General features: G+C 62.1%; 44 protein-coding genes and 1 pseudogene. 24 read left to right on the forward strand and 21 right to left on the reverse strand.

Going from position 1 to position 53,933, the window contains the following annotated elements; all coding sequences use genetic code 11:
- From B2V21_RS14715 to B2V21_RS14745, 7 genes and pseudogenes are all read right to left on the reverse strand, one after another.
- Positions 1–787, reverse strand: a 787-nt coding sequence (locus B2V21_RS14715; protein WP_286917238.1) for a carbohydrate ABC transporter permease, incomplete at its 3' end; no start/stop codon positions are given.
- Positions 788–798: 11 nt separating this feature from the next.
- A pseudogene (locus tag B2V21_RS14720) lies at positions 799–1,688 on the reverse strand (carbohydrate ABC transporter permease).
- 60 nt (positions 1,689–1,748) lie between these two features.
- Entirely contained in the window at positions 1,749–3,068 is a 1,320-nt protein-coding gene (locus B2V21_RS14725; RefSeq protein ID WP_049859463.1) for an ABC transporter substrate-binding protein, read from the reverse strand.
- Positions 3,069–3,279: 211 nt separating this feature from the next.
- Positions 3,280–4,173 (reverse strand): AraC family transcriptional regulator, encoded by an 894-nt coding sequence (locus B2V21_RS14730; RefSeq protein ID WP_049859464.1) that lies wholly within the window; start codon positions 4,171–4,173, stop codon positions 3,280–3,282.
- Positions 4,174–4,266: 93 nt separating this feature from the next.
- A complete protein-coding gene (locus B2V21_RS14735; RefSeq protein ID WP_286917239.1) occupies positions 4,267–5,205 on the reverse strand; it encodes a MurR/RpiR family transcriptional regulator in 939 nt (312 codons plus the stop codon).
- A gap of 81 nt (positions 5,206–5,286) precedes the next feature.
- Positions 5,287–6,570 (reverse strand): glycosyltransferase, encoded by a 1,284-nt coding sequence (locus B2V21_RS14740; protein WP_286917240.1) that lies wholly within the window; start codon positions 6,568–6,570, stop codon positions 5,287–5,289.
- A gap of 75 nt (positions 6,571–6,645) precedes the next feature.
- A complete protein-coding gene (locus B2V21_RS14745; RefSeq protein WP_049859467.1) occupies positions 6,646–7,008 on the reverse strand; it encodes a response regulator in 363 nt (120 codons plus the stop codon).
- Positions 7,009–7,276: 268 nt separating this feature from the next.
- Here B2V21_RS14745 and B2V21_RS14750 point away from each other — a divergent pair, with 268 nt between their 5' ends.
- The 5 genes from B2V21_RS14750 to B2V21_RS14770 all read left to right on the forward strand — a co-directional run bounded on the left by B2V21_RS14750 (position 7,277) and on the right by B2V21_RS14770 (position 13,807).
- Positions 7,277–10,762, forward strand: coding sequence for a response regulator (locus tag B2V21_RS14750; RefSeq protein ID WP_286917241.1), 3,486 nt, complete (start codon positions 7,277–7,279; stop codon positions 10,760–10,762).
- Complete coding sequence (locus B2V21_RS14755) at positions 10,762–11,616, forward strand: CheR family methyltransferase (protein ID WP_236707045.1); 855 nt, start codon at positions 10,762–10,764, stop codon at positions 11,614–11,616. The genes B2V21_RS14750 and B2V21_RS14755 overlap by 1 nt, the downstream gene beginning before the upstream one ends.
- Entirely contained in the window at positions 11,613–12,188 is a 576-nt protein-coding gene (locus B2V21_RS14760) for a chemotaxis protein CheB (RefSeq protein WP_049859469.1), read from the forward strand. The genes B2V21_RS14755 and B2V21_RS14760 overlap by 4 nt, the downstream gene beginning before the upstream one ends.
- Positions 12,182–13,348 (forward strand): hybrid sensor histidine kinase/response regulator, encoded by a 1,167-nt coding sequence (locus B2V21_RS14765; RefSeq protein ID WP_286917242.1) that lies wholly within the window; start codon positions 12,182–12,184, stop codon positions 13,346–13,348. Before B2V21_RS14760 ends, B2V21_RS14765 begins: the two co-directional genes overlap by 7 nt.
- 81 nt (positions 13,349–13,429) lie before the next feature.
- Entirely contained in the window at positions 13,430–13,807 is a 378-nt protein-coding gene (locus B2V21_RS14770; protein ID WP_049859471.1) for a response regulator, read from the forward strand.
- A gap of 53 nt (positions 13,808–13,860) precedes the next feature.
- On the opposite strand, the gene B2V21_RS14775 is transcribed toward B2V21_RS14770, so the two are convergent.
- Positions 13,861–15,012, reverse strand: a complete 1,152-nt coding sequence (locus B2V21_RS14775) for a murein transglycosylase A (RefSeq protein WP_376787055.1) — start codon at positions 15,010–15,012, stop codon at positions 13,861–13,863.
- Between the two features lie 200 nt (positions 15,013–15,212).
- Entirely contained in the window at positions 15,213–15,542 is a 330-nt protein-coding gene (locus B2V21_RS14780; RefSeq protein WP_049859473.1) for a hypothetical protein, read from the reverse strand.
- 491 nt (positions 15,543–16,033) lie between these two features.
- On the opposite strand from B2V21_RS14780, the gene B2V21_RS14785 reads away from it, so the two are divergent.
- From B2V21_RS14785 to B2V21_RS14795, 3 genes are all read left to right on the forward strand, one after another.
- A complete protein-coding gene (locus B2V21_RS14785) occupies positions 16,034–17,305 on the forward strand; it encodes a sensor histidine kinase (protein WP_049859475.1) in 1,272 nt (423 codons plus the stop codon).
- 272 nt (positions 17,306–17,577) lie between these two features.
- Positions 17,578–18,237, forward strand: a complete 660-nt coding sequence (locus B2V21_RS14790; protein ID WP_286917243.1) for a TIGR04211 family SH3 domain-containing protein — start codon at positions 17,578–17,580, stop codon at positions 18,235–18,237.
- An 89-nt stretch (positions 18,238–18,326) separates the two neighbouring features.
- Complete coding sequence (locus B2V21_RS14795) at positions 18,327–19,028, forward strand: DUF533 domain-containing protein (RefSeq protein ID WP_286917244.1); 702 nt, start codon at positions 18,327–18,329, stop codon at positions 19,026–19,028.
- Between the two features lie 375 nt (positions 19,029–19,403).
- On the opposite strand, the gene xthA is transcribed toward B2V21_RS14795, so the two are convergent.
- Positions 19,404–20,222, reverse strand: a complete 819-nt coding sequence (xthA, locus tag B2V21_RS14800; RefSeq protein WP_286917245.1) for an exodeoxyribonuclease III — start codon at positions 20,220–20,222, stop codon at positions 19,404–19,406.
- A gap of 160 nt (positions 20,223–20,382) precedes the next feature.
- On the opposite strand from xthA, the gene B2V21_RS14805 reads away from it, so the two are divergent.
- From B2V21_RS14805 to B2V21_RS14815, 3 genes are all read left to right on the forward strand, one after another.
- Positions 20,383–21,033, forward strand: coding sequence for an N-acetyltransferase (locus tag B2V21_RS14805; protein WP_049859479.1), 651 nt, complete (start codon positions 20,383–20,385; stop codon positions 21,031–21,033).
- A gap of 65 nt (positions 21,034–21,098) precedes the next feature.
- On the forward strand, positions 21,099–22,826 hold the full coding sequence (locus B2V21_RS14810) for an autotransporter assembly complex protein TamA (RefSeq protein WP_090358451.1): 1,728 nt from the start codon (positions 21,099–21,101) through the stop codon (positions 22,824–22,826).
- An 8-nt stretch (positions 22,827–22,834) separates the two neighbouring features.
- Entirely contained in the window at positions 22,835–26,524 is a 3,690-nt protein-coding gene (locus B2V21_RS14815) for a translocation/assembly module TamB domain-containing protein (protein WP_286917246.1), read from the forward strand.
- A 42-nt stretch (positions 26,525–26,566) separates the two neighbouring features.
- Here B2V21_RS14815 and B2V21_RS14820 read toward each other — a convergent pair whose 3' ends face one another.
- Positions 26,567–26,938 (reverse strand): Mor transcription activator family protein, encoded by a 372-nt coding sequence (locus B2V21_RS14820; protein ID WP_286917247.1) that lies wholly within the window; start codon positions 26,936–26,938, stop codon positions 26,567–26,569.
- A 303-nt stretch (positions 26,939–27,241) separates the two neighbouring features.
- Here B2V21_RS14820 and B2V21_RS14825 point away from each other — a divergent pair, with 303 nt between their 5' ends.
- From B2V21_RS14825 to B2V21_RS14835, 3 genes are all read left to right on the forward strand, one after another.
- On the forward strand, positions 27,242–27,433 hold the full coding sequence (locus tag B2V21_RS14825) for a hypothetical protein (protein ID WP_049859483.1): 192 nt from the start codon (positions 27,242–27,244) through the stop codon (positions 27,431–27,433).
- A gap of 66 nt (positions 27,434–27,499) precedes the next feature.
- On the forward strand, positions 27,500–27,766 hold the full coding sequence (locus B2V21_RS14830; RefSeq protein ID WP_049859484.1) for a PepSY domain-containing protein: 267 nt from the start codon (positions 27,500–27,502) through the stop codon (positions 27,764–27,766).
- A gap of 72 nt (positions 27,767–27,838) precedes the next feature.
- Positions 27,839–28,864: an Ldh family oxidoreductase gene (locus B2V21_RS14835; protein WP_286917248.1), complete on the forward strand. Its 1,026-nt coding sequence runs from the start codon at positions 27,839–27,841 to the stop codon at positions 28,862–28,864.
- 51 nt (positions 28,865–28,915) lie between these two features.
- On the opposite strand, the gene B2V21_RS14840 is transcribed toward B2V21_RS14835, so the two are convergent.
- Entirely contained in the window at positions 28,916–29,236 is a 321-nt protein-coding gene (locus B2V21_RS14840) for a DUF883 family protein (protein ID WP_049859486.1), read from the reverse strand.
- A gap of 156 nt (positions 29,237–29,392) precedes the next feature.
- Between B2V21_RS14840 and B2V21_RS14845 the strand changes: the two genes are divergently transcribed.
- Positions 29,393–29,647 carry a hypothetical protein gene (locus B2V21_RS14845; protein WP_049859487.1) on the forward strand — a complete coding sequence of 85 codons (255 nt, stop codon included), beginning with the start codon at positions 29,393–29,395 and terminating at the stop codon, positions 29,645–29,647.
- Positions 29,648–29,701: 54 nt separating this feature from the next.
- Here the strand turns inward: B2V21_RS14845 and B2V21_RS14850 are convergent, their stop codons facing one another.
- Positions 29,702–30,172, reverse strand: coding sequence for an LEA type 2 family protein (locus B2V21_RS14850; protein WP_286917249.1), 471 nt, complete (start codon positions 30,170–30,172; stop codon positions 29,702–29,704).
- Between the two features lie 403 nt (positions 30,173–30,575).
- Between B2V21_RS14850 and eat the strand changes: the two genes are divergently transcribed.
- From eat to eutC, 3 genes are read left to right on the forward strand one after another with little or no spacing between them, the layout of a single operon-like run.
- Positions 30,576–31,934 (forward strand): ethanolamine permease, encoded by a 1,359-nt coding sequence (gene eat, locus B2V21_RS14855; RefSeq protein ID WP_286917295.1) that lies wholly within the window; start codon positions 30,576–30,578, stop codon positions 31,932–31,934.
- Between the two features lie 10 nt (positions 31,935–31,944).
- A complete protein-coding gene (locus B2V21_RS14860; protein ID WP_286917250.1) occupies positions 31,945–33,336 on the forward strand; it encodes an ethanolamine ammonia-lyase subunit EutB in 1,392 nt (463 codons plus the stop codon).
- Between the two features lie 45 nt (positions 33,337–33,381).
- On the forward strand, positions 33,382–34,188 hold the full coding sequence (gene eutC, locus B2V21_RS14865; protein WP_286917251.1) for an ethanolamine ammonia-lyase subunit EutC: 807 nt from the start codon (positions 33,382–33,384) through the stop codon (positions 34,186–34,188).
- 133 nt (positions 34,189–34,321) lie between these two features.
- On the opposite strand, the gene B2V21_RS14870 is transcribed toward eutC, so the two are convergent.
- Positions 34,322–34,984 carry an HAD family hydrolase gene (locus B2V21_RS14870; RefSeq protein ID WP_056842794.1) on the reverse strand — a complete coding sequence of 221 codons (663 nt, stop codon included), beginning with the start codon at positions 34,982–34,984 and terminating at the stop codon, positions 34,322–34,324.
- A 230-nt stretch (positions 34,985–35,214) separates the two neighbouring features.
- Between B2V21_RS14870 and B2V21_RS14875 the strand changes: the two genes are divergently transcribed.
- The 5 genes from B2V21_RS14875 (at position 35,215) to B2V21_RS14895 (ending at position 42,937) form a co-directional block, all read left to right on the forward strand.
- Positions 35,215–36,558, forward strand: a complete 1,344-nt coding sequence (locus tag B2V21_RS14875) for a putative bifunctional diguanylate cyclase/phosphodiesterase (RefSeq protein ID WP_286917252.1) — start codon at positions 35,215–35,217, stop codon at positions 36,556–36,558.
- 149 nt (positions 36,559–36,707) lie between these two features.
- Entirely contained in the window at positions 36,708–37,325 is a 618-nt protein-coding gene (gene imuA / locus B2V21_RS14880) for a translesion DNA synthesis-associated protein ImuA (protein WP_286917253.1), read from the forward strand.
- A 7-nt stretch (positions 37,326–37,332) separates the two neighbouring features.
- Positions 37,333–38,748: a Y-family DNA polymerase gene (locus B2V21_RS14885; protein WP_286917254.1), complete on the forward strand. Its 1,416-nt coding sequence runs from the start codon at positions 37,333–37,335 to the stop codon at positions 38,746–38,748.
- Positions 38,745–41,825, forward strand: coding sequence for an error-prone DNA polymerase (locus B2V21_RS14890; protein WP_286917255.1), 3,081 nt, complete (start codon positions 38,745–38,747; stop codon positions 41,823–41,825). Before B2V21_RS14885 ends, B2V21_RS14890 begins: the two co-directional genes overlap by 4 nt.
- A gap of 92 nt (positions 41,826–41,917) precedes the next feature.
- Entirely contained in the window at positions 41,918–42,937 is a 1,020-nt protein-coding gene (locus tag B2V21_RS14895; protein ID WP_090358426.1) for a branched-chain amino acid aminotransferase, read from the forward strand.
- Positions 42,938–43,053: 116 nt separating this feature from the next.
- Here the strand turns inward: B2V21_RS14895 and B2V21_RS14900 are convergent, their stop codons facing one another.
- Positions 43,054–43,212 carry a hypothetical protein gene (locus B2V21_RS14900; protein ID WP_167649305.1) on the reverse strand — a complete coding sequence of 53 codons (159 nt, stop codon included), beginning with the start codon at positions 43,210–43,212 and terminating at the stop codon, positions 43,054–43,056.
- A gap of 187 nt (positions 43,213–43,399) precedes the next feature.
- Between B2V21_RS14900 and treS the strand changes: the two genes are divergently transcribed.
- Positions 43,400–45,463, forward strand: coding sequence for a maltose alpha-D-glucosyltransferase (gene treS / locus B2V21_RS14905; RefSeq protein WP_122742838.1), 2,064 nt, complete (start codon positions 43,400–43,402; stop codon positions 45,461–45,463).
- Positions 45,464–46,069: 606 nt separating this feature from the next.
- On the opposite strand, the gene B2V21_RS14910 is transcribed toward treS, so the two are convergent.
- The 6 genes from B2V21_RS14910 to B2V21_RS14935 form a co-directional block, all read right to left on the reverse strand.
- Positions 46,070–47,380 (reverse strand): substrate-binding domain-containing protein, encoded by a 1,311-nt coding sequence (locus tag B2V21_RS14910; RefSeq protein WP_376787056.1) that lies wholly within the window; start codon positions 47,378–47,380, stop codon positions 46,070–46,072.
- Positions 47,381–47,500: 120 nt separating this feature from the next.
- Positions 47,501–48,298: an IclR family transcriptional regulator gene (locus tag B2V21_RS14915; protein ID WP_201782759.1), complete on the reverse strand. Its 798-nt coding sequence runs from the start codon at positions 48,296–48,298 to the stop codon at positions 47,501–47,503.
- 105 nt (positions 48,299–48,403) lie between these two features.
- The gene (locus tag B2V21_RS14920; RefSeq protein ID WP_286917256.1) at positions 48,404–49,945 is read right to left on the reverse strand and encodes an AMP-binding protein; all 1,542 of its coding nucleotides are present in this window, start codon (positions 49,943–49,945) and stop codon (positions 48,404–48,406) included.
- A 3-nt stretch (positions 49,946–49,948) separates the two neighbouring features.
- Positions 49,949–51,652, reverse strand: a complete 1,704-nt coding sequence (locus B2V21_RS14925; RefSeq protein ID WP_286917257.1) for an ABC transporter permease subunit — start codon at positions 51,650–51,652, stop codon at positions 49,949–49,951.
- Positions 51,649–52,713 carry an ABC transporter ATP-binding protein gene (locus B2V21_RS14930; protein WP_286917258.1) on the reverse strand — a complete coding sequence of 355 codons (1,065 nt, stop codon included), beginning with the start codon at positions 52,711–52,713 and terminating at the stop codon, positions 51,649–51,651. The genes B2V21_RS14925 and B2V21_RS14930 overlap by 4 nt, the downstream gene beginning before the upstream one ends.
- Positions 52,714–52,725: 12 nt before the next feature.
- Entirely contained in the window at positions 52,726–53,790 is a 1,065-nt protein-coding gene (locus B2V21_RS14935; RefSeq protein ID WP_286917259.1) for an ABC transporter substrate-binding protein, read from the reverse strand.
- Positions 53,791–53,933: the final 143 nt, after the last annotated feature.

A 53,933-nucleotide genomic window follows, 5' to 3' on the forward strand; every position in this document is an offset into this window, starting at 1 on the left:
GGCTGATCCAGCCGAATATGAGAATTGGCGCGCAGGCGAGGGTCGAGACGGCCGACAACTTGGCCCAGAACAACCCTTCAGGGCTGGAATACGAGGCGATCAGTGCGGTCAGGGGAGCGGCGCCGGAACTCGTCAGGTTCAGCGACCAGAACGCTTCGTTCCAGCACAGAATCAGTGACAGCAGCACGGTCGACGCCAGGCCGCCTTTGCTGATCGGCAACAGCACTCGGAGCATTTCCTGACCCAGGGTGGCACCGTCCAGTCGCGCCGCTTCGAGGATTTCCCGCGGAATGTCCTTGAAGTAGGTGTACACCATCCAGACCACGATCGGCAGATTGATCAGGGTGTAGATGACGATCAAGGCGATGCGCGAATCGAGCAGGCCGGCGCCCTTGGCCAGCAGGTAGATGGGCATCAGCACGCCCACGGGTGGCAGCATCTTGGTGGAGAGCATCCATAGTAGGGTCTGCTTGGTCCGTTTGGTCTCGTAGAACGCCATCGAGTAGGCAGCCGGGACGGCGATCAACATGCACAGGGCAGTGGCGCTGAACGAAATCAGTACCGAGTTCCAGGCGAAATGCAGGTAGTCGCTGCGTTCCTGGATGTGCAGATAGTTTTCCAGCGTGGGCGTGAAAATGAACTGCGGCGGTGTTGCGAAAGCGTCGATCTCGGTCTTGAAGCTGGTCAGCACCATCCAGAAGATCGGAAAGAACACCACGATGGCTATAGCCCAGGCCAGGCAGCCCAGGACCAGACTTTGCAGGCGACGCGATTGTTGAAGTGTCATGGCGCAGGCCTTCAGTTCTTGTCGGTGAGGTTTTTGCCGATCATCCGTACCAGGATAATCGCGGCGATGTTGGCGATGACCACGGCGATCAAGCCACCGGCCGAGGCCATGCCCACGTCGAACTGCACCAGCGCCTGGTTGTAGATCAGGTAGGCGAGGTTGGTGGACGCAAAGCCCGGTCCGCCGTTGGTCGTGGTGAAGATTTCAGCGAACACCGAGAGCAGGAAGATCGTTTCGATCATCACCACTACCGCGATGGGCCGCGCCAGGTGCGGTAGGGTCAGGTGCCAGAAGATCGCCAGGGCACCGGCGCCGTCCAGTCGCGCGGCTTCCTTCTGCTCCTGGTCCAGAGACTGCATGGCGGTCATCAACAACAGGATCGCGAACGGCAGCCATTGCCAGCTGACGATGACGATGATCGAGAACAGCGGGTAGTGGGCGAGCCAGTCGACCGGTTCGGCGCCGAAGAACTTCCACACGGCCGCGAGAATGCCCGAGACCGNNNNGGCATGATGAAGAACGGCGAGATCAGCATCACCCGCACGATCCCGCGGCCGAGAAACTCGCTGGCTTCCAGCAACGCGGCGATCAATACGCCGAACACCACGCTGATCAGCAGCACGCTGCCCACCAGCAGCAAGGTGTTGGTGGCGCCCGGCATGAAGCCTGCGTCGGTGAGAAAGAAGCTGAAATTCTCGAGCCCCACGAATTCGTTTTCGCCGGGGTACAGCAAGTTGTAGCGGATCAGCGAGAAGTACACGGTCATGCCCAGCGGCACGATCATCCACAGCAGCAGCAAGGCGACCGAAGGGGTGACCAGAAACCAGCCGGGGTTGGACAAGCGGCGCTTGCCCGTCACCTCAGCCGTGTCGGGCTGGGGCTTGGCAGTCGTAGTATTCATGAGTGCGCACCTGGTGAGCAGCGCTGCCCGCCGCAATTGGCGGGCAGCAGGGCAGACGTGTTACTGCTTGGGGTAGCCGGCGCGCTTCATGGCCCGCTCGGTGGCTGTCTGCGCGACGACCAAGGCCTGGTCGGCCGTGCTCTGGCCGGTCAGCGCGGCGGAAAATGCCTTGCCGACCTCGGTGCCGATGGCCTGGAACTCGGGGATCGTCACCAGTTGGATACCCACATACGGCTTGGTATCGGTCTGCTTGGGATCGGCGACCTTCAGCGATTCGAGGGTGATATGGGCGAACGGCGCTGCCTTCAGGTACTCATCGGTGTAGGTGGATTTGCGCGTACCCGGCGGCACGTTGGCCACGCCGTCGGTCTTGGCCACCAGCGCGGCGTACTCCTTGGAGGTCGCCCAGGCCGAGAATTGCTGTGCGGCCTGCTGGTTCTTCGAGCTGGTCGGAATGGCCAGGGCCCAGGAGTACAGCCAGGCGGAGCCCTTGTCGGTGGTCTCGTGGGGGGCGAAAGTGAAGCCGACGCTGTCGGCGACCTTGCTTTGGGTCTTGTCCATGGTGAAGGAGCCGGCCACGCTGGCGTCGACCCAGATGGCGCACTTGCCGCTGTTGAACAAGGCCAGGTTCTCGTTGAAGCCGTTGCTCGATGCGCCCGGCGGGCCGGATTTCTTCATGTTGTCGACGTAGAAGTTGAGGGCCTTCTTCCACGCCTCGCTGTCGAACTGCGGCTTCCACTCGTTGTTGAACCAGCTGCCGCCGAAGCTGTTGGCCACGGTGGTGATCAAGGCCATGTTCTCGCCCCAGCCGGCCTTGCCGCGCAGGCACAGGCCGTATTGGTCCTTGCTCTTGTCAGTGAGTTTGCCGGCGAAGTCGGCGATCTGTGTCCAGGTGGGTTTCTCCGGCATTTCCAGCCCGGCCGCCTTGAACAGGTCGGTGCGGTAGTAGGTCATCGAGCTTTCGGCGTAGAACGGCAGGGCATAGAGCTGACCCTTTACCGACAGGCCGTCGCGTACCGAAGGAAAGACATCGTCGATGTCGTAGCTGGCGGGCAGATCCTTCATCGGTGACAGCCAACCCTTGGCGCCCCACAGCGAGGCTTCGTACATGCCGATGGTCAGCACGTCGAACTGGCCGCCCTGGGTCGCGATATCGGTGGTCAGGCGCTGGCGCAGCACGTTTTCTTCCAACACCACCCAATTGAGCTTGATGTCGGGATGCTCGGTCTCGAAGGTCTTGGCCAGGCGCTGCATGCGAATCATGTCGCTGTTGTTGACGGTGGCGATGGTCAGGGTGGTGTCAGCGTAGCTGTAGCCGCTGAGGGACAGTGCACCGCACAGGGCGCCGGCAACGAGCAGATGTTTGCGGTCGATCGTCATCTCGCATTCCTCTTCGGCACGCCGGGAGGCGGCCTTGGTTATTATTCTTGTGTCTTCGTAGAGGTGAAGCACTGGCTGTGATTACAGACCCCTGCAGCCGATCTGACAAATCCCTGGGTGCACCTGCACTGATACTATTTTGCACTGGCCGCGCGATACGCGCAGCGTGCCAGAGGGATTCCTGCAGGCGCTGTGAGCTTTCGTACAGGTTTCAGGAACTCAGCCGTTGCATGGCCAGACGACGATAGTGGGACGGCGTCATGCCTTTGAGCTGTTGAAAGCGACGGTTGAAATTGGAGATATTGTTGAAGCCCGATTCGAAGCAGACGTCTGTCACCGGGCGATCGCCATCGGCCAGCAGCTCGCAGGACTTGCTGATGCGCAGCCGGTTGACGAATTCGACGAAACAGCGGCCGGTGGCTTGCTTGAACACCCTGGAGAAGTAGGTGGGCTTCATGCCCAGATAGGCTGCGACCTCTTCCAGGGACAGCTCACGGGCGTAGTGAGCGAAGATGTAGTCGACGGCGCGGTTGGTGCGTTCTACGGCATGTTCGTCGGCGTCCTGGGCTGCGGCGGTCCCCGAGAGCAGGTGGTAATCCTCGCAGGCGGCCAGCGACTCCATGAGAATCAGGAAATGGCCGAGGCGACTGATGCCCTGGCTGTCGGCAATACGCTGCATCGACACGCTGGCTTGGGCGATGGTCTTCGCGCAGCGAAATTCGATGCCATAGCGCGCACGGTCGAGCAGCGGGGCGAGGCTGCGCAGTTCGCTGAAGACCTGATGGCCTTGGTCGAACAGCTCGTCGGTGAAATTGACCAGCATGTCGCGCTTGTTCACCGACTGACCACTCTGCATCTGGCTGATCCAGTTGTGCGGCAGATTGGGCCCGGTCAGAAACAGGCTGCCTGGATTGAAATTGCCGATGTAATCACCCACGAACACCTTGCCCGACGTCGCGACCAGCAGGTGCAGTTCGTATTCCTTGTGAAAATGCCAGCGCACCAGCGGACACGGGAAGCCGTGCTGGCGATAGATGATGGAGCGACCTTCGTGGTCGTCCATCAACTCATAGGAAGGGTCTGTTATTCGTATAGGTCGGGTCATGCCGTGGCTGCTATTGTGATTGTGCCGATCGGGAATGCGCACTCAAGCATAGCGGCGTTCGGGGCTACACGTCCAAGGCTGAAATGACCGAACTCACTGCGGATCGTCGCGCTTGCGTGGCGCACCGGGACGCAACAGGCTGGGCCACGAAGGTCGCACGCTGGGGCGGCTCGGTTTCCAGCCAGCAGGCGAAGGTCGATTTTCACGGCTCAGCGGCTTCAAGAGCTGGACCTGTGCCAACAAGGCCTCGACGGCGGCCATCAGCCCTACTTTGGAATGAGGCAGCAGCGGATGAGCGGTAGGGATGAACAGACTCCTGCTGGACAGCGCTACCAAGGGCGACGCTGGGCAATCGGTGATGCTCATCACGCAGGCACCGCGGGATTGAGCAAACTTGGCCATTTCGATGGTTTCTCCGGTGTAGGCGGGCAGGGCGATGGCCAGAAGTGCATCGTTGTTGGTGATGTTGCTCAGCCTGTAGGCTGAACCTTCCATGCCTCCATCCAGCGTCACGCAGTGCGCGCCGACGCAGAAAGGGTTAAGTCCTGCTGCCGCCATCTGGGCGATGTGAAAACTGTTGCCCAAACCGACCACGAATACATTCTGTGAGCGCACCAACTGCCGAGCCATGTCTTCGAAGGTCTGGTTGTCGTTCATCCGGGCGACGTTGTCCAGGTGGTGCTTGCTCAGACTGATCTGATGATTCAGATAGAAACTTTTGTCGGATGAGTGCTGGAGTCTCTCATGGATGATGTCGGCCGCAGACACGACGGCCAGCAGGTTTTCCATCAGGGCGAAGCGCAATCCCGTGAAACCGTTCAATCCTATCGCATTGGCCATGCGGTTGACGGCGGCTGTGGAAGTGCCGGTCACGACAGCCAGTTCTTCTATATTGAGCGTCGCGCTTCGGTAGGGGTTGGCCAACAGAAACCCGGAGACTTTCTGCAACGCCGGCCCGAGCCCTTCATGTCGGGTGCGCAGCTTGAGCATCAGATCGGAGTCGTACACCTTGGAGTTAGTGGTCGGCGCCATTGTCGTTCGTCCTGAAGGAACATTGGATGCTGCGTAGCGCTCTTGAGTTTAGTTGTCCGACTACGTACGTCCAGAGGGTGCTTAGATCGATTGGTTCTTGGATTGGATCCATTGCGAGAAATACTTCGTGCTTTTGTGCAGATGATGACGAAGCATTGCGCCGATGAAATTGTCTTGGCGATGCTGCGCAAGGTTTCCTTTAACTTGCTCCAGTCTCAGCATCAATGTTCGGGAGTGGTGCTCCATTGCATACTCTGCGAGCAAGAGCTCCTTGGACCTTTTCTGAGCTTTGTTCCACTGTGATTCGTCGTCGTACAACAGCACGGCGGCTTCCGCGAGCGCTTCTGCACTGCCAGCGACGCCGCCTGGCCAGTGGTCACCCGTGCGCATGCCCTCGACCCCGCAAGGTGTGGTCACACTGGGCGTCCCGCAGATCATGGCATCGAGCAACTTGCCCTTGATACCGGCGCCAAAGCGCAAAGGCGCCAGTGCGACCCGCGCCTGACCCACCACTTCCAGCGCGTCGGGCGCCCAGCCTTTGATCAGAAACCCGTGTGCGGGGTTGTGCAGGGCTGTGGCCTTGGGAGGGGTGTAGGCTCCGTAGAGGTGCAACTCGGCTTTGGGCAGTCGCTTGCGAATGCGCGGCCACACTTGATGCTTCAGCCACAGCACGGCGTCCCAATTGGGTGCGTGACGAAAGTTGCCAATGCAGACGAAGTTCGCGCGTTGTTGGAAATCAAGGGGAGGTGTGGCCAGCGGCTCCACCATCAAAGGGCAGTCATGAAGCAGACTGGGTGGGACACCGAAGCGCTCGATCAGCAACTGCGATTCGAATGGCGAAATCATCAGGCTCAGGTCGCAGCGGAAGATCGCGGCGACTTCGCGCTGGGTAATGTCGGCCTCGCTCATGTGCTGGTAGAGACGGTCGGGCGATACGTCGAACAATGCGGTGAAATCGTTTTCATCGTCATTGCCGCGCAAACGTTCCTTCAGCAGCGCCTGGCGGGCGTCGCGCAGACTTTGCAGGTCACAGGTTTCGAGCACCCGCAGTGCCTGCGGACAGTGCAGCTCCACGCGCCAACCGAATTGCTCCTCCATCATGAAGCGGTCGAACAGCACCACGTTTGGCTGCAAGTCGCCGATGAAATGGTCAAAGCTTTCGTTGTTGAGCTCGATGGCCTGTTCGCCGATGCCCAGCGCTGCCAGATCGGCCTTGTGCTCGCCGACCCTGGCGGGGCTGGCGAAGGTGACTTGCCATCCCTGGGCCACGAAGCAGTGCAGCAGCTGCATCATGTGTCCACCGGCTGCCGATGAGGTGGGCTCGGGCCATACATAGCCGATGACCAGGACGCGCTGAGGAGACATGAAAAGACTCCGGGAAAAAAACCGGGCGCGTATTAGGCCATGATTACACGCGGGGTTGTAGCCACAGGCAGGGCTTTACGCCACCAGCATGCTCTTGACCTTGTCGCGCAGCTGGTCGATGGAAAACGGTTTGCCGATACTGCTCATGCCCGCAGGCACGTCGAGGGCTTCGGCGTAGCCGCTGGCAAACAGCACTGGCAGTACCGGCCGCAAAACGCGCGCCTTTTGGGCCAATTCCTTGCCATCCATGCCAGGCAGACCCATGTCGGTCATCATCAGGTCGATGGTCTTGGCAGCATCTTCGAGAAATTTCAGGGCGCCCGGTCCGTCCTCGGCTTCCAGTACCTCGAACTCGAATTCCTCCAGCACGTCCACGATCAGCATGCGGACGATCGCGTCGTCTTCGACGACAAGAATGGTTTTGGCGGTATCGGACATCGTTCGGATCCTGGTCGGCAAAGGGCGCAGACGGCGCCGAGCCGTCATTTCGCTGATATCGATGCGCCTCGAGGCGGAAAGCACCTGGGAGGCAGGGCGCCATCATAAAGCATGGGTCGGAGCCAGACCATGCCTGCGGAGCCATTAAACGAGACGGTTCCCACGTTTAGATATGAAAATTCTTACAAGACGTACGGAAAAAACCTAACTCTTTGATCGAATTGCGGCAAAATCCCCCGCCTCGATTACAGGATCCGGGTCCAAGGACATGAACAAACCCTCTTCGATCGACGAACAAAGCTTCCGTCGGCTGCTCAGTCGCAACGTCGGCTTGCCGCTGGGCGTCGGCGTGCTCAGCGCCGCCGTGTTCATCGGCATCATCGTCTACCTGCTGTCCGTGATCGACTGGGTCGAGCACACCGACCGCGTGATCAACAACGCCAATGAAGCGACCAAGCTGTCCATCGACATGGAAACCGGCATGCGCGGTTACCTTTTGTCGGGCGCCGAAGGCTACCTGGATCCCTATGAGCTGGCCAAACCGCGTCTGGCCGCCGAACTGCCGGCGTTGCAGGCGCTGGTCAGCGACAACCCGCGCCAGGTCGATCGGCTGACGCGGATCATGGCGCTGCAAAAGGACTGGCTCGACTACGGCGAGCAGTTGATCGCGCTCAAACGCTCCACCGGAGACTATTCCAGCGTTGTCCAGACCGGTCGCGGCAAGCGCCTGACCGACGCGATCCGCAAGGAATATGAAGGCTTCATCGCCATGGAGCAGCAGTTGCGGGTGGAACGCAGCGAGAACGTCTCGCGCACCATCTGGACCTCGGTCAGCCTCTATGTGCTGTTCGTTTTCGTGGTCAGCGCCTTGCTGGCGTACTTCGGCCGACGCGACATGACCGAACTGTCGACCTCCTACGGTGGCAACCTGGCCGCCCTGCAGAAGGGTGCCAAGCGCCTGCAGGACCAGGCCTGGCTGCGCACTGGTCAGACGCAACTGGCCGAGCAGTTGCTGGGCCAGCAAACATTGCAGATGCTGGGTCGCAACATGCTGCAGTTCTTTGCCCAGTATCTGGGTACGGTTGTGGCCGCGGTGTACATCCGCGAAGAGCACGGCAACCTGCGCCGCATCGCGTCGTACGGGTTTTCCCGCGAGCGTGAAGTCATGGATCAGGTGCTGCTCAACGGCGAGGGCATCGCGGGCCAGGCCGTGCAGCGCAACCGGGTCATTCGTCTGGACGACGTGCCGGCCGATTACCTGCGCCTGAGCTCCGGCCTGGGCGAGGGCGCGGCGCGCAGCGTGCTGGTGATACCGACCAGCGACAACGACCACATCAATGCCGTGGTCGAGTTGGGCTTCCTGCGGCCCTTGACCGACCGTGACCTGGAAATCGTCGAATTGCTGGCCGACAACATCGGCACCGCCATCGAAGCGGCACGCTATCGTCAGCGTCTGCAGGAGGTGCTCGCCGAAACCCAGCAGCTCAATGAAGAACTGCAAGTGCAGCAGGAAGAGCTCAAGACCGCCAACGAAGAGCTCGAAGAGCAGTCGCGGGTGCTCAAGGAGTCTCAGGCGTACCTGGAAACCCAGCAAGCCGAGCTGGAGCAGACCAACGAACAACTGGCCGAACGGACCGAAGCCCTGGGCGAGCAGCGCGACGCGCTGGATCGCAAGAATCTGGAGTTGAACCAGGCCCAGGTGCAGCTCGAAGAGCGCGCCGACGAGCTGCAGCGTTCGAGCCGCTACAAGTCCGAGTTCCTCGCCAACATGTCCCACGAGCTGCGCACGCCGCTCAACAGCTCGTTGATCCTGGCCAAATTGCTGGCGGAAAACCCCCAGGAAAACCTCACGGCCGATCAGGTCAAGTTCGCCGAGTCGATCTATTCGGCGGGCAACGACCTGCTGAACCTGATCAACGACATTCTGGACATCTCCAAGGTCGAGGCTGGCAAGCTCGACCTGCGCCCGGAAAACAGCAGCGTGCCGCGGCTGGTGGACAGTCTGCGCATGACCTTCGAGCCGCTGGCCGGGCAGAAGCATCTCGAGCTGTCGGTGCAGATTCTTCCCGATGCCCCGGCGATGCTCTATACCGATCGCCAGCGCGTGGAGCAGATTCTCAAGAACCTGTTGGCCAATGCGCTCAAGTTCACCGAACACGGCATGGTCGAGCTGCTGGTTTCCGGCCACGCCAATGACGGCATTGCCTTCCAGATTCGCGACACCGGCATCGGCATCGCCGTCGACCAGCAACAGGCCATTTTCGAAGCGTTCCGCCAGGCCGATGGCACCACCAACCGTCGTTACGGCGGCACCGGCCTGGGTCTGTCGATTTCCCGCGATCTGGCCAACATGCTCGGTGGCTACATCACTGTCACCAGCGAGCTGGGCAAGGGCAGCATCTTCACCCTGGTCCTGCCGCAGCGTTACGAAGAGATCATCGAGGCACCGCGACACGCACCGCAGCCCATGGTCATCGCGCCGCAGCCGGTATCCAACACCCCGGCTGTGATCGAACCACCGCTGACCGTGGCTCGCTTCGCCGACGATCGTGACAAGGGGCCGTTCACCAAGCGCTGCATTCTGGTCGTCGAAGACGAACCCAATTTCGCCCGCATTCTCTACGACCTGGCCCATGAGCTGGACTACCACTGCCTGGTAGCACACGGTGCCGACGAGGGCTTCGATCTGGCAGCGACCTTCGTGCCCGATGCGGTGCTGCTCGACATGCGCTTGCCCGACCATTCCGGTCTGACCGTACTGCAACGCCTCAAGGAGCTGGCCACCACCCGGCACATCCCGGTGCACGTGATCTCGGTCGAGGATCGGGTCGAGGCGGCCATGCACATGGGCGCGATCGGCTATGCGGTCAAGCCGACCACGCGCGACGAACTCAAGGAGGTCTTCGGCCGCCTGGAAGCCAAGCTCACCCAGAAGCTCAAGCGCATTCTGCTGGTGGAAGACGACGACCTGCAGCGCGAAAGTATTTCCCTGCTGATCGGCGACGATGACGTGGAGATCACCGCCGTCGGCTTTGCCCAGGAAGCGCTCGACCTGCTGCGCGACAACGTCTACGACTGCATGATCATCGACCTCAAGTTGCCCGACATGCTCGGCGGCGACCTGCTCAAGCGCATGTCCAACGAAGAGATCCGTTCGTTCCCGCCGGTGATCGTCTACACCGGTCGCAACCTGACCCGCGATGAAGAAACCGAGCTGCTCAAGTACTCGCGCTCGATCATCATCAAGGGCGCGCGCTCGCCCGAACGTCTGCTCGACGAAGTGACCCTGTTTCTGCACAAAGTCGAATCGCAGTTGTCCCATGAGCGGCAGAAGATGCTGAAAACCGCCCGCAGTCGCGACAAGGTCTTCGAGGGCCGCAAGATCCTCGTGGTCGACGACGACGTGCGCAATATCTTTGCCTTGACCAGCGCCCTGGAACACAAGGGCGCCATCGTTGAAGTGGGCCGTAACGGCCGTGAGGCGATCGACAAGCTGAATCAGGTCGAGGACATCGATCTGGTGTTGATGGATGTGATGATGCCCGAGATGGACGGCTACGAAGCGACCCGTGAAATTCGCAAGGATCCACGCTGGCGCAAGCTACCGATCATCGCGGTGACCGCAAAGGCCATGAAGGACGATCAGGAGCGCTGCCTGCAGGCCGGTTCCAACGACTACCTGGCCAAGCCCATCGACCTGGACCGCCTGTTCTCCCTGATCCGCGTCTGGTTGCCGCAACTGGAGCGCATGTAGTGAGTGATTCCCTGGCTGATCAGTCGCCGCAACCGGCTGCCGAACGCCATATCGATATCGAGATCCGGCTGTTGATCGAGGCGATCTACCTCACCTACAGCTACGATTTCCGTGACTATTCCGGCGCTTCGGTGAAGCGCCGCATTCTGCACGCGCTGCGGCAGATGGAGTGCGGCAGCGTCTCGTCGCTGCAGGCGCGGGTGCTGCACGAGCCCACGGCGTTCATGGAGCTGCTGCAGTACCTGACGATCCCGGTCAGCGAGATGTTTCGTGATCCTGAGCACTTTCTGGCCTTGCGCCGCGAAGTGGTGCCGTTGCTCAAGACCTACCCGTCGGTGAAAGTCTGGATCGCCGGCTGCAGCACCGGGGAGGAGGTCTATTCGATGGCCATCTTGTTGCGCGAGGAAGGTCTGCTCGAACGTACCATCATCTACGCGACCGACATCAACCCAGTCTCCCTGGAGAAGGCCAAGCAAGGCATCTATTCCATGGAAAGCGTGCGCGCCTATACGCAGAACTACCAGCGCGCCGGTGGCACTCGCTCGTTCTCCGACTATTATACGGCGGCCTACGGCAACGCGATCTTCGACAGCAGCCTGCGCGCCAACGTGACTTTCGCCGACCATAGCCTGGCCACCGACAGCGTGTTTTCCGAGACGCAACTGGTGTCGTGTCGCAATGTGCTCATCTATTTCAACAAGGGGTTGCAGGACCGTGCTTTCGGACTGTTCCACGAGTCGTTGAGCCGGCGTGGCTTTCTCATGCTGGGCAGCAAGGAAACCCTGGATTTCTCGGCCTACAGTTCGCGCTTCGAAACCCTGACGCGCCCGGAACGGATCTATCGCAAGTCATGAGTCGTTTTCAAGCGGTGGTGGTGGGGGCTTCGGCCGGCGGCGTGGAAGCGTTGCTGGGCATCTACGGCCAGCTACCGACGAACTTCAAGCTACCGGTGCTGACGGTACTGCACCTGCCCGACGAGCGTCACAGCCAGCTGGCGGAAGTGTTCGAGCGGCGCTTGAATCGGCCGGTGCGACAGGCCCGCGACAAAGAGCCGATCGAGGCAGGCATGTTTTACTTCGCCGGGCCCAGCTATCACTTGTCGGTAGAGCGCGACTTCAGTCTGTCATTGAGTCAGGAGGAGCGGGTTCATTATTCACGGCCAGCGATCGACTTTCTCTTCGATTCGGCAGCCGATGCCTATGGCGCCAGCCTGATCGGCGTGCTGCTGACCGGGGCCAACGAGGACGGTGCGCGTGGCCTGGCGAGCATCAAACGCAAAGGTGGCTTGACCATCGTCCAAGACCCCGCCGAGGCGCGGGTTGCGGTCATGCCGCAGGCGGCCATCCGCCTGCAGACGCCTGACCATATTCTTTCACTCCACGGCATTGGCTGTCTGCTTGCCGAGCTGGAACGAAGCACATGCTAAGCAACGTCCAAGCAAAACTGTTGATCGTCGATGACCTGCCGGAAAACCTGCTGGCCCTGGAGGCGTTGATCGCCAGCCCCGGCCGTGAGGTGCACAAGGCGTTGTCGGCCGATGAAGCCCTTTCATTGTTGCTGCAGCACGAATTCGCCATGGCCATTCTCGATGTGCAGATGCCAGGCATGAACGGCTTCGAGCTGGCAGAACTGATGCGCAGTACCGAGAAGACCAAGAACATTCCGATCGTCTTCGTCAGCGCCGCCGGNNCCTTCAAGGGCTACGAGAGCGGCGCGGTCGACTTTCTGCATAAGCCGCTCGACATGCAGGCGGTGAAGAGCAAGGTCAGCGTGTTCGTCGACCTGTACCGTCAGCGCAAGACCCTCAAGGAGCAGCTCGATGCGCTGGAGCGCTCGCGCCAGGAGCAGGAGGTCCTGCTCAAGCGTCTGCAGGTGACCCAAAGCGAGCTGGAACATGCGGTGCGCATGCGTGACGACTTCATGTCGATCGTCTCCCACGAGGTGCGCACGCCGCTCAACGGCCTGATCCTGGAAACCCAACTGCGCAAGTTGCACCTGGCACGCGATAACGCCGACGCCTTCACCCTCGACAAGATGCGCGCCATGGTCGAGCGCGACGAGCGCCAGATCCAGAGCCTGATTCGTCTGATCGAAGACATGCTCGATGTATCGCGGATCCGTACCGGCAAGTTGTCCATCCGACCTGCCCAGTTCGACCTCGCGCAATTGGTACGCAACCTGGTCGACAGTTTCGCGCCCCAAGTGGACGCGGCCGATTGCACCATCAGTTTGCGCGCCGGCGAACCCGTGCTGGGCATCTGGGACGAGTTCCGCATCGAACAGGTGGTCAGCAACCTGATTTCCAATGCACTGCGCTACGGTGGCAAAGGTCCGGTCGAAGTCACGGTTTATGGACACAACGGCTGGGCGCGCGTGGAAGTGCGCGACCATGGCATCGGCATCAGCAAGGAAAACCAGCTACGGATCTTTCAGCAGTTCGAGCGGGTTTCCGGTAGCAACGTGGTGGCCGGGCTGGGCCTGGGGTTGTTCATTTCCGAGCAGATCGTGGCCGCTCATGGAGGGCGTATCGAAGTCGAGAGTGCGCTGGGCGACGGTGCGACGTTCCGGGTCAGCCTCCCGCTGTAGGAATAAGCGCAATCACACGCAACCTCTGTCGCAGGTCATGGTCGTAATGGCAGCGAAACACACACGTACATAGGCTTCCCCATGAGTGAAGATGCACAAGATGTCGTTCTCATCGTCGAGGACGAGCCGTTGATATTGATGGTGCTGGCGGACTATTTGTCTGGTCAGGGCTATCGCGTTTTGCAGGCCGAGAACGGCGAGCAGGCGTTGGAGATTCTTGCGACCAAGCCGCACCTGGATCTTATGGTGACAGACTTTCGTTTGCCCGGCGGCATCTCCGGCGTGAAGATCGCTGAACCCGCAGTGCTGTTGCGCCCGGATCTCAAAGTTATCTTCATCAGCGGCTATCCGGCAGAAATTGAAGAGACCAACAGCCCAATCGCGCGCAAGGCACCGATCCTGGCCAAGCCATTCGACCTGGACACGCTGCACCAACAGATCGAGAAATTGCTGGCGTGAGAGAGCAGGGTGCCTGACGGTCAGGCACCCTGCTTATCGAGGCGCTATCTGCTTCAGGGCGTGGGCAGCGCGGCACCTTTGGGCCAGAGCAGCCACACTTGACCTTCCTGCTTCATGTTGCCGGCCAGTTCCCCGGCTTCGTCTCCCGTACCCCAGAACAGATCCGCACGCACTTCGCCGGCAATGGCGCCACCGGTGTCCTGAGCCGCGACCGGGCGCACCACGGGGCTGCCGTCAGGGCGTGTGGTGGACAGCCACAACAGACTGCCCAGCGGTATCACCTTGCGATCGATTGCCACACTGTAGCCAGCGGTCAACGGCACGTTGAGTGAACCGCGGGGGCCTTCGTTGCTGTCCGGGCGCAGGCTGAAGAACACGTAGCTGGGATTGCTGGCGAGCAGTTCCGGCACTCGCTGCGGATTGGCCACAGCCCACTCGCGGATGCGGCCCATGCTGACTTCTTCTTTCTTGAGCAGGCCTTGCTCGACCAGCCAACGGCCGACCGGACGGTACGGGTGGCCGTTCTGGTCGGCGTAGCCCACCCGCAGTTGGCGGCCGCTGTCCAGCTGCAGGCGGCCCGAGCCTTGGATCTGCAGGAACTGCAGGTCCATGGGGTCGCGCATCCAGGCGACCACGGGGGCATTGATGCCTTGGCGCTGGATCGTGGCGGCGTCGTCATAAGGGCGCAGTATTTGACCATCGAGCCGACCGCGCAGGCGTTTGCCCTTGAGCTCGGGGTAGAGGCTGTCCAATTGCACGCTGATCATGTCGGTCGGCACGCCGTAGACGGGGACCGGATGTTGCGCGTCGGCCTTGAGGCTGCCCGAATAGACGGGTTCGTAGTAGCCGGTAATCAGGCCGTGTTCGCCTTTTTCGGCTGAGCGTAGGCCATAGACCTGCAACTGGGCCTCAAGAAAGGTACGAATCGCGGCAGGCGACGTGTCGACTGTCTGCGCGGCAGCGCAAGTGGCTCCCCAGATAGCGTCCTTGGCCAGGCGCTGACAGGCAGAGCGCCACGCCGTAAAACCGGCCTGCAGGTCGCTGTCGCTGACCTTGGGCAGGTCACTCCAGGAGGCGGGTGCGTAGGTGGCGACGGGATGGGTGGTTTCGACAGGCTTGTTGTCGCTGTCGCAGGCGGACAACAGCGCCAGCGCGGGCACGACGCCGATGAGCAGGCGCCGCCAGGAAAAACGGAAATGGGTCACGCAACGCATCCTGATAGCGGGGAGAGGCGGCTACTTTGGATAAACCCACACCCGACGTCAAATCTGTGCGGTGATCCAGACACACTGCGGTGTCCGCCGACGCGGCTCGCGCCGCTGCTACAGGATGGCACCACTCTCTGTAGCAGCGGCGCGAGCCGCGTCCGGGTTGACGCAGTGGTCCAGGTTCACCGCGATCGAGTTCAGCAATAGCTCGCGATCCGTCGAACCTGGCCTTGGCCCTGGCTCAGGCTCCATTCCCGGTTGAGTGTCTGGAATACATCGTTGACGAACTGTCGGTCAGCCGCAGCTTTCTTGCCAACGTAGCCTTTGCCACGCCGGTAGATAGGCATGCGTGCACGCAGTTCGGGGTGATTGCGCTCGAATGCTTCGCCGTCGGCGTCGTTGGCCAGGGCATCTATATGCACGTCGCCACGCTTGCAGACCCAAAGGATATGATCGTCCAGCGTGTCACGGCCGGCGGCCAGAATACGAGCAAGTTGGTCGACGGTAGGTTGGTGATTCAGGTTCATGATTACGCTCCTTGAGCTCTGTGTGATCTGTCAGGTTGTCGTCTTCAACACGCATCCGCCGGTACGCATCAGGTGTTGTCCGTCTAGGTCAGTACTGGCTCGAGCTCGATGTGTAGTGCCGGTGACCCTGACTACATGAAACTCATGTCGTTCAGGTTCCAGCGGCCCGCCTGGTACGCGGAGGTCATCGGAGTGGCTCGATGGCTCATCGAGCAGGGCTTGTTCGGGCTCTGCTCTGTTCCCGATCAGGGAGACGGCCTCATCATGCAAGGCCCGGATAGGCGCGTCAATGGATATGTAGTGCTTTTATATCGACACTACATATTTTAATTATGACCTCTTGGTCACGGTGCGTTGGCAAGGGAAATTCTTGATAGCGACCCGCAACCCCGAGAAAGTCACGGCAAGGGTTGATTGTTCCGATCGCTCCTATAATCATGCTCGGCCCGGGCACGGTCGGGTCGTCCCGTGCAAGCACCCACTGGAGCAGTATGGAGTTCAAACAGAGTCTGAGTCGCCGCATCGTCATCGTGTTTGCCTTGATGAGCGCGTTCGTCGCCGGGGTCTTCGCGGTAGGCATCGTGGCCACCGTGCATCTGGTGGAGCGCAAGCTGACGACCATGAGCCTGAGCGGCAACATGCACCGCCTGTTGCTGGTGGACAATGCGGACGACTGGCGCCATCGCCCCGAGAAAGACGAGCTGTTCTACATTGATGGCGGCGACGGCGACCTGAGCATGCCTGATGAACTCAAGACCCTGCCTGTCGGGTTCCAGGAGCTCACCCTCGGCCCGCGCACCTACTACGCCATGGTTGCTCAGGTCGACGGGCGTCAATACGTGCTGTTGCGCGACCAGGAGGGCATGGAGCAACGCGCCCATGTGCTGTTCATCGTGGTGGGCGCCGGCTTTCTGTTGAGCATCGCCATGGCGATCCTGCTGGGCGGGCTGCTGGCACGCCGGGTGATGGCGCCGGTGGTGCGTCTGGCGAGGCAGGTGCGTCATCGAGACAAGATGCTCGGCCTGGCGCCGCCGTTGTCGCCGGACTACACCGACGACGAGGTCGGCGAACTGGCGCGCTCGTTCGATGAAACCCTGAGCAAATTGCGCGCCGCACTCAACCGCGAGCAGATGTTCACCAGCGATGTCAGTCACGAGCTGCGTACGCCGTTGATGATCCTGGCGAGCTCCTGCGATCTGCTGCTCGGCAGCGAGCTGGATGAGCGCTCGCAACGGCAGGTGACCCGCATCGCCCGGGCCACGGACGGCATGAGTCAGTTGGTCGAGACCTTCCTGCTACTCGCTCGGGATCGAGAGGCGGCCAGCCACGGCAACCCTACCGCGACGCTCAGGCGTACGGCCGATGAACTGGTGGAGATCTGGGGACGGCAGATCGAAGCCAAGGGTCTGGAATTCATCTATGTCGTGGATAACCATTCGAGCGAAGTCTACAACCAGGCCTTCCTGCACTCGGTGATGGGCAACCTGCTGCGCAATGCCTGGCACTACACCGACACCGGCTTCGTGCGCCTGACCCTGACGCAAACCGGCTTCCATGTCGAAGACAGCGGCATCGGCATTCCCGAGGAAAAACGCAACGCGATGTTTCAGCCCTTTGTTCGAGGTGACGAGCAGCGGGGCGAAGGCCTGGGGCTGGGCTTGTCGCTGGTGCAGCGCATCTGCGTCAACCAGGGATGGAGCGTCAGCCTGAGCAGCCGTGAACCCCACGGCTGTCTTTTCAGTGTGAAGCTGGGCGACGCCTAGCTTCCACTCACCCATAGCGTGCGGCCAGTCACTCTTTTTTTGTGAACCTTGACACGATTTCGTGGTCTTTCAGCTGGCGGCTTGAACCGACGGCATGCCGGGCAATAGGCCCTTTGGGAGCTTTTCATCGCCTCCCTTCGCAAGTAGTAGCCACCCGTAGCGGTAGTAGCGACAGGCCCTCCGGTGCAGGCCCAGCCTCTTGGGACATTGCTGTCCCGCTCTCGAATGGTCCGTTCATCGGGGCCTTTTTTCTTATTCATGTGAAGATCGCCATGCCCTCATTCCAACGTTTCTCTACCGTATTCAGCCGCACCCGCCTGGTGGCCACCGGCGTATTCACTGGCCTGCTCTTCACTGTCGGCCCGGCGCATGGCGAAGAGGCTCCTGGCAACAGCCGCTGGGTCAGTGACAACCTGAGCACTTTCGTTCGCAGTGGTCCTACCGACGGCTATCGCATCGTCGGCAGTTTGAAGTCCGGCCAGAAGGTCGAATTGCTGTCTACCCAGGGTGACTACAGCCAAGTGCGCGGTGAAGGCGGTTCCAGTGTCTGGATCCCCAGCAGTGACCTGCAACCGACGCCAGGTCCCGCCGAGCACGTTCCCCTGTTGACCCAACAGGTCGCTGATCTGAGCGGCAAGCTGCAAACCATCGACGACAGCTGGAAGAATCGCGTACAGGGCATGCAGGAAACCCTGGACGCGCGCAAGGCGCTGATCGACGAGCTGGAAGCGCGCAGCAAGGCACTGAATGCCGAGCTCAGCGATGCCCAGTCCGAGCTGCGCAGCACCCAGGCGAAGCTGGGTGACGAAAACAAGCACGTGATGATGAGCTACATGGTCTACGGCGGCAGCATAGCCGGTGCAGGTCTGCTCGCAGGCCTGATCCTGCCGATGATGACCCGTGGCCGCAAGCGTAACGACCGCTGGTTCTGAAGGTTACGCCTACAGTTTGTGCTGAACCCGCCAAGCCGCTGGGTGATCTATGGTGTTGCACTCCTCATCACTACACAGAGAGCTTTGCCATGAACACCACTGACCTACTTGAACAACTGCTGCGCGGGCGCGGCGGCCAATCCTCAGCCAATCAACCTGGTGCCTCGAGCGGGCAGGGTGGTCTGGGGGATGTACTCGGCAGTCTGCTCGGCGGCAGCCGGGGTGCATCAGGCGGCGGGGTCGGTGGTTTGGGCGGTCTGGGTGGTTTGCTGGGCGGCCTGTTGGGTGGGCGTGGCGGTAATCGATCCGGTTCCGGCAAATACGCCGCGCTGGCATCGTTGGGGATGATGGCTTTCAAGGCCTATCAGGCTTGGCAGCAACAGCAGGCCAACGCCCCACAGCAGGCACTGCGCACCGTCGATCAGTTGTCCGAGCCGGAAGCGGAAGGGCATAGTCATGCGATCCTTCGCGCTCTGATTGCCGCCGCCAAGGCCGATGGCCGGGTGGATGCACAGGAGGAAGCCGCGATCCGCGCCGAGTTGACCGATCATGCCGAGGATGCGCAACTGCAGCAATGGCTGGACGCGGAACTGGCACGGCCGCTGGATGCGCAAGAGTTGGCCAGTGCCGCTGATGGCCCGGCGATGGCGGCGGAGATGTACTTGGCCAGTGTGATGTTGATGGGTCAGCAGGATGCCGGCGAACGCGCGTGGCTTGACCAATTGGCCGCTGCCCTCAACCTGGCGCCGGAATTGCGCGCCCAGCTCGATCAGCAGGCCCAGGTGCAATAAGTCCACCTCAAAAGCCGTACGGCGATGCTGCAGGCCAACCCCATGCACCGCGGACGCGGCTCGCGCCGCTGCTACAGAACATCTCCGCGCCCCGGCCCAGGTTGCACCATCGCAACCCACCAAACGCCCACAATCCCCGTAGCAGCGGCGCAAGCCGCGTCCGGCCGCACCGCCAATCCAACAAGCACCCCGCAATCCCTGTAGCAGCGGCGCAAGCTGCGTCCGCCCACACCGCCAATCCCACAAACGCCCACAATCCACGTAGCAGCGGCGCAAGCCGCGTCCGCCCACACCGCCAATCCCACAAACGCCCCACAATCCCTGTAGCAGCGGCGCAAGCCGCGTCCAGCCGCACCGCCGATCCTTACATAATGGTCACAAAGGCCCCAGCTCCAACCAGATCGGCGCATGATCCGAAGGTTTTTCCATCCCCCGCAAATCGTAATCGATACCCGCTGCCCGAACCCTGGGCAGCAATCCGTGGGACGCCAGGATCACGTCGATTCGCAACCCCCGCTTGGGCTCATCCTCGAAGCCACGGCTGCGGTAGTCGAACCAACTGAACCGGTCGGCGACCTCCGGATGCAAATGGCGGAAACTGTCCACCAGGCCCCACTGCTGCAATCGCTGCATCCACTCGCGCTCTTCGGGCAGGAAACTGCACTTGCCAGTCTTCAGCCAGCGCTTGGCGTTGTCCGCGCCGATACCGATGTCGCAATCCTGGGGAGAGATGTTCACGTCACCCATCACCACCAGCGGTTGATCGTTGCTGAACCCTGTATCCAGCAGGGTTTGCAGGTCGCTGTAGAAACGGCGCTTGGCAGGGAATTTGGTGGGGTGGTCGCGACTTTCACCCTGTGGAAAATAACCGTTCATGATCGTCACGACCTGGCCTTGGGCATCGGCGAAGGTACCGCGGATGAAGCGGCGCTGTGCGTCCTCCTCGTCGCTGGCAAACCCTTTATCGATACTCAGCGGCGCGGCGCGCGACAGCAATGCCACTCCGTAATGGCCTTTCTGCCCGTGAAAGTGCACGTGATACCCCAGCGCCTCGATCTCGGCCTGGGGGAACTGTTCATCCGACACCTTGGTTTCCTGCAGACCGATCACATCCGGCTGGTGCTTGTCGATCAAGGCGGCCAGTTGGTGGGGGCGGGCACGCAAGCCGTTGATGTTGAACGAGACGATTTTCATGGTCGCGGATCCTGGCAAATCGGCGATGCTAACGGACTGCGGCGCAGCTCACCAGCACGGCGTCCGGCATCGGTGCACGATTTGCCTGGCCAGGGTACGGAACCCCTGGGGTCGCGGACCGTCCATTGACTACTCGTTGCACTCCTCAAGGACAGACCCGATGCCCCAGACTTCGACCACCGCTGCAGAAGTACGTCAGCTCGATGGTGGTTATGCCCGTGAAACCCGTGCGCTGCTCTACCAGACCTATCTCGTCGACCCGACCTTTGCCTACCTGTTCGAAGCCGATCGCCCAGGCTTCGAACGGCGTGTGCGTTCCACCGTGCGGCAATTGGTCAATCAGCATTTTCTCCAGGACCTGCCGGCCTTGGGCTTGTTCTTCGACGATCGCCTGGCGGGTGTTGCGCTGGTAGCGCCACCGCAGCGTCGCCTGGGTATCACCGAAAGCTGGGCCTGGCAGTGGCGAATGATGCTCGGTACGGGTGTGGAAGGCACGCGCCGCTATCTCGAATACCATCACGCCGTCCAGGAATGCATCCCCTCGGATGCCGTCCATGTGCTGCCGCTGATGGGGCTGCACCCGGACTTTCAGGGCCCTGAACTCGGGGAGCAACTGCTGACCGCGGTGCACAACTGGTGTGCTCAGGATCCAACCTCAGAAGGCGTGGTGTTGGACACCGGCAACCCGCGCTACCTGGCGTTCTTCGAGCGCCAGGGCTATACCCAGATTGGGGAAGTGAACCTGGGGCCTGTGGTCGAGCATGTGTTCTTCCACCCCAGTCCTGAAACAGTCGGTTACGCACAGGGCTGATCCAGAGCCCTTGGCAACGCCTGGCAGGGTCCAAATCGACGTACGGGTCGTGATAGCATTCGCCTATGAATTATTCAGGACGATTGGCCGGCAGCCTGGCGCTGCTGGTCGCAAGCATGGCGGCCCAGGCCCAAAGCGTACTCGACGTACGCGTCAACCCTGCCAACCCGGCACTCAAGAGCAACGTCGAAGGCTACATCGGCAGCTTGGGTGACCGTGACGGTGAGGCGCTGCTGCGCTTCAGTCGTGGAGCCGAGGAGCAGGCGCAAAAGGCGGCCCAGGCATTGGGCTATTATCAGGCACGCGTGACCAGCGAAGTGCAGCCGGGCGAAACCCCGCGTTTGCTGCTACGTATCGAACCGGGTGAGCCTGTGCATCTGCGCAACGTCACGGTGCGCGTCGAAGGCCCGGCGGCCGACTTGAAGGCCTTTCGCGTCCCGCGCAGCAACGAGCTGGCGCCCGGTGCCGTGCTCAACCACGGTCAGTACGAAAATGCCAAGCAACTGATCCAGAACCAGGCCTCGCGCTATGGGTTCTTCAGCGGCACCTTCAGCAAGCAGCGCCTGGCGGTCGACCCACGGGCCGGCGTCGCGGATGTCGAACTGGTCTACAACAGCGGCCCGCGCTTCAAGCTAGGTAAAGTCAGCTTCCAGGGCGACACGCCGTTCGACGAAGAACTCCTGCAACGCATGGTGCCGTTCAAGGAAGACACGGCCTACGATTCCGAACTGATCGCCGAACTCAACCAGGCGTTGCAATCGAGCGGCTACTTCGAAGGCGTGCGGGTCGATGCCGCGCCCACTGCCGCCAGCGAGCGAGTCATTCCTGTCGATGTCCAGCTGACGACCCGCAAGCCTCGGACCATGGGTTTGGGTCTGGGGTATTCGACCGACGTCGGCCCGCGCGGCAAAGCCAACTGGACCCGCCATTGGGTCAACCCCCAAGGCCACAGTTATGGTGCGGAGCTGGAGCTTTCGGCGCCTCGGCAGAACGTCGGCCTTTGGTACGACATTCCCCTGGATCCCCCTCTGACCGACAAGCTGCGGTGGGCCGGTGGGTACCAATACGAAGAGCTGGCCGACACCGACAGCCTGAGCAAACTGCTCACGTTCGGCCCGGAATGGCACAGCAAACTCCCCAGCGGTTGGCAGCGAGTCATCTCGTTGAAGTGGCAACGCGAAGAATACCGGCTCGGCGACGACACGGGCCTTAGTACCTTGCTGATGCCCGGCATCAGCTACACCTACCTCAAGAGCGACAACAAGGTCGACCCCCATAACGGCTACCGCGTGCAGTTCGATGCCCAGGTGGCCAAGGAAGGGGTGCTGTCGGACACCAACCTGTTGCATGGCAACGTAATGCTCAAGGGCTTGACCACTGTGGCACAGAATCACCGCTTGCTTGGCCGGGTGCAGTTGGGCGGCAATGCCACCAACGGTTACAAATCCGTTCCGCCTTCGTTGCGTTTCTTCGCCGGTGGCGACCAGAGCGTGCGTGGCTACGACTACCAGACCCTGTCGCCGGAGAACTCCGATGGCGATCGCATCGGCGGACGCTACATGGTCGCCGGCAGTGTCGAGTACCAATATTCGATTGCCGAAAAGTGGCGCGTGGCAACCTTCATCGACAAGGGCAACTCGTTCAACGACCTGAAATTCGCCGACCTCAAGACAGGCATCGGCGTCGGCGTACGCTGGGTGTCGCCGGTGGGCCCCATTCGGCTCGACCTGGCTCACGCGATGGATGACGATGGCGGCGTGCGGCTGCACTTTTCCATGGGTCCGGAACTGTGAGGCCGGCGGTGAAACGCGGTGCGCTGATCACCCTGGCTGCGCTCGTAGGCCTGTTGCTGATCGTTCTGGTGACCCTTTCGCTGGTGCTGGGAACCCAGGCCGGCAGTCGTTGGGCGCTGGCCCGTGTGCCCGGACTGACCCTGGAAAACTTCAAGGGCACACTGGGCAGCCACTGGCAGGCAGACTCTTTGATATGGCAGCAAGGCGCGACCCGTGTCGAAGTGCGGGCGCCCGAGCTGGCCTGGTCACCTAGTTGCCTGTGGCGCATGACGCTGTGCATCGACACCCTGCACACCGACGCCATTCTTGTGCAACTGCCTGCCAGTCAGGAACCGGCCAGCGACGGGCCGATCACACTGCCTGACCTGCAGTTGCCCGTCGCCATAGAACTGGGCGATGTGCGTATCGGCAGCCTGGAACTGGATGGCGTGCAGCAGCTCAGTGGTCTCGAGCTGGCGGCACACTGGACCGCCGATGGCCTGAAGATCGATCGCGGGCACCTGCAGCGCGATGACCTGGTGCTGGATCTGGACGGCACGCTGCGCCCCGGCGGCCAATGGCCGCTGAACCTCAATGCCCAGGTACAGTTGCCCAAGGTTGACGACAAGCCTTGGCAAGTCACCCTGAACGCCACAGGTGATCTGCTCGACACGCTGACCCTGAATGGGCAAAGCTCCGGCTACCTGCCGGCCGCCATAACGGGCACCCTGAAGCCGCTGGCCGAACACTTGCCGGCCCAGCTGCGCATTGTCAGCGAGGCGTTCAAACCCAGCGCCGGGCTGCCCGACACCTTGGCATTCAATCAACTGGAACTGCTCGCCAAAGGCGACCTGCAGGCTGGCTATGCCATCGATGGCCACGCCAGTCTGCCAGCCGAACAATCGCCGATGACCTTGGTGCTGAGCGCGCGGGTCGACGCCAAGGGTGCAGTGGTGCAGACCCTGGACATTTCTTCAGCGGCGCGGGAGCAGGTGCGGCTGGCTGGCAGCCTGGATTGGCAACAAGGTCTGGCGGCGAAGGCCACTATCGATTGGCAGGACTTCCCGTGGCACCGCCTGTACCCCGTCATTGCCGAGCCGGATGTGAAAGTTCGGCGTTTCAAAGGCGAGGTCGACTATCGCGACGGCAAGTACCTGGGCAACCTGAACGGTGCCTTCGATGGCCCAGCCGGTGCGTTTACCCTGGTGACGCCATTTAGCGGCGATCTGCAGCAAGTGTTCCTGCCGCAACTGGAACTGGTCGCGGGGCAGGGCAAGGCAGCAGGGCACCTGAACGTCAAGTTCGCCGATGGCGTAGCCTGGGACACGGCTCTGGACCTAAGCGCCATCGATCCTGCCTACTGGGTTGCGCAGATGCCGGGCAGCCTCGCCGGTCCGCTGCGCAGCACCGGTGAATTCAAGAACGAACAGCTCAAGCTGGATGCCGACTTGGACCTCAAGGGCCGCCTGCGCGGCCAGCCTGCGCTGCTCCAGGCCAAGGCACAGGGCGCCGGCGAGCGCTGGACGCTGGGCAACCTCGACGTACGCCTGGGCGATAACCGTATCCAGGGTCAAGGCAGTCTGCAGCAGCAGATTCAGGCGCGACTCAACATCGATCTGGCTCGTCTGGGCCAGTTGTGGCCCGGGCTGCAAGGGCAACTCAAGGGCCAGCTCGACGCAGCCGGTACCTTGCAGGCGCCCCAGGGCAAGCTATCGCTGCAGGGGCGTCAGTTGGCACTGGACAGCAACCGTCTGCAGAACCTGACGCTGGACGCCGCCCTCGACAAGGCCCAGCGTGGCAATCTTGATTTGACCGCCGCCGGTATTCGCGCCGGTGACACCGACCTGGGCACCCTGACCGGTAAGGCCTCGGGCGATATCAAACGGCAGCAGCTGCAATTGGCGCTCAAGGGGCCGCAACTGGCTTTGGCCACCGCTCTGGACGGCACGCTGGACAAGGGCTTCACCGCGCAAAGCAGTTGGCGCGGACGGCTGTCCAGCGGTTCGGTCCAGGCCGGTGGGCAGGATTGGCGTCTGCAGGCACCGGCACGTCTTGAATACCTGACCGGTGGCCAGGTCAATTTCGGCGCCCACTGCTGGCGCTCGGGATCTGCCAGCCTGTGCGGCGAGGACCAGCGCCTGGCGCCGCAGCCGCGACTGCGTTACCACCTCAAGCAGTTTCCGTTGGACAGCCTGGCCCAATGGCTGCCGAAAGATTTCGCCTGGAAGGGCATGCTCAACGCCGATGTTGCAATCGACGTCCCTGCCAGCGGCCCGGCCGGTGAGGTCATGATCGACGCGGGCAACGGCACCCTGCGCGTGCGCAACAAGGACCAATGGGTCGATTTTCCTTACCAGACACTGCGCCTGACCAGTCGCTTGAACCCCAAACGGATCGATACCGAACTCAACTTCCGCGGCGATCGCCTGGGACAATTGCAGGTCATCACCCAGATCGATCCCATTGCGCAGAGCAAGCCGATCAGCGGCAGCTTCCGCCTGTCCGGGCTCGATCTTTCCATCGCCCGGCCATTCGTGCCTATGGTGGAAACCCTCAAGGGCCAACTCGATGGCAGCGGGCAGATCGCCGGTTCCCTGGTGGCGCCTCAAGTGAACGGCAATGTCACCCTCAGCGGCGGTCAAATTGCCGGCCCGGAACTGCCGACCACGCTCGAGGACTTGCAACTGCAGGCATTGATCGCAGGTGAAAGCGTGCGCCTGCAGGGCAGTTGGAAAAGCGGCAAGACGGGCCAGGGAACGTTGGGCGGCACGGTCGCCTGGGCCAACGCTCTGGACGTGGACGTGCAGCTCAAGGGCACGCGCCTGCCGATCAACGTCGAACCCTATGCGACGCTCGAAGCGGCACCGGATCTGAGTATCCAGATGAATGGCGAAAGGCTCGCCGTGGCCGGCAAGGTGTTCATTCCCAAAGGGGCCATCGTCATCCGTCAGTTGCCACCGTCCACCGTCAAACTTTCCGATGACGTGGTGATCGTCGGCAACCAGACCGAGCAGGGCAAGACACCCTTGCCCATGGCGATCGATATCGATGTGGAAGTGGGCCAGGAAAAACTCACCTTCAACGGCTTTGGCCTGAGTGCCAACCTGGCCGGTCACGTGCACATCGGCGACAACCTCGACACTCGGGGTGAACTGGCGCTCAACGACGGGCGCTACAACGCCTATGGCCAGCGCCTCACCATACGTCGCGCGCGGCTGTTGTTTGCCGGGCCCATCAGCCAGCCATACCTCGACATCGAAGCGATCCGTACCACCGGCGATGTGATTGCCGGTATTCGCTTGACCGGCAACGCCGAGCAGCCTACCAGCGAGGTGTTTTCGGAACCGACCATGAGCCAGGAGCAAGCGCTGTCGTATCTGGTGCTGGGTCGCCCGCTAGGCAACAGCGGCGAGGACAACAACATGCTCGCTCAGGCGGCGCTCGGTTTGGGGCTGATGGGCAGTTCGGGAGTGACCAGCAAATTGGCGACCGACCTGGGAATCGAGGATTTTCAGCTCGACACCCAGGGCAGTGGCGATGCAACCAGTGTGGTCGCCAGCGGCAACCTGTCGGAAAAACTCAGCCTGCGCTATGGCGTAGGGGTATTCGAGCCGGCTAATACCATTGCCTTGCGCTATCTGCTCAGCAAACGTCTGTATCTGGAAGTGGCCAGTGGCGTGGCCAGCTCACTGGATCTGTTCTACAAGCGCGATTTCTGAGGCGTGAACCCGGGCCCGTGAATGGGCCTGGGGAATGTTCGACTAGCCAAGCGTGCGGCGGATATTGCCGATCTGGCGCTGGCTCAGTCCATATTTATGCGCCAGCACACTGCGTGAGGTGCCGTTGAGCGTTTCGTGGTGAATCTGCTGGTTGCGCCACTGCCGCAGAAAATGATCGGCCTTGGGGATTTCCAGGGCCATGCCGGCGAAGCGCTGGATCAACGCGGCCACCGCTTCGGCTTCGAGCTGTTCGCTAAGGCTGGTGCGTTGCGGGTGCTTGGGGATGTAGCGTGGGCGCCCGCCATACAGTTGCGTCAGGCGATAGGCTTGCTCGACGCCAATGCAGTCGATCAGTACCTGCAATGAGTGGGGGAGTTGCTCGACGTCGATCTGCTGAAGCTGTTGGGTGTTCATGGTGACTTCCTTGTGGCAGCAAATGGCCCATCCGGCCGGCAGTCATTCTTGTCCAGGCGCCTTTGAGGCTCTAGGAGTCAAGGGGTCTCTGGGTGTGGGCAGGTTCCGACAGGTACGTCGGAAATTTTCACCACAAGTCGGCATCCTCCTCAGCAATGATCCAGTCGTTCAACACCATCCCCTGTTGCGCCTCGGCGTTGTAAAATACGATTTTTCGCGCACTGACCTGCCTTCATGCGCAATCCACGCAACAGTGACAACCCGGATACTCAAGCCGGCCAATACCCCTGTCAGGATCCCCAGATGACTCAAGCTCAACGCATCAAATATTCCTTGCTGATCGCCTTGCTGGTACTACTGGCAATGCTCGGCCTGTCCTACCTGCAGACCCAAGGCGTGATCACTGAAAAACTCTTTCAATACATCGCCATGGGCATTGCTGTGCTCGTGGTTGTGATCAACGGCGTGATGCGGCGCAAGGTCAAGCGTCCGTGAACTAATTTTTCAGTGTGACGCTCCAAGACAGTGCAGCACACACCAATCACTGTTATGGAGTGCCCCATGTTCAAGAAGACTTTGACTGCCGTAGTTGCAACTTCCGCCTTGATGACTGCCGGCCTGGCCTTGGCCGACAAGCCCGGTGCGGGTTGGATCACCATCGAGAAAGCCATCGAAACCGCCAAGTCCAAAGGCTATACCCAGGTCACCAAGATCGAAGCCGACAATGATGGCTACTGGGAAGGCGAAGGTCTGAAGGCTGATGGTGTGACTTACGAGTTCCGCATCGACGGCGTATCGGGCAACGTGCTGCGCGACCAGAAGGACTGATTCGAGCGGGCTTGTCCTAAAGCAGGTGGGTATGGCGTACTAGGACTCTGTTCCGTTTACGCCAGGAAGCCCATGATGCCTGCCAGCGACGCCTCGCAATCGTTGTCCTTCTCCGATCTGACGCAGCTGCTGCGTCAGATCTTTCTGCGTCATGGCACCTCGGTCGAGGTCGCCGACATTCTCGCCCACAACTGTGCCACCGCCCAACGCGACGGCGCTCACAGTCACGGCACATTTCGCATACCCGGTTACCTCTCTTCCTTGGCCAGCGGCTGGGTGGACGGCAAGGCGCGCCCCGTGGTCGAGGATGTGGCGAGCGGTTACGTCGCGGTGGATGCCGCTGGAGGCTTTGCCCAGCCGGCGTTGGCCGCTGCGCGAGGGCTCTTGGTGACCAAGGCGCGCGAAGCGGGCATCGCTGTCCTCGCTATCCGCAACTCCCACCATTTCGCCGCGCTCTGGCCGGATGTCGAACCCTTCGCCGCCGAAGGCCTAGTCGCTCTGAGCGTGGTCAACAGCATGACCTGCGTCGTACCCCATGGGGGTAACAAGCCGTTGTTCGGCACCAATCCCATAGCGTTCGCGGCGCCTTGCGCGGGCAAGGATCCCTTGGTCTTCGACATGGCCACCAGTGCGCTGGCCCACGGTGACGTGCAGATCGCCGCGCGGGCGGGCCATTCGGTGCCCGTGGGTACCGGTGTCGACAAGCATGGGCAGGCTACGACCGATCCGGCGGCGATCCTCGAGGGTGGGGCGCTGCTGCCCTTTGGCGGACACAAGGGCTCGGCCTTGTCGATGATGGTCGAGCTGCTCGCGGCAGCGCTCACTGGCGGGAATTTTTCCTTCGAGTTCGACTGGAAGCGACACCCCGGCGCGCAAACGCCCTGGACCGGGCAATTGATCATCGTCATCGACCCCAGCAAGAGCGCCGGTCATGATTTTGCCGTGCGTAGCCGCGAGTTGGTCGAGCGCATGCACGAGGCAGGGCAGACACGGTTGTCGGGTGACAGACGCTATCGTCAGCGGGTGTTATCGCACACTCAGGGTATTTCGATGTCGGTGCAGGAGGTGGAAAAACTGCGGGCGTTGGCGAGGGAGTGAAGGCAGGGCACAAGAGGGCCGCAGCGATCGGCGGCCCGGAGCGGAGGTGAATCAGTTACGACGGCCCAGCAGCAGGCCGAGCAGCAAGCCACAGGTCGCCGATGCGGCCACGGTCTGCCACGGATGGCCACCGATGTAGGTCTGCGTGGCCTCGACCACCGGTTTGGCGCGTTCGCGCAGCCCGGCGAGGGAATAGGACACATGTTCGAGTTTGGAGTTGACCTGCGCGCGTACGGTGTCGGCCTCGTTGCTTCCCAGAGAGGCGCTGTCCCTGAGCATTTTTTCCGACTCTTCGATCAGCGCCAACAGCTCGCTGAAGACTTGATCCTTGATTTGATCCTCGGCCGATTGAGCACCTGATTTACGGGCCATTTCACTAACTCCTGGTGTTTATTAAGGCAGTGCAAGATGGAGTCCCAGCGCCTTGGAAAGTTGCATGAAGGGCTTGGGCGCGCCGTCTGTTCCTACAGATTTTCATGTATAGGCGTGTAAGATGTCGCCTGTTTTTTCTGCTGACAGGTACCTGCAATGAGCTTCAATCTCGCCAATCGCTCGCTGGCCGAGCGCGCCATGATCGAGGATGAAAAAGCCCGTCTCTACGAGCTGTGGCAAGCCAACCTGGGCAAGGCCAAAGCCGAGGCCGCGCGTCTCATCGGGGAAAAGGCCAAGCGCAAAGGGCGCTGGGCCGAATGGGTACGGGGCGAGCTGGATGGCATGTCACCCCCCGAATACGCCAATATGGTCCGCGCTGAAGTGAACAAGCTGATGGCGGCGGCACGTTGATTCATCCAGTGCGTCACAGCCCCAGGGTTGATCGGTCCGCGACCCCATACGCACTTAGTAGCCTGTTGCGGACGGCAGACTCAAGGTACCGCTGTCGCTGAAGCGCACCGTCCCGAACAGCCCCCCGGCAAGCTTGCCGTGCAGGCGGTAGGGCAAGCCGTTCAAGCTCTGCGCCGGGTTCAGGCCCACCGCCTGGCGCAATGCGGTCAGTGCAGAGACGCTGACCGGCACCACCAGCACGTCCTCCGAATACCGCTCGATACGGCCGTGCTGACTGCTGACGCCGCTGGCCAGCGGACGGCCGTTGACATCCAGATTCACTGCCACGCCGTCGTACTCGATGGGCGTTTCGTTGGGGTTCTGCAGTCGCAGCTTGATGGCGAAGCGCAGTTCCAGTTCCTGCGCCGGCAAGGGCTCGATGCCTACCACGCTGATGGACACCGGGTCACGCTGGGGCAATAGCGAACAGCCCACCACGCTGGCCAGGAACGCTACGGTCAGACAACTGCGAATCAAGCGAAACATGGTTTTGCAACCCACCGGCCGAGCACGTCGCTCCCTGTCTGCGACCATTAACGAGGCTATCGGTTCGCCGCTCACGCGCAATGCGGGGCAGAGTTGAACACGCTCTGCCATGAGCTGGCTTGATGTGTGCAGATGTTTCAAAGAACTGTTTCCGAGAATCGTTCAAGCACAGGGTTCAAGGAAACGGCGTTCCTGTGTAGTCAGCCACATGCCGTGAAAAAGTGCTGCCATCGAGTGCCCGTGATTGGGGCATCGTACGAAAAGGCGTGCTTCAACCTGGCGCGCCATCGGCGAAGTCGATGCCAAGGCAGCTTTCATATTCACGGCGCCAGATCGCCAGTGGGCGCCTATGGTTACTTTCAGGAACGCTCCTTTGCTCATCTCCACCTTCGAGGGCACACCCATGACCGTTTCGCAACTCAAACCCACGCTGGGCACACTGCATCTGTGGGGCATCGCCGTTGGCCTGGTGATCTCCGGTGAGTATTTCGGCTGGAGCTATGGCTGGGGCAGTGCTGGCACCTTGGGTTTCCTCTGCACGACGCTGATGGTCGCCGTGATGTACACCTGCTTCATTTTCAGCTTCACTGAACTGACCACCGCCATCCCCAACGCAGGCGGACCCTTTGCCTATAGCCTGCGTGCGTTCGGCCCCACCGGTGGAATGATCGCCGGGCTGGCCACCCTGATCGAATTCGTGTTCGCCCCGCCTGCCATCGCCATGGCCATCGGCGCCTACCTCAATGTGCAGTTTCCAGGGCTCGACCCCAAGTGGGCGGCAGTAGGGGCCTATTGTGTGTTCATGAGCCTGAACATCGTCGGCGTGAGCATCGCCGCCACATTCGAGCTGGTGGTGACCATCCTCGCCGTGCTGGAACTGTTGGTGTTCATGGGGGTGGTGGCGCCAGCGTTCAGTTTCAGCAATTTCGCCTTGGGCGGATGGGCCGGGGCGGACACGTTCAGCCTGGGTGCCTTGAGTGGCATGTTCGCGGCGATTCCCTTCGCCATCTGGTTCTTCCTGGCCATCGAAGGCGCGGCCATGGCCGCCGAGGAAGCCAAGGATCCCAAGCGCACCATTCCCCGGGCCTACATCGCCGGCATCCTGACCCTGGTGACCCTGGCCATCAGCGTGATGATCTTCGCCGGTGGCGTGGGTGACTGGCGCGCTCTGGCCAACATCAACGACCCGCTGCCGCAGGCCATGAAAGGGGTAGTGGGCGAGAACTCCAACTGGATGCACATGCTGGTGTGGATCGGCCTGTTCGGGCTGGTCGCCAGTTTCCACGGCATCATCCTGGGCTATTCGCGACAGTTCTTCGCGCTGGCACGGGCCGGCTTTTTGCCCGCAAGCCTGGCCAAGCTGTCGCGTTTCCAGACGCCGCATCGCGCCATCCTCGCCGGTGGCGTGGTGGGCATCGCAGCGATCTTCAGCGATGGCCTGGTCAATCTCCAAGGCCTGACGCTGACCGCAGCGATGATCACCATGGCCGTGTTCGGCGCCATCGTCATGTACATCATGAGCATGCTCAGCCTGTTCAAACTGCGTCGCAGCGAGCCACAACTGGAGCGGTCCTTCCGCGCCCCCGGCTATCCGCTGGTGCCGGCCATTGCCTTGCTGCTGGCGCTGGTGTGTCTGGTGGCGATGGTGTGGTTCAATGCCATGATCTGCGGGATCTTCATCGGCCTGATGGCCCTCGGCTCGCTGTTCTGCGTCTTCGTGCGCAGCCGTGGCGACCGCCAACCCGTACTGGCCAGCGAGTGAGGAGGGCAGCATGAGTTTCGTGCACAGCATCGGCGGGCAAACCTGGCGTTTCGACAGCCTCCGGCAGTTGATGGCCAAGGCCAGTCCGGCACGCTCCGGCGATTACCTGGCCGAGATCGCCGCCGGCAGTGATGCCGAGCGGGCGGCCGCGCAGATGGCGCTGGCCGAGGTGCCGCTCAAGCGCTTTCTGGACGAGGCGTTGATCCCCTATGAAGAGGACGAAGTCACTCGGCTGATCGTCGACACCCATGATGCGCAGGCTTTCGCTGCGGTCAGCCATTTGACCGTGGGCGGCTTCCGCGATTGGCTGCTCGGCGATGCGGCCAGCGAAACCAGCCTGCGCGCCTTGGCGCCAGGCATCACGCCGGAGATGGCCGCGGCTGTCTCGAAGATCATGCGCGTGCAGGACCTGGTCCTGGTGGCGCAGAAGATCCGGGTGGTCACGCGCTTTCGCAACACGGTCGGGCTGCGGGGGCGCATGTCGACACGGTTGCAGCCCAACCACCCCACCGACGATCCGGCCGGCATTGCCGCCAGCGTGCTGGATGGCCTGCTGTACGGCAACGGCGATGCCATGATCGGCATCAACCCGGCCAGCGACAGCTTGAGCGCCATCAGCGAGCTGTTGAAGATGCTCGATGGCGTCATCGAGCATTACGGTATCCCGACTCAGTCCTGCGTACTGACCCATGTCACGTCCTCGATCGCGGCGATCGAACGCGGCGTGCCTCTGGACCTGGTGTTCCAGTCCATCGCCGGTACGCAGGCGGCGAACAGCAGTTTCGGCGTCAGCCTGGCGGTGTTGCAGGAAGGCTACGAAGCGGGTCTGAGCCAGAGGCGAGGGACGGTCGGCAACAACCTGATGTACTTCGAGACAGGCCAGGGCAGTGCATTGTCGGCCAATGCCCACCATGGCGTGGACCAGCAGACCTGTGAAGCGCGGGCCTATGCCGTGGCGCGCCGGTTCGACCCTTTTCTGGTCAATACGGTGGTGGGGTTCATCGGGCCGGAATATCTGTACAACGGCAAACAGATCATCCGCGCCGGTCTCGAGGATCATTTCTGCGGCAAGCTGCTGGGTGTGCCGATGGGCTGCGACATCTGCTACACCAATCATGCCGAAGCCGATCAGGATGACATGGACATGTTGCTGACCCTGCTGGGTGTTGCGGGGATCAATTTCATCATGGGCATTCCGGGCTCCGATGACGTCATGCTCAACTACCAGACCACGTCCTTTCACGACGCCTTGTACGCGCGCAAGACGCTGGGCCTGCGCCCGGCGCCCGAATTCGAGGAATGGCTGGCACGCATGGACATTCTGCAACAGAAGGATGGCCAGCTGCGTCTGGGCAGCGGCGTGCCGCCGTTGTTCGGCAAAGCACTGGGGCGGCTGGGTTGAAGCGCCCGTTTCCTCTGGTCATAGTGATGAGGTGAAAAGTAGCTCATGAATGATAAGACGCTGACACAAGGTGATCCCTGGCATGCGTTGCGTGCGCTGACACCGGCGCGCATCGCCTTGGGGCGAGCTGGCACCAGCCTGCCCAGCAGTGCCCAATTGGACTTTCAGTACGCCCACGCACAAGCCCGCGATGCGGTTCACCTGCCGTTCGACCAGGCCGCGCTGGTACAGGCCCGTCCCGAGAGCCTGAGCCTGCACAGCGCGGCGGGTGATCGGCATGTCTATCTGCAGCGTCCGGATCTGGGGCGGCGCCTGGATGAGGCGTCGCTGCACACCTTGCGTACTTATGCCGACGAGCATGCGACCGGTTTCGACCTGGCCGTGGTGATCGCCGATGGCCTCTCCGCGTTGGCGGTGCATCGGCATGCGCTGCCCATGCTCGAGCGCATCGAGCGGATTGCCGCTGACGAGGGCTGGAGCCTGGCGCCGATCTGCCTGGTGCAGCAAGGCCGGGTGGCGGTGGCCGATGAAGTGGCTCAGGCGTTGCGCGCGCGCATGGTGGTGTTGCTGATTGGTGAGCGCCCGGGCCTGAGCTCGCCCGACAGCCTGGGGCTGTATTTCACCTATGCACCGCGGGTGGGGTTGAACGATGCTGCGCGCAATTGCATTTCCAATGTGCGTCTCGAAGGCCTGAGCTACGCCACGGCCGCGCACAAGTTGCACTACCTGATGCGCGAAGCACACAAGCGCCAGCTGTCGGGTGTACATCTGAAGGATGAAGCGCTGGTACCTGAAATCGACAACGACACCCCCCAGCGCCCTGGCAATTTCCTGCTCCACGATCCCGCGTAGCAGCAACCCCTGTGGGAGTGGGTTCTACCCGCGAATGGCTTGCGGCGGTAGATGGACATGACCGGGTTGTATCAGGAATACCGCATAGACCGCCGACGCGGCTTGCGCCGCTGCTACAGGGGGGTGCAGCTGGTTATTGGCCTTGGCGCATTTTGTCGATATGAATCCAGAGGTTTTCATCCTCGTAGGATTCGATCACCAGATTGGCGCCGGCGGATCTGAGGGTCTGCGGGGATTGGCTGGTCGACAGCGCGACGGTGAAAAGACCGGCCGCGACTGCGGCCGTCACGCCTGGCACCGAGTCCTCGAAAGCGATGCCAGCCTCGGCCCGGGCACCCAAACGTTGCAAACCGGTCAGGTAGGGCAGTGGATCGGGTTTGGCGCGCTCCAGCTCTTCGGCGACCACCACCTGCGGCAGGCGCTCGGCCAGGCCCAGGGCGTCGAGCATGTGCTCGGCATTGGCGCGCGGAGCGTTGGTCACCACGACCATGCCCAAGCCTTCGCGCTCGGCATGGTCGAGCAGGCGCAGCAGCCCGGCGATAGGCGTCAATTGCGGGGCGAGGTCGCGAAAGCGTGCTTCCTTGCGATCGGCAAAGGCTTCATGCTCGGCCACCGAGCGATCCGGAAACAGGTACTGGCACATGTCGGCGTTGGCCCGGCCACTGGCGTGCAACTGGAATTCTTCGTGGGTGAAGTCGCGGCCTTCCTCGGCCAGCAATTGCTGGACGGCAAGCAGGTGCAGGGCGTCGGTTTCGGTCAGAGTGCCATCGAGGTCGAACAGCAGGGCTTCAAGCATGAATCGTCCATTCCATCCCAGGGTTTGCCTCAGTGTAGCAGCGTCGTCCGGCATTCCGATGCTAACCGCGTGTTACTGGGCGGATGGGGCTTGGCAATTATTTAGTGCGATGTTATTTTGCCACCACCTAAAGAGCCGCTCTTTGATGGCTACTCCCTCAGTAAATACCCTCTGAACAACTGGCCAGTCTCTCGCAGGAAGCTCGAGCCTGTCATTCGCGGGAAAGTGTGATGTCGGATAGTGTCCATGCCGCTGCTCAGGCGTTCGTCTCGAGCGATCGGCTTACCCTGTTGCCTGATCGCCGGCAGTTCCTCACTGACCTGGGGCACCTGTTGCTCCAGCACCCGGATGAGTCGCGCTACCTGGTGCTGATCGATGCCATGGACACCGCCTGGGCCCACGACATGACCCTGGCCTTGGGCATGGTCCCGTTCGAGAACCTGCTGTGCTGCATTGCACGCCGTCTGGTGCGTCTGCGGGCAGGCCAGGGGAGGGTGTATCACATCGGCCGCAAGCGCTTTGCCTTCGTACTGGATGCGCAGCAAGGCGATGTCAGCGGCTACCTCGACATTCTGGTACACGCCCTGCGCTGCACCACCCAGATCGAAGGCATGCCGGTTCGTCCCAGCGTCCGCGCGGGTGTTGCGCCCTTCGTGATCAACTTCGAAGCGGTCCGCGATGCCCTGCGCAAGGCCATGTACGCCGCTGAACTGGCCCTGCTCGCAGGCCAGCCGTGGGCATGGTACGACCCGGTGCGGGACAACGCTTATCGCCGGTCTTTCAAATTGGCTTCCGACGTTACCCAGGCGATGCGTGAAGGTCAGTTGCGCCTGGTGTTCCAGCCACGCTTCGCGCTGCACGAGGGTGAGCAGGTCAGCGCCGAAGCCCTGCTGCGGTGGGAGCATCCACGGCTGGGCCTGGTCTTGCCCGACGAATTCATTCCCGTGCTGGAAAGGAACGCCCTGATTCACAGCGTGACGCGCTGGGTGATCGACGCAGCATTGGCCAAGCTCGCCCAGTGGCCGGTTACCCTTCTGACCCGGCTTTCGGTAAACCTTTCGGCGCTGGATTTCGACGGCCACGACATCACCCAGGTCATCAGCAATGCCTGTCGTACCCATGGCATCGACCCGGAACGTCTGGAAGTCGAGATCACCGAAGGTGAGTGGTTGCGCTCCAATCCGCAGGTGCTCAGCCAGCTGGCGGCCATTCGTGACCTGGGGGTGGATGTGGCGATCGATGATTTCGGTACCGGCTACAGCAATTTTTCCTACTTGCACGAGATCCCGGCCAACGTGGTGAAGCTGGACAAGTCGATGATCACTGGCCTGGAACACAGTCCGCGGCATCAGTTGATCGTCCAGGCGGTGCTGGAACTGGCGCGCAAACTGGGCTACCGAACGGTTGCCGAAGGCGTCGAAACCTTCAAGTGCATGCAGGTGATCCGCGCCCTGGGCTGTGATGAGGCCCAGGGCTTCTATTTCGCACGGCCCATGATCGAACAGGAATTCCTGGGCTGGAGCGGCGCTTCGCGATTTCCATTGCGCAAATTGCTGGTGCCCACGCCGGAGTGATCGAGACCGTTCGACCCCCCGATGGCATGAAGTGAAAATAGACGCTTTACTGTTCATGCATACAGTAGTAAAAATGCACCCATGAACAGATCACTCCCACTCACCGAAGTTTTTTCCCCACGCTGCCTGACCATGAGGGCAGGGCAGTGATGGGCGCCGTGGTCAGCCTGGAAGGGCTGATCGACCAACGTCGCGTCTGGCGCGGTCGCCAGGAGTCCAGCCCCAGCGGCGTGCAGCCGACCGGGCATGCCGCCCTCGACGCCGTGCTGCCCAGCGGGGGTTGGCCACCGGCAGCGCTCAGTGAAATCCTGCTGGCCGCCAACGGCTGTGGCGAATTGCAGTTGCTCTGGCCGACCTTGGCGCGTTTGAGCCAGGCCGGTGAACGAATCGTGTTGATAGCGCCTCCGTTCATTCCCTACCCACATGCCTGGATGGCGGCCGGTGTGCGCCTGCAACACCTGAGCGTGCTGCAAGCTCAAGGTCGGGATGCCTTGTGGGCTGCCGAGCAGTGTTTGCGTTCCGGCAGTTGCGCAGCCGTGCTCTGCTGGCCGCAGAACCCCGACGACAAGGCATTGCGCCGCCTGCAGGTAGCCGCCGAAACCGGCGAAACCCTGGCCTTTGCCTTGCGCGAGCAGCAGGCGGCGCACAACCCGTCGCCTGCTGCCCTGCGGCTGTCGCTGCAAGGGCCTGCCGGGCACGTGCAGATTCTCAAATGTCGCGGCGGGATACCCCCTGCGATGCCCGTCACCTTCGTCAGTTACGCTTGAGATTGCCATGCTGTGGGCCTGCATTCTGCTGCCGCAACTGGCCCTCGATGCCGTGCTGCGCCAGCGCGACGATCCGCAGCAGCCGCTAGTCCTGGTCACCGGCCCGGTGCAGCGGCGAGTGCTGCAGGCGGTGAACCCGGCGGCGCGGGCCCTGGGTCTCAAACCGGGGCAGTCGCTCACCGCCGCCTACATGCTCAGCCGCGATTTTGCCACCGCGCCCTACGACCCGGCACAGATCGAGCACTGGCAAGGCTTTCTGGCGGCGTGGGCCTATCGGTTCAGCTCCCAGGTCAGCGTGCATTATCCTCGTGTGCTGTTGCTGGAAGTGCAATCGACCATGGGCTTGTTCGGGCCATGGCCGCAATTCGAAGCGCGCTTGCGCGATGAACTGAACGCCCTGGGTTTCCGCCATCGCATCACCCTGGCGCCCAATCCGGCCGCGGCGCGGATGCTGGCCAATGCTTATGACGGTTTCGGCGTCGAAGACTCGGATGCCCTGGTCGATGCCCTTCAGCGCCTGCCGGTGGAACGGGTGGGGCTGGCTGCAGACGACGCCACGGCGCTCAAGCGAATGGGCATGCGTCACCTGGGTGAGGTCTTGTCCTTGCCCAGGGCACAACTGGCCAGGCGATTCCCAGCCCAGGTGCTCAGCCATCTCGACACACTCCTGGGGCATCGCCCCCTGGCGCTGGAATTCTTCATTCCTGCGGACGTATTCGACCAACGCATCGAGCTCAATTTCGATGTGGAGTCGAACCAGGCCCTGCTCTTTCCCCTGCGACGCCTGATCAACGACCTGGCGGTTTACCTGGCGGGGCGGGACGTGGGGGTGCAGCGTTTTACCCTGCACCTCAAGCATGCGGACGGCGAAGACACGCGGGTCGAGGTGGGCCTGCTCGCGGCCGAACGGGACGCGGCCCTGCTGTTCGAGTTGGCCCGCGGTCGCTTCGAGCATCTGCAGGTGCCACGGCCCGTGCAGGTCGTACGGTTGAGCGCGCTCGACCTGCCGCGCTTCGTGCCCGCCTGCAAGGAGCTGTTCGATCAGCGGCCGCAACAGACGCAGCCCTGGGAGCAGTTGCGCGAACGCCTGCGCGCACGCCTGGGCGACGATGCCCTGCAGGATCTGCGCGCCCATGCCGACCATCGTCCCGAGCGGGCCTGGCGCAACGATGGTCCTTGGCTGCCGGCCTCAATGGACCTCAGTGCACAGCGACCCGGGTGGTTGCTGGAACAGGCCGAACCCTTGCCCGCCCATGGCTTGCGCGTGCTGGCCGGGCCTGAGCGCATCGAATCGGGTTGGTGGGACGGTGGCGATGTGCGCCGTGATTACTACTTGGTCGAAACCTCGACAGGCCGGCGTGGTTGGGCCTACCGCTCGGTGGGCGATGACACGGCACTGCTGTTGCAAGGCTGGTTCGCATGAGCCAGGGCTATGCCGAGTTGCACTGCCTCTCCAACTTCAGCTTCCAGCGCGGCGCTTCCAGTGCCCAGGAGCTGTTCGCCAAGGCGGCGGCCTTGGGTTATGAAGCGCTGGCGATCACCGACGAGTGCACCCTGGCCGGTATCGTGCGTGCCTGGCAAGCAGCCCAGGCTCACGGGATGACGCTGATCGTGGGCAGTGAGATGCGCATCGAAAACGGGCCCAAGCTGGTGTTGCTGGCGCAGGATCTGGGCGGTTATCAAGCCCTGTGTCGCTTGATTACCCTGGCCCGCCGACGTGCCGACAAAGGCCGGTATCGTCTGCTGCGCGAGGACCTCGACGAGATCGAACGCGAAGGACTGCTGGCGTTGTGGATAGCCGATGAGCCTCATGAACTGGCCCACGGTCATTGGCTCAAAGGACGTTTTGCCGGCCGCCTGTGGCTGGCCGTGCAATTGCACTGCGGCGCGGATGATCAGCGACGCCTGCGCGGCTTGCTCCATCTGGCAGCGACGCTGGGCCTGCCAGCGGTGGCCTGCGGCGACGTGCACATGCACGCCCGTGGGCGGCGCGCCTTGCAGGACACGATGACCGCGATCCGCCATCACGTACCCGTGGCCGAGGCCGGGCATGTGTTGTTCGCCAACGGCGAGCGGCATCTGCGCGGGTTGCCGCAACTGATCGACCTCTATCCGGCCGCGCTCCTCGAGGAAACCCTGCACATAGCCCGGCGCTGCCATTTCGACCTGGGCCAGCTGCGCTATCAGTATCCCCATGAGTTGGTGCCCCAGGGCCATGACGCAGGCTCCTGGCTGCGCCATCTGAGCGCCGAGGGTGCGCGCTGGCGTTGGCCATCGGGGGTAACCGCCGAGGTTCAGGCCTTGCTCGACAAGGAACTGCAACTGATCATCGAGCTGGGCTATGAAAGCTACTTTCTGACTGTCCATGACATCGTGCGGTTTGCTCGCGAGCAGCATATCCTTTGCCAGGGGCGCGGTTCGGCAGCCAATTCGGTGGTCTGTTTCGCCTTGGGCATCACCGAGCTGGACCCGCGTGACACGCACATGCTGTTCGAGCGCTTCATTTCCAAGGAGCGCAACGAGCCGCCGGACATCGACGTCGACTTCGAGCACGAGCGGCGCGAGGAAGTCCTGCAGTACGTTTTTCGTCGCTACGGTCGCGACCGCGCCGCGCTGACCGCCGTCGCCAGCAGTTACCGTGGCCCCGGCGCGGTACGCGACGTTGCCCGGGCGCTGGGCCTGCCACCGGATCAGATCACCGCACTGGCCGATTGCTTCGGCCGCTGGAGCGACCACCTGCCCCCGGTCGAGCGATTGGTCGAGGCCGGGTTCGACATCGACAGCCCGGTGCTCAAGCGCGTCATGGCACTGACCGAGCAACTGATCGGTTTCCCTCGTCACCTGTCCCAGCATCCCGGCGGCTTCGTGATTTCCGAGCATCCTTTGCACACCCTGGTACCGGTCGAGAACGCCGCCATGGCCGAGCGTACGGTGATCCAGTGGGACAAGGATGACCTGGATGCCGTGGGCCTGTTGAAGGTCGACATTCTGGCGCTGGGCATGCTCAGCGCGATTCGTCGCTGTTTCGACCTGGTGCGCGGCTACCGGGGCCTTGATCTGACCCTTTCGACCTTGCCCAAGGAGTGCCCGCAGACCTACGCGATGATCAGCCGGGCCGACACCATCGGTGTCTTCCAGATCGAATCCCGCGCCCAGATGGCGATGCTTCCGCGCCTGCAACCGCGCACGTTCTACGATCTGGTCATCGAGGTGGCCATCGTCCGACCGGGGCCCATCGTTGGCGATATGGTTCACCCGTACCTGCGTCGGCGCAATGGTCAGGAGAAGGTCAGTTACCCCTCTGAAGCCCTCAAAAAGGTTTTCGAGCGGACGTTGGGCGTGCCCCTGTTCCAGGAACAGGTAATGGAACTGGCCATCGTCGCGGCGGGCTACACCCCCGGCGAGGCCGACCAACTGCGGCGCTCCATGGCGGCCTGGAAGCGCCATGGCGGGTTGGAGCCCCACCAGATTCGGCTCACCGAAGGCATGCTGAAAAACGGTTATACCCGCGAGTTCGCCGAACGCATCTTCGAGCAGATCAAGGGCTTTGGCAGCTACGGGTTTCCCGAATCCCATGCCGCCAGCTTCGCCCTGTTGACCTATGCCAGTTGCTGGCTCAAGTGCCATGAACCTGCGGCCTTTGCCTGCGCCTTGATCAACAGCTGGCCCATGGGCTTCTACAGTCCCGACCAGATCCTGCAGGATGCACGTCGCCATCATCTGCAGATCCTGGCCGTGGATGTCTGCCACAGCGACTGGGACTGCAGCCTCGAATCCCGCACCACCGGGCAACCCGCTGTGCGCCTGGGGTTGCGCATGGTCAAGGGGCTGCGCGAAGAGGCAGGGCGTGCGGTGCAGCAGGCTCGCCTGGCCGGGCCGTTTCTGGACGTGACCGATCTGGCCCGCCGCTGTGGGCTGGACAACCGCGCGCTGGAACAGCTGGCCGACGCCAACGCCTTGCTTGGCCTGGTGGGTCACCGCCACCAGGCGCGCTGGGACGTGGCCAGTGTCGAGCAGCAGTTGCCCCTGTTTGCCGATGTGGCGACTGCTCGTGAGGCGAGCGTGGCCCTGCCGGTACCCAGTGTCGGCGAGGACCTGTATGCCGACTACGCCAGCCTTGGCACCACCCTGGGGCCACACCCGCTGGCCATGCTCCGCGAGCGCCTGCAGGCGTTGCGCTGCCGCAGCTCCCAGGACCTGCAGAGCCTGGCCCACGGTCGCCCGGTCACCGTGGCGGGGTTGGTCACGGGCCGCCAGCGACCGTCGACCGCCACCGGGGTGACCTTCGTTACCCTGGAAGACGAGTTCGGCATGATCAACGTGGTGGTCTGGCGTGACCTGGCCGAGCGTCAGCGGCGCGTGCTGGTGGGGTCGCAGATGATGCAGGTCAAGGGTCGCTTCGAGCACAAGGACGGCGTGCGCCATGTCATTGCCGGGCATATGGCCGATGTCAGCGCCATGCTCCACGGGCTGGATATCCGCAGCCGAGATTTCCGCTAGCCAGGCTGCGCGGGGCAGGCAAATGCAGTATTGTTGTGTCCATTCGTAAAAGCCTGTGCTGTTCAGGCGATCGCCAAAGGGTAGAGGGTGTCATGGGTCACGAAAGCATCAACTGGGACAAACTGGGTTTCGACTACATCAAGACCGATCTGCGCTACCTGTCGCACTGGCGCGACGGTGAATGGGATCAGGGTAACCTGACCGAAGACAATGTGTTGCACATCAGCGAAGGCTCTACCGCACTTCACTATGGGCAGCAGTGCTTCGAGGGCCTCAAGGCCTACCGTTGCAAGGATGGTTCGATCAACCTGTTCCGCCCTGACCAGAACGCTCTGCGCATGCAGCGCAGCTGTGGTCGCCTGTTGATGCCGCAAGTCCCCACCGAGGTGTTCATCGAAGCCTGCCGCAAAGTGGTCGCGGCCAACGAGCGCTTCATTCCGCCCTATGGCTCCGGCGGCGCCCTGTACCTGCGTCCTTTCGTGATCGGCGTGGGTGACAACATCGGCGTGCGCACCGCACCCGAGTTCATCTTCTCGATCTTCTGCATTCCGGTCGGCCCTTACTTCAAGGGCGGCATGAAGCCGCACGATTTCGTCATCTCCGGCTACGATCGCGCTGCGCCCAACGGCACCGGTGCCGCCAAGGTCGGTGGCAACTACGCTGCCAGCCTGATGCCGGGCTCCAACGCCAAGAAGGCCAACTTCGCCGACTGCATCTACCTGGATCCACAGACCCACACCAAGATCGAGGAGGTGGGCTCGGCCAACTTCTTCGCGATTACCCAGAACGACGAGTTCGTGACCCCGAAATCGCCGTCGGTATTGCCTGGCATCACCCGTCTGTCGCTGATCGAACTGGCGCAATCGCGTCTGGGCCTGAAAGTGATCGAAGGTGACGTTCTGATCGATCAGCTCGACCAGTTCAAGGAAGCCGGTGCTTGCGGCACCGCGGCGGTGATCACCCCGATCGGGGGTATCGAATACAAGGACAAGCTGCACGTGTTCTACAGCCAGGAAGAAGTGGGGCCGTTCACCCAGCGCCTGTACAAGGAATTGACCGGCATTCAGGCCGGCGACGTGGAAGCACCCGAGGGTTGGATCGTCAAGGTCTGATGCTTCAGGGCAGGCCGGCATCTGGCGCTCGGCTTGCCCCGTATCCCGCCGCCGCTCGCTCGAGCGGCAACCGCCTCTTTTTCCAGCCGCATCGCTACGGTCGAAATCCGGCTAGCTCACCCCAACAGGCGTGTCTGAAAGAAAACGCGATCGTACGATGTACGCGCTTTTTCCATGGCCTGTACTTCGCGTCGCTTGTCCGCGCGTATCAGTCCGACAAAGACGATAGCCGCAAGAACGGACAGTGCGCACCAGCCCAGCAGAAAGGTAATCATGGGTCTCTCCTGTTGATCGCCCGCGCAGGGAGAATCCCCTGCCAATGCTGTATCGGCCTGATGGCACAATGCTTTATACCGAATGTCGGATCAGGTCAGCGGGCGCCTTCAGGGAAATCCGCGACGGATGCAACGATAACCTTCCGTCGTACTCTCAATGTAGGACACTTTTCGAGGGCAAGTAACGATGACGACGCCGGACAAGGACTACATCCAATGGCTGGTCGACCAGTCCATGCTGCACACGGCCAAACAGCGCGCCAAGCTGTACGCCGGACAGGCACGGCTGTGGCAGCGACCCTACGCCCAGGCCAGACCTCGGGACGCCTCCGCCATTGCTTCGGTGTGGTTCACTGCCTACCCAGCTTCCATCGTGACCCGCGAAGAGGGCTCGGTGTTGCAGGCCCTGGGTGACGAAACCTTGTGGCATGCGCTGTCCGAGATTGGTATTCAGGGCATTCACAATGGGCCGTTGAAGCTCTCCGGTGGCCTGCGCGGACGTGAACGCACGCCCAGCGTGGACGGCAACTTCGACCGCATGAGCTTCGACATCGACCCTGAACTGGGCACCGAAGCCGACATGATCCAGCTCAGCCGCATGGCCGCCGCGCACAATGCCGTGGTCATCGACGATGCGATCCCCTCGCACACTGGTAAAGGTGCGGATTTTCGTCTGGCCGAAATGGCCCATGCGGACTATCCAGGCCTCTACCACATGGTCGAGATCAAGGAGGAGGACTGGGGGCTGTTGCCTGAAGTGCCGGCCGGTCGTGATGCGGTCAACCTGACCCCGGAAGTCTGCGACATCCTCAAGGACAAGCACTACATTGTTGGCCAGTTGCAGCGGGTGATCTTCTTCGAACCGGGCGTCAAGGAAACCGACTGGAGCGCCACCCCGGTGGTGGTCGGCGTGGACGGCAAGCCCCGGCGTTGGGTGTACCTGCACTACTTCAAGGAAGGTCAGCCTTCACTCAACTGGCTGGACCCGACCTTCGCCGCGCAGCAGATGATCATTGGCGATGCCCTGCATTCCATCGACGTGATGGGCGCGCGCATCCTGCGCCTGGACGCCAACGGTTTCCTGGGAGTCGAGCGGCGTGCCGAAGGCCCGGCCTGGTCCGAAAGCCATCCGCTGTCGGTCAACGGCAACCAATTGCTCGGCGGTGCCATTCGCAAGGCCGGGGGTTTCAGCTTTCAGGAGCTGAACCTGACCATCGACGATATCGCCTCCATGTCCCACGGCGGCGCGGACCTGTCCTACGACTTCATCACTCGTCCGGCCTATCAACATGCGTTGCTGCTGGGCAACACCGAGTTCCTGCGGCTGATGCTGCGGCAAGTGCATGCTTTCGGTATCGACCCGGCTTCACTGATTCACGCTTTGCAGAATCACGACGAGTTGACCCTGGAGCTGGTGCACTTCTGGACCCTTCACGCTCACGATACCTACCTGTACCAAGGCCAGACCTTCCCCGGCAACATTCTGCGCGAGCACATCCGCGAAGAGATGTACGAGCGCCTGGCCGGTGAGCACGCGCCCTATAACCTTAAGTTCGTGACCAACGGGGTTTCCTGCACCACCGCCAGCATCATCACGGCGGCCCTGGGTATTCGTGACCTGGAAGCCATCACCGAGCAGGACATCAAGCAGATCCAGCACATTCACCTGCTGCTGGTGATGTACAACGCGATGCAGCCTGGCGTGTTCGCCCTGTCGGGCTGGGACCTGGTCGGCGCTCTGACTCTGCCGGCCGAAGAAGTCGCGCATCTGATGGAAGATGGTGACACGCGCTGGATCCACCGTGGCGCATACGACCTGGTGGGCCTTGATCCAACCGCAGAGTTCTCCGCTGGAAACATGCCGCGTCCGAAGACCTTGTACGGCAATCTGGTCGACCAGTTGCAGCGTCCAGACAGTTTTGCCTCGCAGTTGAAGAAGATTCTGGCGGTGCGGCGTGCCTACGACATTGCAGCCAGCAAGCAGATTCTGATCCCGGATGTGCAGCATCCCGGGCTGTTGCTGATGGTCCATGAACTGCCAGCGGGCAAAGGCACGCAGATCACAGCGTTGAACTTCAGCAACGAGCCGATCGTGGAGACCCTGCATCTGCCAGGGATCGCGGCAGGTCCGGTGGTGGACATCATCAACGAGCGGGTCGAGGGCGATCTGACCGAAGACGGTGAATTCACCATCACTCTGGACCCGTATGAGGGCCTGGCCCTGCGTGTGGTGAGTGCTTCGCCGATCTGATCGGTTGCTGGCGCCGATGCGGACCTCGCATCGGCGCTTGGAAAGCAAATCCCGGAAAGCACTGAGGGGAGCCTAGGCTCCCCTCAAGGTTTTTTCTGCATGCTCTGTTTTTATTATTAAGGGGCGACTTGTTGTTGTAGTTGTTGGTCGTGACCCGTACCGCGTGTTGTGCGATCCCCATGCGGGATCAAGAGCAAACGTATTTTTTTGAGCGCTGATCTGCTTTCATCATCGATCCAACCAGTGGGTAGCTACTGAACGTAGTTTTGTTGTTCTCTACCTGGCTGCGGGGCAAGCCCCTGAAAAGCCCATCTTCTCCAAAAAAATCTGTTAGCTACGTCTCTGTCGCGTTTGTTCTTGTTATGTCAGAGTCGTTTCGTCTTGTTGTTATTGGTTTGTCGCGTTGTTGTTATTGTTGTACGTAAGTTATAGCAGGGTGCGTGCCAACTTTTTAAATATCTTTATAATCAATGGCTTAGGATTTCTGCGTAAGCGTGGTGCGACAGAGTGACGCAGATTTGTTCCCATGTTACCCGCTTCGCGTTCCCCATCGGCAGGACCGGTAACACTTTGTGTCCGGGTGCCGCACAGGTGACACCCTGACGGCTATGGGTTGATCCACACTTCCACCCGACGATTCTTGATTCGCCCCTCATCGACCGCATTGGTCGCCACCGGCAGCTGCGCACCCAGGCCCTGGATGTCGCGCACCACCACGCCGGCCTTGACCAGCTCCCGGCGCACCGCCATGGCTCTGAGCCGAGACAGCAACACGGCGCGGGCGGGATCGTCCTTCGCATCGCCAAAACCCACCAGCGTGGTTTTTTTCTGCAGCAAACCATGACGGCCAAGGTAGTCCTGCACCCGAACCACATCGGCCAACGCTTTGTTATCCAGCGTGGCGCTGCCCTCGGCGAAGCGAAAGCTGACCGACAGGCGCAGGCCGTCACGGGCCAGTTGCCGATAGAGCAGGGGCATGTCGGGCGAAGTCGGGACGCTCATGGCCTTTACCGTTTGCGCCACGAATCCCTGGCTGGCGACGATGCCCTGGCCCGCTTCGCTCTGGGCGAAGGCGATCAGCGCGTCGGCCCAGGGCGAGGGACGTGTGGGCGCGCTGTACAGGTAGAGCCGTCGGCTCAGCGGATAGTCCTGGGTTGCGATCAAGCTGACCGTAGGCGCCATGGGCTGGCTGGCACCGTCGACGATCGCCAGGGCTCGGGCCTTGCGCACCGAGGCCAGGCCGATGAAACCGATGGCTTGGCGATCGGCACTGACCCGATCCGACAATTGCTCGCTGGATTCCAGTCTCAGCGCGTGGCTGCTCAGTTGGCTGCCATAAGGGCTCAACACCTGGTCGCGGAAAGTCTCCCACGTGCCCGAGCGATCGTCCCGGGCCAGTACATGGATCGGCCCACGGCCACCGAGCACGCGCCAGTCGTCGATCTCGCCACTGAACACCTGGGCAAGCTGCTGCGTTGTCAGTTGTCGAAGGGGATTGTCCGGATGAACGATGACCGCCACGCCATCGATGGCGATCACGTGTTCGGCGGCGAAACTGGTCAGATCACCCAGAGGCGCCAGTCGGGCACGTTCCAGGTCACTGATCGGTCTGGATGAAGCGGCCAGGTCTGCCTGGCCGCCCAGCAGGCCGTCGAAGCCGGTGCTGGAACCGTGGGCGGCGATGGCAAAGCGCAGCGGTGAGCCATTCGGCTCGTGCGCGGTGATGAGTTGTTCGCCCGAAGCAGGGGTGAACGTCTGGATATCCTGCAGGCCGCGGGCTTCGAGCAGGCCGCGCACCAGGGCTGGGAGCAGCGCCGCACCGAGGGTGTTGGAGCCCTGGATGCGCAACGTATCCGGGCCCGCGAGGGCGCCGCTGCACAGGCTCAGGATGCACAGCATGAAAAACAGACGGTGCATGGCGAATTACCGGGTCAGGAAGCCTCGCAGATTAAGTCAGTCGTGTTGCAGAGCGATGACGGCCGCTATTGCTGCGCGCGTCGTTCGCGGCCGATGACCGCTCCTACAGAAGCATCTGACTCACACCTTGCGCTTCACCGAAATCGACGATGCCGCGCTGATCACCAGATCGGCATAGCGCTTGGTATCGCGCTCCGGGACCCAGCGCGAGCGAGAGACTGCCAGATTCACCGCGCCGATCCCGCGGCCGTTGCCATCGACGATGGCCGCCGCGGTGGAAACATCGCCGTAGAAGAACTGGTCTTCGGTGTGCGCATAGCGACGCTGGCGGATCTGCTCGATGCTGGCCCAGATCTGCCCGCGATCGGTGATGGTAGCCGGTGTGTGCTGGACGAACTGGCTGCGGTCGAAGATATCGTTCACTTCATCGTCACTGTAGGTCGCCAGCAACGCCTGACCGGGCGCGGTGCACCAGGCCGGTAGACGAGTGCCGATGATGACGCTGGCGTTGAACACGTGCCGGCTGACGATGCGTTGCACGTAGACGATGTCGGTGCCGTCGAGCACCGTCAGGTTGGTCGCCTCTTCGGTGTCCGCGCTCAACTGTTGCAGATAGGGTGCGGCGCGGGTCACCAGTTCGCTGGACGTCAAGTAGTGATAGGTGAAGTCCAGCAGCCGCGGCGACAGCTCGTACTTCTTGCTGCTGTCCTTGTTCAGATAGCCCAAGGTCGCCAGGGTGTGGGTGAAGCGCTGGGCAGCGCTGAGGTCCATGCCGGTCAGTGCGGCGATGTCGGACAGCGACAACTGGCGCTGGCTGCCGTCGAAGGCCATGAGCACTTTCATGGCCTTGTCGACGGACTGCACGTAGAGCGAGGAGGCCGTGGGATCGGCAGGTGGGGTCTTTGGGGTACGGGCCATGAACGCAACACAGTGGTGAAAAAAACCGATTATCCGGCAGATGCCTGGTACTTTCTATCGCTATTCACTAGAACGTTACCGTGCAAGTCGGGCCTGGTCCCGCATTCAACTGCGGCTGTCCCAGGCCAGGCTGGCGTCCTTGGGCAGCAGGTGTTTCTTGATGCGTTCGCTGGGGGTCAACTCGAACCCCTCCACTTGCCGGTAGTAGCGTGGCAATTGATAGGAGGCGCACCGGCGAGCGGCCCATTCGAGTACGGCTGGCCAGTCCGGGGGGGTATCGGTCTGCAGTTGCACGTACAGCAGGATTTCCTGCTCGCCGACCGTCGATTCGACCCCGATCGCGGCGCAGGCCTGCACCGCTGGATGCCCACTGAACACCCGCTCCACCTCCCAGGCAGACACGTTCTCGCCCCGCACGCGCATGCTGTCGGTACGACGACCGACGAAGAACAGGTCGCCCTCGGCATCCATGCGAGCCATGTCTCCGGTGAACAGGCGGCCGTCGCGCAAGGCGCTGGCCGTCGCTTCCGGGTTGTCGAGGTAGCCGGGCAGAAAGACGCCGTCGACCTCGCTGGCGAGTACGATTTCGCCCAATTGCCCGACTTCGACGGGCTTGCCGTAGGGGTCCAGCAGTTCCAGGCTCAGCCATGGCAAGGCGCGGCCGATCGAGCCGGGCTTGCCGGTGCGGTTCAAGGTAGCGAAGCTGGAACACTCGGTCATGCCATAGCATTCGCGCAGCTTGCAGCCGAAACGCTGCTCGATCGCCGCCCAGTTGGCCAGGCTGACACCCGCGCCCCACAAGGTGCGCAGAGCGTGGTGGGCAGGCCACTGCTGTTCGGGTTGCTGCATGAGGATATCGATGATCCCGCCAAGGTAGTGCAATTGCGTGGCCTGCACTTGCACGCACTGCGCCCAGAACTTGCTTGCGGAAAACCGCTGCACCACGTTCAGGCTGACCTCGGCCAGAAAGGGCATCAACAGCATCTGTGCACCGCCGATGTGGCACAGCGGTTCCCACAGCAGCAGACGATCGCCGGCATTGACGTCGGCGACCTGCAATACCGCTTCACTGGCGATGCGCAACATGCGATGAGTGAACACCACGCCCTTGGGCGCCCCGGTGGTGCCAGAGGTGTAGATCACACAGAGCGTGGCGTCGGTCGCGCTGTCTTCCAGGCGCAGTGTTGCGGCCGGGCAGGCCAGCGCCTGCTCGTGCAGCGTGTTGATGTCGACACAGTCAAGGTGGCCTGCGGCACTGCCCGCCAGGCGCTCGGCAAACTCGACGTCGCCAACCACAAGGTCCGGACGCGCATGTTCGAAAGGGTAGTCCAGGCCCGGCCCGCGCAGCTTGGTGTTGATGGGAATCCACACCAGGCCGCTGAGGATCAGTGCATAGATCAATACGATCTGGTCGTCGCTGTTGCCCAGCATGACCGCGACCCGGTGTCCGGCCCGCAGGCCACGTTCGGCCAGTACCTGTTGCAGCGCGGCGACCCGCTGGCGCAATTCCCGTGTAGTCAGGGAACGACCTTCGAACGTGACGCGTACAGCGTCGTCATCGATCATCAGGCCAGCATGGATAAGCGGTGCGGTGGTCAGTTGATCCTGACTGATGCGATGCGGGAAGAATCGAGTGTATGGATGCATCGTTCAGAGCCCTTGACGTTTGGAATTGGAGCGCCGTGAGACCCATTGGGCGACCACGGCAAACAGCACGATGAACACCAGCAAGGTGGTGGAAACCGCAGCCAGGGTCGGCGTCAGCGCCAGTTGGATGCTGTCCCACATCTGCTTGGGCAAGGTGGTATTGATGCCGCCACTGACGAAGATGGCGATGGTCAGGTCGTCGAACGAAGTGATGAAGGCCAACAGGAATGCCGAGACAAGGCTTGCCGACATCAGCGGCAGGGTTACGGTGCGCAGGCGAGTGAATGCGCCGGCACCCAGGATTCGCGCGGCATCATCCAGACGCCAGTCGTATTGCTTGAAGGCCGCGGACAGGGTCACCACTACATAGGGCAGTGCCAGTACGGTATGGCCCAATACCAGGCCGATGTCCTTGCCGGCCAGTCCCAGCCGGGAAAACAGGTAGAGCAGGCCGAGGGCGATGACGATGCGCGGCACGATCAGCGGTGCGATGAACAGGGCGAACAGGCCCTTGCGCCAACCTGCGCTGACCCGTGTCAGTGCCAGGGTCGCGCCAAAGCCCAGCACCAGGGCCAACAAGGCCGTGGCCACACCGACGCCCAGCGAACGCAACAGCGCCGCCTGCCATACCGCGGACGTGAAGAATTCTTCGAACCACTTCAGGCTGAACAGCTTGGGTGGAAAGGCAATGAACGGGCTGCTGGTGAAGGCCAGCGGGACGACCACCAGCACTGGCAGGATCAACAGCATGACCAACAACACGCTGTAGCCCGTGAGCAGCACACCGTCGCCACTGCGCCGGGGAGCGTTGCCCTTGCCGGAAAACAGATGCCCGAGCCAGATCAGCATCTGCAGGCCGCGCCCGGACTGGCGCTCCCTGGGCGCCTCGCCGCCCAGCGACGACAGCCCGGCGATGCGATCGTAGATCACGAACACCACAAGCGAGCAGGCCAGCAGCACCACCGAGAGGGCGCCGGCAAAGTTCATGTCGAACAGGTCGAGCACCGAGGAAATCACCAGTTGCGCCACCATCATTTCCCGTGGCGAACCCAGCAGCGCAGGCACGATGAAGAAGCCCAGGCTGGTGATGAATACCAACAGCCCAGCGGCGGCAATGCCCGGCGCCGACAGCGGCAGGAAAATGCTGAAGAAACTCATCGATCCGCTGGCGCCGAGGGTCTGCGCGGCGGGCGCTAGGCGTTGGTCGATGCTGCGCATGATCGGCAGCAGGGTGATCACCGCCAGCGGCAGCATCGAATGAACCATGCCGATCAGCACCCCGGAAAGTGCCGGGACCAATCCGGATGGATTGTCCAGCACATCGGCGGCCAGTGTGGTCAGCAGTCCTTTGCGCGACAGCAGCAGCATCCATGCGTAGGTCTTGACCAGGTAGCTGGTCCAGAACGGCAGCATGATCCACAGCAACCAGCGCTCGCGGCCCATGGGCGAGAGGCGCGTGAGCAGGTAAGCCACGGGGTAGGCCAGCAGTACCGAAAGTAATGCCGTCAGTGCCGAGATCCAGAAGGTGATGCCCAATACGCGTGCATATACCGGGGTCGAGGCGATCCGTTCGAAGTTGCCCAGGCTCAGCTCGCCGCTTGTGTTCTGAAAACTGCCCATGAGCATTTCCGCGACCGGCAACAGAAAAAACAGCGCCAGGAACAGCAGGGCGGGGATGGCCGGAATCAGGCCCTTGCGCCAGCTCATGACACGGCCTGCGCGGGCAGCAGGGTAGCCCGGGTCGGGTCCCAGGCGATGCCCACCGGGTCGCCGATGCGGGGGCTGAGGTCGCGCGAACAGCGCACGCTGAAGCGATTGCCCGAGGGCAGTCGGACCAAGGCGCGGGTATCACTGCCCAGGAACACGCATTCATCCACGGTGCCTTGCAGCAGGCCTGCGGCGGGGTCGGTGAGGCGCGCGGCTTCGGGCCGGATCAGCAGAAACGTTTCGGTCCCTGCGCTGGGCGCCTGGTGCCCGGCGCATCCGGTCAGGTCCAGCCGTTGACCTTCGACCTGCAGGTGGCCAGCACTGTCGCGCTGGCCCTGCAACAGGTTGGAATGGCCGATGAATTCGGCTGCAAAGCGTGTGGCCGGGCGATCGTACAGTTCTTCTGGCGTCGCCAGCTGCTCGATCCGCGCCCGGTTCATCAGGCAGATGCGGTCGGACAGAGTCAGCGCCTCTTCCTGATCGTGGGTGACATAGATGAACGTGGCTCCCAGCTCCTTGTGCATGCGGCGGATTTCCAGCTGCATGTGCTCGCGCAGGTTCTTGTCCAGCGCGCCCAATGGCTCATCGAGCAGGATGATCGAGGGTCGATAGGCGAAGCAGCGCGCCAGGGCGATGCGTTGCTGCTGACCACCAGACAATTCGTTCGGGTAGCGATGCGCGAAGTCTTCCATGCGCACCATGGACAGGGCATCGTCGACTGCCTGGCTGACCTCGGCCTTGGGGTACTTGCGCATGCGCAAGCCGTAGGCCACGTTATCGCGCACGCTCATGTGCGGAAACAGCGCGTAGCTCTGGAACACCAGGCCGATGCCACGCTTGCCGGGGGCGATGTGGGTGGCGTCCTGGCCATCGATCAGCAACTGACCGCTGTCGGGCGGGACCAATCCGGAAATCATCTGCAGCAAGGTGGTCTTGCCCGAGCCCGAAGGCCCGAGCAGGGTCAGGAACTCGCCCTCGCGCACCTGCACATCGGTGGGCTGCAGGGCGACGAACTGACCATAGGTCTTGCCCAGGCCACGGGTTTCAAGTTTCACGCTCATGCATCGACTCCCTTACGACAAGATCCAGGCGTTGAACCGCTCGGTCACGGCGGTGCGGTGCTCCGCCCACCAGGCCGGGCTGGGCAGGCGCATGTGTTCCAGGTTCTGCGGCGCAGTGGGCAACAGCGCTGCGCGCTCGGGGGCGATGAACTCGAACGACTTGCGGTTGGTCGGGCCATAGGCCAGCGTGTCGGTGAAATCGGACTGGCGCTTGGCATCGGCGCAGAAGCGCACGAACTGCTTGGCCATGTCAGCGTGTGGCGTGCCCTTGGGAATCGCCCAGCCCTCGATGGAATACAGCCCCTGGTTCCAGACGATCTGCACCGGAGCGCCATTGTCGATGGCCGCCTGGGCGCGGCCGTTCCAGGCCGAGATCATGTCGACTTCGCCGCTCTGGATGGCCTGCATCGCCTGCGCACCGGAGGTCCACCACAGGTCGATGTGCGGTTTGATCTTGTCCAGGCTCTTGAAGGCGCGGTCGACGTCCATCGGGTACAGCTCGTCGAGGCCGACGCCGTCGGCCAGCAGTGCCTGTTCCAACGTGTCCAAGGGGCTGCGGCGCAGGCAGCGACGGCCGGGAAACTGCTCGACGTTCCAGAAGTCCGCCCAGCTCTGCGGGCCCTTGTTATTCTTGAAGGTGTCCGTGCGGTAGGCCAGCACGGTGGAGTACACATCGACGCCCAGGAAGTTGGGAGTGATCGCTTCGGGCAACAGGTCGGGGTATTCACTGGCCGACAGACCGATGGGTTCGAGAAAGCCCTGGGCTTCGAGGTAGGGGATATCGGCGGAGATGGTCAGGGTGGTGACGTCCCAGACATAGTTGCGGGTTTTCACCATGGCCGAAAACTGCGCCACGGGTTGTGATTCGCGGGCGACGCTGATGACCTTGATGCCGGTGGCTTTTTCGAAAGGGTCGTAGAAGGCCTTGCGGTAGGCCTCGGTGTAGGGGCCACCGGGATCGGAAACGATGATCTGCTTGTCGGCGGCGCGGACTACGCTGGGCAGACCGCAGACCAGAGCGACGGTGGCACCAGCCTTGAGCAACTGACGGCGTCCGGGGTTGGAAGGTGTGTGCATGACAGTCTCCTACAAAAAACGAATGGATCGTTGGGTAGTCAGGACGTCGGCAGTCAAGGTGTTGCATAAAGCCGGGGTAGGTACATGGCCGCCGCCGTGCGTAGTGCGATCTGTGGGAGAGGACCCTGTGGGAGCGGGTCTCT

Origin of the sequence: Pseudomonas sp. UBA6276 (assembly GCF_002438365.1) — a bacterium.
GTDB classification, from domain to species: Bacteria; Pseudomonadota; Gammaproteobacteria; order Pseudomonadales; family Pseudomonadaceae; genus Aquipseudomonas; species Aquipseudomonas coleopterorum.

Bases quoted from the DNA above. Each gene is read 5' to 3' on its own strand.
- B2V21_RS14935 (WP_286917259.1), bottom strand. From the start codon at position 53,790: ATGCACACACCTTCCAACCCCGGACGCCGTCAGTTGCTCAAGGCTGGT.
- B2V21_RS14925 (WP_286917257.1), bottom strand. From the start codon at position 51,652: ATGAGCTGGCGCAAGGGCCTGATTCCGGCCATCCCCGCCCTGCTGTTC.
- imuA (WP_286917253.1), top strand. From the start codon at position 36,708: ATGGGCGCCGTGGTCAGCCTGGAAGGGCTGATCGACCAACGTCGCGTC.
- B2V21_RS14810 (WP_090358451.1), top strand. From the start codon at position 21,099: ATGAATTATTCAGGACGATTGGCCGGCAGCCTGGCGCTGCTGGTCGCA.
- B2V21_RS14825 (WP_049859483.1), top strand. From the start codon at position 27,242: ATGACTCAAGCTCAACGCATCAAATATTCCTTGCTGATCGCCTTGCTG.
- B2V21_RS14860 (WP_286917250.1), top strand. From the start codon at position 31,945: ATGAGTTTCGTGCACAGCATCGGCGGGCAAACCTGGCGTTTCGACAGC.
- B2V21_RS14750 (WP_286917241.1), top strand. From the start codon at position 7,277: ATGAACAAACCCTCTTCGATCGACGAACAAAGCTTCCGTCGGCTGCTC.
- B2V21_RS14885 (WP_286917254.1), top strand. From the start codon at position 37,333: ATGCTGTGGGCCTGCATTCTGCTGCCGCAACTGGCCCTCGATGCCGTG.
- B2V21_RS14735 (WP_286917239.1), bottom strand. From the start codon at position 5,205: ATGGCGCCGACCACTAACTCCAAGGTGTACGACTCCGATCTGATGCTC.
- B2V21_RS14830 (WP_049859484.1), top strand. From the start codon at position 27,500: ATGTTCAAGAAGACTTTGACTGCCGTAGTTGCAACTTCCGCCTTGATG.
- treS (WP_122742838.1), top strand. From the start codon at position 43,400: ATGACGACGCCGGACAAGGACTACATCCAATGGCTGGTCGACCAGTCC.
- B2V21_RS14895 (WP_090358426.1), top strand. From the start codon at position 41,918: ATGGGTCACGAAAGCATCAACTGGGACAAACTGGGTTTCGACTACATC.
- B2V21_RS14920 (WP_286917256.1), bottom strand. From the start codon at position 49,945: ATGCATCCATACACTCGATTCTTCCCGCATCGCATCAGTCAGGATCAA.
- B2V21_RS14915 (WP_201782759.1), bottom strand. From the start codon at position 48,298: ATGGCCCGTACCCCAAAGACCCCACCTGCCGATCCCACGGCCTCCTCG.
- B2V21_RS14740 (WP_286917240.1), bottom strand. From the start codon at position 6,570: ATGTCTCCTCAGCGCGTCCTGGTCATCGGCTATGTATGGCCCGAGCCC.
- B2V21_RS14785 (WP_049859475.1), top strand. From the start codon at position 16,034: ATGGAGTTCAAACAGAGTCTGAGTCGCCGCATCGTCATCGTGTTTGCC.
- B2V21_RS14760 (WP_049859469.1), top strand. From the start codon at position 11,613: ATGAGTCGTTTTCAAGCGGTGGTGGTGGGGGCTTCGGCCGGCGGCGTG.
- B2V21_RS14835 (WP_286917248.1), top strand. From the start codon at position 27,839: ATGATGCCTGCCAGCGACGCCTCGCAATCGTTGTCCTTCTCCGATCTG.
- B2V21_RS14780 (WP_049859473.1), bottom strand. From the start codon at position 15,542: ATGAACCTGAATCACCAACCTACCGTCGACCAACTTGCTCGTATTCTG.
- xthA (WP_286917245.1), bottom strand. From the start codon at position 20,222: ATGAAAATCGTCTCGTTCAACATCAACGGCTTGCGTGCCCGCCCCCAC.
- eutC (WP_286917251.1), top strand. From the start codon at position 33,382: ATGAATGATAAGACGCTGACACAAGGTGATCCCTGGCATGCGTTGCGT.
- B2V21_RS14850 (WP_286917249.1), bottom strand. From the start codon at position 30,172: ATGTTTCGCTTGATTCGCAGTTGTCTGACCGTAGCGTTCCTGGCCAGC.
- B2V21_RS14840 (WP_049859486.1), bottom strand. From the start codon at position 29,236: ATGGCCCGTAAATCAGGTGCTCAATCGGCCGAGGATCAAATCAAGGAT.
- eat (WP_286917295.1), top strand. From the start codon at position 30,576: ATGACCGTTTCGCAACTCAAACCCACGCTGGGCACACTGCATCTGTGG.
- B2V21_RS14730 (WP_049859464.1), bottom strand. From the start codon at position 4,173: ATGACCCGACCTATACGAATAACAGACCCTTCCTATGAGTTGATGGAC.
- B2V21_RS14875 (WP_286917252.1), top strand. From the start codon at position 35,215: ATGTCGGATAGTGTCCATGCCGCTGCTCAGGCGTTCGTCTCGAGCGAT.
- B2V21_RS14900 (WP_167649305.1), bottom strand. From the start codon at position 43,212: ATGATTACCTTTCTGCTGGGCTGGTGCGCACTGTCCGTTCTTGCGGCT.
- B2V21_RS14845 (WP_049859487.1), top strand. From the start codon at position 29,393: ATGAGCTTCAATCTCGCCAATCGCTCGCTGGCCGAGCGCGCCATGATC.
- B2V21_RS14790 (WP_286917243.1), top strand. From the start codon at position 17,578: ATGCCCTCATTCCAACGTTTCTCTACCGTATTCAGCCGCACCCGCCTG.
- B2V21_RS14930 (WP_286917258.1), bottom strand. From the start codon at position 52,713: ATGAGCGTGAAACTTGAAACCCGTGGCCTGGGCAAGACCTATGGTCAG.
- B2V21_RS14725 (WP_049859463.1), bottom strand. From the start codon at position 3,068: ATGACGATCGACCGCAAACATCTGCTCGTTGCCGGCGCCCTGTGCGGT.
- B2V21_RS14770 (WP_049859471.1), top strand. From the start codon at position 13,430: ATGAGTGAAGATGCACAAGATGTCGTTCTCATCGTCGAGGACGAGCCG.
- B2V21_RS14890 (WP_286917255.1), top strand. From the start codon at position 38,745: ATGAGCCAGGGCTATGCCGAGTTGCACTGCCTCTCCAACTTCAGCTTC.
- B2V21_RS14805 (WP_049859479.1), top strand. From the start codon at position 20,383: ATGCCCCAGACTTCGACCACCGCTGCAGAAGTACGTCAGCTCGATGGT.
- B2V21_RS14910 (WP_376787056.1), bottom strand. From the start codon at position 47,380: ATGCACCGTCTGTTTTTCATGCTGTGCATCCTGAGCCTGTGCAGCGGC.
- B2V21_RS14820 (WP_286917247.1), bottom strand. From the start codon at position 26,938: ATGAACACCCAACAGCTTCAGCAGATCGACGTCGAGCAACTCCCCCAC.
- B2V21_RS14795 (WP_286917244.1), top strand. From the start codon at position 18,327: ATGAACACCACTGACCTACTTGAACAACTGCTGCGCGGGCGCGGCGGC.
- B2V21_RS14745 (WP_049859467.1), bottom strand. From the start codon at position 7,008: ATGTCCGATACCGCCAAAACCATTCTTGTCGTCGAAGACGACGCGATC.
- B2V21_RS14870 (WP_056842794.1), bottom strand. From the start codon at position 34,984: ATGCTTGAAGCCCTGCTGTTCGACCTCGATGGCACTCTGACCGAAACC.